The sequence below is a fragment of the Neorhizobium sp. NPDC001467 genome (assembly GCF_050275975.1).
In the GTDB taxonomy this organism is placed as follows: domain Bacteria; phylum Pseudomonadota; class Alphaproteobacteria; order Rhizobiales; family Rhizobiaceae; genus Neorhizobium.
Genome location: NZ_JBNNPS010000014.1, coordinates 1 through 54811, shown reverse-complemented (window position 1 = coordinate 54811; position 54811 = coordinate 1). Strand labels below are relative to the sequence as shown.

The following is a 54811-nucleotide window of genomic DNA, read 5'->3' as shown; positions in this document are numbered from 1 at the left end:
CGTAGCTCGTAAAAAGTCTAGCTTGCCCGGCGCATCTGCCCGGCCATGTGGTGCAGGCCTGCACTGGCACTTGCACCGGTGTTGCCCACCTTGAAGCCGCGGATCAGACCCAGCAGCTCGTCGGTATCGGCCGCCAGCGTTTCCGCCGATGCCGTGGTTTCTTCGGCCATGGCGGCATTGCGCTGGGTCGCCGCATCCAGCTGGTTGAGCGAGGATGTGATCGAGCGCAGCGTCGTGTCCTGCTCGGCCGCCGAATGGGCGATCTTGCTGACTTCGTCGCTTGCCGCCTTGACCTGGTCGGAAATCCGCTTGAGTGCCTCGCCGGCTTCGCCGACAAGGCGAACGCCGTTCTGCACCTGGCCGGAAGAACGGGAAATCTGGTCCTTGATCTCCTTGGCGGCGGCGGCCGAACGCTGGGCCAGTTCGCGCACTTCCTGTGCGACGACGGCAAAGCCCTTGCCGCTTTCGCCGGCGCGTGCGGCTTCCACACCGGCGTTCAGCGCCAGAAGGTTGGTCTGGAAGGCGATCTCGTCGATCACGGAAATGATCTTGGTGATCTCGTCGGACGACTGCTCGATGCCGCTCATCGCGTCGATCGCCTGGGCGACGACTGTATCGCTGCGGGTCGCTTCATTGCTGACCGAGGTGACGCGCTGCGAGGCTTCCTTGGCGCCCGATGCGGTCTGGCGAACGGCGACGGCCAGTTCGTCGAGCGCTGCCGAGGTTTCCTCGAGGTTGGCCGCCTGCCGCTCGGTGCGCTGCGAGAGCTCGTTGGAAGCGCGGCGGATTTCCTCCTTGGAGCCGCCGATGTCGAGGCCCTTGGCGTTGACCCGCGCCATGGCGGCCTCGAGATGCGAAAGCGCCTCGTTGAAATTGGTACGCAGGTCGGCATAGCGCGCGCCGAGATCGCCGCAGCGGACCGTCAGGTCGCCCTGCGCCAGTGCCGCCAGCGAGGTGCCGATGGTGGACACGACGCGGGCCTGCAGCTCGGCTTCCGAACGCTGGTTGTCGAGGTTCAGCTGGCGTTCACCGTCCAGTTCTTTCTGGCTGCGCTGCTGGCGTTCTTCCATCGCATGGCGCTCGCGCACCTTCTGCTGCAGCGCCTGGGTGGCGCGGGCCATCAGGCCCAGTTCGTTCTTCATGCCGGTATGCGGGATCGCCAGATCGACATTCTCGTCCGCCACCGCATTGAGTGCCGCACGGATATCGCCGAGCGGCCGGGAAATGTTGCGGATGACGACGAAGGCGAGAAGCGAACCGAGCACGAAGATGGCGGCGCCGATGCCGATCGCCTTGTAGGTGTCGGCGCGGATCTGCGCTTCCAGATCGTCGACATAGACGCCGGTGACCAGAACCAGCTGCCAGGGTTCGAAGGACAGCGCATAGGAACTCTTGCGGAAGCCGTCGCCTTCGTGGCCCGGCTTCGGCCCAAGGAAGTCCGCCGTGCCGCCGCCATTGCGGCCGATCTTCACCAGTTCGTCGCGATACATGAAGCCGGTGACGTCGGGCTTGCCCTTGAAGTTCTGGCCCAGGCGTTTCGGATCCGGGTGTAGCCGCATGGTGATGTCGTAGTCATAGGCGTAAAGATAGCCGTCTGGCTGGAAGGTCATGGCGGCGATCGCGGCAAAAGCCTGTTTCTGGGCTTCCTCGCGGCTCATCTCGCCCTTGGCCTCACGGGCCTGGAAGGATTTCATGATGCCGAGGCCTGATTCCACCTGCGTGCGCAGCATGGCATAGCGCTCGGCATAGATGGCCTGGGTCGAGGCCTGAAGGATGAAAAAGGTGCCGATCGCAAACCCGATCATCAGGGTCAGTACCAACAGCACCAGCTGACGGGAAATTTTCAGGTTCTTCATGAAGTCCTCAAGAGGCGGTGCGCGCTGGCGCAGCCGTCGGTGATGCGGTTCGTGGGAAAAAGCGCATCCTGCGCATGAATGTGCTGCATCGCACAATCCTGCTTTACATGAGGGAGTTGAATAAAACTTTAATTATAAATACGGGTCGGAATCGAGACGGGATCATGACTTGAGCAATCAGAAGCGATTCTTGCGCATCGACGTTCTGTGGTGAGTGTGACCTTGAGCGCGCCAGTCTTGCCGCCCGATCTATTGCGAGGAAAAAGCAAGTCTGCATCGCACCGAGGCAAAGGCGCTGCTGACGTGAAGAAGGCGCCACGGTCCGCAGCGCCTTTCCAGAAAGCTTTGTCGAGATGTCGCGGAAGTGGCTTCGTTACGGCTGGCGCAGGCGGAAGCCGTCGAAATCCTGCGGGTTGCCCGAAGCCTTGTCGGCAGCCTCGCGGTTCTGGCCGGCCCCCTCCTGGTTGGCATCGTTCTGGTTGGCATCGGGCGCGCCGACCGCGGCCGTGGTAGCATCGGCGTCGACGCCATCGGGCGCGACGGGCGGCAGAATGCGTGCCGTGTTGACCGGGCCACTGCGTACCGGCTGTGTCGCATCCGCCTTTTGCGCCTCCGTCGTCAGCCATTCCGGCATTTTGCTGACGAACGTGACCGGCGAGCCGCCCCACCAGCATTCGGTGCGCACCAGCTTCTGCTGGCCGCCGATATCACGGATTTCGGTCGTCTGGATGTCGGGGCCGAGCGTCGGCACGTGGTAGACGCCCGGACCTTCCGGTTCCTTCTCCGCCACCGCCTCACAGGTCGTGCAGGTGATGGTGACGACGCTTTTCGTGCTGCCGCCGCTCTCCAGCCGGGTGATGGACGACGCCAGAGCCGGGCTTGCGATCACGGCGATCGCTGCGGTCAGAACGAGATGGCGCATGACGAGACTCCGAGTTGGAGGCCGCATGTCAGCGGCCGGCGCAATTTTGCTTGCGCGCAGCCTAACCCCGGCTTCCTTGCCATCCGGTCACGAGAATTGGTAAATTTTGAGCGAATGCCGTCCTGGGACAGAAACCGGCGTCTCACCCCTGGCTGCGCGCCACCGCCCGCCAGCCGATGTCGCGGCGGCAAAAGCCATTTTCCCACTCAACCCCTTCGATCAGCGCATAGGCACGCGTCTGCGCTTGCGCCACGGTATTGCCGGTCGCCGTCACGTTCAGCACACGGCCGCCCGTGGCCACCAGTTCGCCGTCCTTCAGCGCCGTGCCGGCGTGAAAGACCCGTTCGCCATCGACCGTATGCGGCAGGGCGGCAATCGGCGTGTTTTTCGCATACGCGCCGGGATAGCCCTTGGATGCCATCACCACGGTCAGCGCCACGTCGTCGCTCCATTCGGCGCGCACCTCGTCAAGCGTGCCGGTCGAGGCCGCATAGAGAAGGTCGAGCAGATCGCTCTTCAGCCGCATCATCAGGACCTGGGTTTCCGGGTCGCCGAAGCGCACATTGTATTCGATCAGTTCCGGGCCCTTGTTGGTAATCATCAGCCCGGCGAAGAAGACGCCGGTGAACGGATAGCCGCTGTCGGCCATGCCGCGAATGGTCGGCTCGATGATCTCCTTCATGGTGCGTTCCACCATTTCCGGCGTCATCACCGGGGCCGGCGAATAGGCGCCCATGCCGCCGGTATTGGGGCCGGTATCGCCATCGCCGACGCGCTTGTGGTCCTGCGCGGTGGCGAGCGCCAGCGCGGTCTTGCCGTCGGACAGGCAGAAGAAGCTCGCTTCCTCGCCGTCTAGATAGGCTTCCACCACCACTTCCGCTCCGGCCGTACCGAATGCGCCGTCGAAACAGTCGGTAATCGCCGCCAGCGCCTCTTCCAGCGTCATCGCCACGGTCACGCCCTTGCCGGCGGCAAGCCCGTCGGCCTTGACGACGATCGGCGCCCCCTGTTCGATGACATAGGCCTTGGCGTCGTCGGCATTGCTGAAACGCTTGTAGGCGCCGGTCGGAATGCCGTAGCGGGCGCAGATATCCTTGGTGAAACCCTTGGAGCCTTCGAGCTGGGCCGCCGCCATGGAGGGGCCGAAAACCGTGAATTTCTCCGCTCGCAGGAGATCGCTCAGGCCGCCGACCAGCGGGCCTTCCGGGCCGATGACGACGAATTCGATCGCCTTGCTCTTGCAGAAATCCAGGATCGCGGCGTGGTCGTCGACGGCGATATCGACCAGCGTGGCGCTATCGGCCATGCCGGGATTGCCGGGTGCGACGAAAAGTTTGGTCAGACGGGGCGACTGGGCCAGTTTCCAGGCCAGCGCATGTTCGCGACCGCCCGAGCCGATCAGAAGAACTTTCATATGCCGCCTCGTTCATCACGCCAGAAATGTAGCCCAGAAATGTAGCTAAGGGGCGGTTAATTCGGGGGGCGGAAAAGGTCAAGAGCCAGTTAACCGATCGCGGTCATCCCGCCATGTTACCCTCAGGTTTCGCCCCCCGAAATCCCCGGCCGCGGACGGCCGGAGCGGTGTCGTCATGGGGCAAACGCGTCGGTCCTTATCTTCAGCGTCGTTTCGAAAATCCGTCGGTTTCGAAAAGTGAGGAAAGGAACGGGTTCGTTGTTGATTTCTGCTAAGTGCAACTTATTGTTGAGGTAATGGATTACTGCCTCCAGTTCCTCAGTGCCGACGGCATCGTCGGCTGCAAGTATCCTGGCAACCTTCTTTGGCATGAACATCTCCACTTGTCGCGTCGCATCATGCGACAGGGAGGAAGTATAGGAAGCTGCCCCAATCTGAGAACCAGTCATTTTGCATGGCTTCGGGAATGGTTAGGATTCGGTAACGGGATGTCCCGGATCGGAGCAGCTTGGCAAATCTGTGGAGCTCTCCGCGTGAGCCGGCGGCATGCGTTGCCATGCCACAAAGTTTGACTATGGTCGCCGCTCCCTTCGATGTGAGACCCTCATGGCCGCCGATATCCGTTCCCTTGCCGTCACCATTGCCGCCGAAATCAACGCCCGCCCGGATCAGGCCGTTGCCGCGATCGGGCTTCTGGACGAGGGCGCGACGGTGCCCTTCATTGCACGTTACCGCAAGGAAGTGACCGGCGGCCTCGATGATACGCAGTTGCGCAATCTCGCCGAACGCCTCGTCTACCTCCGCGAACTGGAAACCCGGCGCGCCTCGATTGTCGACAGCATCAATACGCAAGGCAAAATGACGGACGAACTGGCGGTCAAGCTGGCAAAGGCCGTCACCAAGGCGGAACTGGAAGACCTTTACCTGCCCTACAAGCCCAAGCGTCGCACCCGCGCCGAAATCGCCCGCGAGCGGGGCCTCGGGCCGCTGGCCGAAGCGATCTGGGCTGACCGCTCTGCCGATCCGGCGAGGCTTGCGGAAGCTTACGTCACCGGTGAAGTCACCGACATCAAAATGGCGCTGGAAGGCGCCCGCGACATCGTCGCCGAAACCATCTCGGAAAATGCCGACCTCTTGAAGCGCCTGCGCAACCACATGCGCGACGGTGCGCAGCTGAAGGCGCGGGTGGTGGACGGCAAGCAGGAGGCAGGCGCCAAGTTCGCCGATTATTTCGATCATACCGAACGCTGGGCCACCGCGCCGGGACATCGTGCATTGGCCATGCTGCGCGGCTGGAACGAGGAGTTTCTGACGCTGACCATCGAGGTCGATGCCGACGATACGTCGCCGGTCAAACCTGCCCAGCGCATCATCGCCCTGGCCTTCAACATTGCCGACAAGGGGGCTGCCGACCGCTGGCTGATGGAGGTCGCCGGCTGGACATGGCGGGTCAAGCTGTCCATGTCGCTGTCTCTCGACCTGATGCGCGAAATGCGTGAGCGGGCCGAGGAAGAAGCGATCCACGTTTTTGCGCGCAACCTCAAGGATCTGCTGCTGGCAGCGCCTGCGGGCGCACGCGCGACCATGGGCCTCGATCCGGGCATCCGCACCGGCGTCAAGGTGGCTGTGGTCGATGCCACCGGCAAGCTCGTCGATACTTGCACGGTCTATCCGTTCCAGCCGCGCAACGATGTGCGCGGCGCGCAAACGGAACTCGCGGCGCTCATCCGCAGGCACAATGTCGAGCTGATCTCGATCGGCAATGGAACCGGCAGCCGCGAAACGGAAAAGCTGGTGGCAGACCTGCTTTCCAACCTGCCGGGCGCAAAGCCCACCAAGGTCATCGTTTCGGAAGCCGGGGCTTCGGTCTATTCGGCCTCGGAAGCGGCCGCTGCCGAATTCCCGGGCCTCGACGTGTCGCTGCGTGGCGCCGTTTCCATCGCGCGCCGCCTGCAGGATCCGCTGGCCGAACTCGTCAAGATCGAACCGAAGGCGATCGGCGTCGGCCAGTACCAGCACGATGTCGATCAGGGCAAGCTCGCCCGCTCGCTCGATGCCGTGGTCGAGGATGCGGTGAATGCGGTCGGCGTCGATGTCAACATGGCGTCTGCCCCGCTTCTCGCCCGCGTGTCGGGCCTGAGCAAATCCATCGCTGAAGCCATCGTTTCCCACCGCGATGCCAATGGCGCCTTTGCCAGCCGCAAGGACCTGTTGAAGGTCGCGCGCCTCGGTAACCGCACGTTCGAACAGGCCGCTGGCTTCCTGCGCATTCCCAACGGCACGGAGCCGCTCGATGCGTCTTCCGTCCACCCGGAAGCCTATGGCGTGGCAAAGAAGATCGTTGCAGCCTGCGGCCGTGACCTGCGTTCGCTGATGGGCGACAGTGCGGCGTTGAAAGCCGTCGATCCGCGCCAGTTCATCGACGAACAGTTCGGTCTGCCGACCGTCAAGGACATCATTGCCGAGCTGGAAAAGCCGGGCCGCGACCCGCGCCCGAGCTTCAAGACCGCGACCTTCGCCGAAGGCATCGACGAGATCACCGACCTGAAGATCGGCATGTCACTGGAAGGCACCGTCACCAACGTCGCCGCCTTCGGCGCGTTCGTGGATATCGGCGTGCATCAGGACGGTCTCGTCCACGTCTCGCAGCTGGCCGACAAGTTCGTCAAAGATCCGCATGAAGTGGTGAAGGCCGGTGATGTGGTGAAGGTGCGCGTCGTCGAGGTGGATGTGAAGCGCAAGCGCATCGCGCTCACCATGCGCAAGGATGGCGGCGATACGCCGCCGCCACGTGGCCCGGGTGGCGATCGCGGCAAACCGGCCCACCAGAAATTCATGAAGACGGAAAAGCCGCAAAGCCAGGGCGCTTTCGGTGCGGCCTTGGCCGAAGCCATGAAGAAGCGCTGACCGAAGGCGGTCCGGACAGACTGTTGTCGAAAAACCCACCGCCGGAATCCTCGGGCTTGTCCCGAGGATCTGCTGCGCTTCATTGGCCCGCGTGTTTGGATCCTGGCGACAAGGCCTGGGATGATGAAAGCGGTGATCGAAAGGTTTGTCAGCAAACTGGCTAATCGAATGCCGTCAGCCTTCCTCGCAATCCAGCAATGGGCCGTCGAACGCAGGTTTGACGGTCCGCTTTTTTGTTGGCATTTTTTTATGGCCGGGGGTGCTTGTCAGCCTTATGAAACCGGGTAGATTTTGGAAATGATAAGATTGCCTTAGTATCTCGTGGAGGTTGGGTGGTGGCGTCGTCTCTTCATGATCTTTTCAGCAAAATCATTCGCATTGGCACATTGACGGTTCGCGGGCCGGGGGGCGAGCGATCCTATGGCGGGGGAGAGGCAAGGGGCGGCGGCGCGGGACGCAAGGTGACCATCCGCTTTGCCGATGAAGCGGCCGAACGCGCCCTTGCCGCCGATCCGCAATTGCAGCTCGGTGAACTCTACATGGATGGCCGGCTTGTCGTCGAAGAGGGCGATATCTACGAGTTCCTCGCCCTGATCAAGGACAATACGCTGAAGGAGGGTCTCACCTTCGGCATCCTCCTGCGCGGCATTGGCCGCATCATCGCCGCGCAGTTGCGCAACCGGCTACCGGTCAACCGCAATAGCCGCAACGTGGCGCATCATTACGATCTCGACGAGCGCCTTTTCTCGCTGTTTCTCGATGAGGACTGGCAATATTCCTGCGCCTATTTCCATCCGCCCGGGATTTCGCTGGATGATGCGCAGATTGCCAAGAAACGCCATATCGTCGCCAAGCTTCTGGCCGAACCGGGCCAGAAGGCGCTGGAAATCGGCTCCGGCTGGGGCGGCATGGCCATGTATCTGTCGGAATCATCCGGCGTCGATGTCACCGGCATCACCCTCAGCCGTGAACAGCTGAAGATCTCGCGGGAACGCGCGGCACGGCGCGGGCTTGCCGGCAGCGTCCGTTTCGAACTGCAGGATTTCGAAAACCTGCCGCCGAGCCAGACCTATGACCGCATCGTGTCCGTCGGCATGTTCGAACATGTCGGCCGTCAGAACTATCGCCGGTTCTTCCGCAAGGTGAGCGATCTCCTTCACGAGGACGGCGTCATGGTCCTGCACTCGATCGGCCAGCCCTATCCGGCGCTCTACAACAATCCCTGGATCGAGAAATACATTTTCCCGGGCGGTTACATACCCTCGATCGCGGAGGTGATGCCGGCGCTGGAAAAGGCCGGCCTGCTGGTCTCGGATATCGAAATCCTGCCGTTGCATTACGCCCATACGCTTCGGCACTGGCGCGAGCGCTTCCTCGCCAACCGGCAAAAGGCGCGGGCGCTTTACGATGAGCGGTTCGTGCGCATGTGGGAATTCTATCTTGCCGGCTCGGAAATGGCCTTCACCCACGAAAGCTTCTTCGTGTTCCAGATGCAGATCGTGCGCAAACGGACATCGGTGCCGGACCATCGCGATTATATTCACGCCCGGGAGGCGGACTTGCGGGCTTTCGAGCAGAGGCGCCTGCCGCTCGAAAAGATCGCCGGGTGAGCCGTAGGAGCGGGGGTCGCTACGGCCGCAAGGGCCGGCGCCAAGGGGCCACGCGCGGTGCCGGCGAATTTGCAAAAACGAAAAGTTGACATTCGGCGAAAGGCTATCTATCTATGGTTTATCGATATTTTCTTGCCGAGATCTTTCTTTCTGCGCGTTTGGCAACGCGTGTTGGACGACCCTCCCTCTAAAGCATCGTTATCACCATCCGCGACGCATATACGTGGCGGTCCCCCATGTTGCTAAGAAAGGGTTCATCATGACCACTGGCACAGTTAAATGGTTCAACTCCACCAAGGGCTTCGGCTTCATCCAGCCTGACGACGGCGGCGCTGACGCTTTCGTTCACATCTCCGCTGTCGAGCGCGCCGGCATGCGCGAACTCGTCGAAGGCCAGAAGGTCTCCTACGAGCTGGAACAGGACCGTCGCTCGGGCAAGATGTCGGCCGCAAACCTGCGTTCGCTCTAAGACCGGTTTCGCTTTCCCTGACCAGGGACAATAGACGAACTGGCGGGGTCGAAAGCGGAAGACCATCGGAAGGTCAGGTGCAAACCTGGCCTTTTTCTGTTTCAAAGCGTCGGCAGGCTGCCGCTGCGTTAATGCCAAAGGACCAACAACATCATGAGCAACACCGCATCGCTGACGGTCGAACTGACGCCGACCCAGGTCCGGGGCCTGAAGCTTGCCAAGGATGGCGATCTGTTCCCGCAGGAGGGAAACCGCTGGACGCATCTCAACGCGCAGGTCACCTATGCGCCCTCGGATCGCTTCAAGGAACGCCCGCGCGCCATCAAGACCTCGACGACCGCGACCGTCAACCAGCTGCGTGAATACGGCTTGCTGCGCGAGCTGGACCCGGAAGTTGCCGCAACGGAATCCGCCCACGGCATCACCATGGCCGGCAAGATGTGGCTGTTGAAGCACAAGTAACCTGTCCCGCCCGGGAGTGCGGTCCATGACGGCAGATCTCCACGACATCGCGCATGACGCCCGTTTCGACGGCCTTGCCGACGTGGCCGTCGATTGGGATTGCCAGGCCTGTGGCGCCTGCTGTTCCTATTCCGCCGAATGGCCGCGCTTCACGCTGGAAACGGACGAAGCGCTCGAGCGCATTCCCGAACAGTTTGTTGCGCCCAATGGCAGCGGCATGCGCTGCGAGGGCGAACGCTGTTCTGCCCTGGCCGGGCAGGTGGGTGTCGGGGCCTCCTGCACGATCTACGCGGTGCGGCCCGATGTATGCCGCGCCTGTATGCCGGGCGATGACGAATGTCGCATCGCCCGCGCCGCTTTCGGGCTGGATGTGCGGGGGGGCGAAACGGACGGGACAACGCCGAAGGCGCAATCGCCGTCCGATCGATAGATCCGTCGCGATCGCGCGGAGATCCGCCGGTCGGGCGAGGGGATGTTTGCGAGGGCGCGCCCCCGTCGTTCTCAGCCACAGATCAGCGTCACGGCTGGACCCGCTTGACCAAATCTTCCACGCGGGGCAGAAACCCGGGCATGACAAACGTCCCCGATGATACCGGCCGCGTGGCCGATGCGCCTTCCGACAACTGGGTTTACCAGGTCCTGCCGCGCGCCGCCTGGCCCTATGCCCAGCTTGCCCGCTGGGACCGGCCGATCGGCTGGCAATTGCTGATGTGGCCGTGCTTCTGGTCGGTCGGGCTTGCCGCCAACCACGATGTCGCCGATGGGCGCTTTTCCCTGGCCTGGGTTCTGTTCTACCTTTTCCTGTTCTTCGTCGGCTCGGTCGCCATGCGCGGCGCCGGCTGTACCTATAACGACCTGATCGACCACGATATCGATATGGAAGTGGCGCGCACCCGCTCGCGCCCGCTGCCGTCGGGCCGTGTCAGCCGCACCGAGGCTAAACTGTTCGTCGGCGCGCAGGCGCTGGTCGGGCTCTGGGTCCTGTTGCAGTTCAACCTGTTTTCGATCGGCCTTGGCATCCTGTCGCTGGTCGTGGTGGCGATCTACCCTTTCGCCAAGCGCTTCACCGACTGGCCGCAATTCTTTCTCGGGCTCGCCTTTTCCTGGGGGGCGCTGATGGGCTGGTCGGCACTGTTTGCGCAGGTCTCGTGGGCGTCGTTCTTCCTCTATGTCGCCGCCGTCTTGTGGACCATCGGCTACGATACGATCTACGCACATCAGGACAAGGAGGACGATGCGCTGGTCGGGGTGCGCTCCACCGCGCGCGTGTTTGCCGACAACACCAAGGCCTGGCTGGTCGGGCTCTACGGCATGGCGCTGTTCTTCCTGATCCTTGCCTTTGCCGCAGCCGGCGTCGGCCTCCTCGGCTATCTCGGTCTGGCCGTGGCGGCAGTCATGTTCGCCTGGCAGATCCTCATTCTGGAAATCGACAACCCGGATCACTGCCTGCGCCTGTTCAAATTCAACGGCCGGGTCGGCGGTGTCATCTTCATCGCGCTGATGGCGTCGCTGGCCTCGCTGTCATGACGCTTTTTCATCGCTGAGACGGCAAAAGGCCCGGTCGTGAGACCGGGCCTTTTGCATTTGATACCTATCGGTGATCCATGCCGCGCCTTAACGGCGGGCGATGATTTCCTTGCCTTCGATCTTCATCGCAACGCCAAGGCTGCCGGTGGTGCGGCGCACCAGGAAGCGCGGCCGGCGGGCGGCAAAATAGGAATGGCGGCGGCGCTGCGCCGGCGGGTTCTGGCGCACTTCGCCGAGGTGGTTTTCAAGCGGACGGGCAACGCCGTCGGCTTCCACCATCAGCATGGGAATATGGAAGGCTTCCGACCAGGAGCGCCAGTCGGCGGCAATGTCGCAGAGGTCATGTGCTACGAGAAGCGGCACGCACAGGTCGGCATCCTCGTGGTGCAGTTCGAGCGTCACCGTCACTTCGCCGTCGCCATGGTCGATGGCGCGGGCGGCAACGCCCTTGAAGGCGCGGGCAGGCAGCGCAAAGGACATCGGCAGGCCGCTCTGGGGCAGGATCTTGCGCAAGACCGCGCCACGCTCGTCGATGGTGATGGATACATCGCCGTCGGCATTGCGCAGGCTGTAGCTGATCTGCTGGAGAATACGCGCGGGGTCGAGCCGCAGAGCTGATCCGGCCCATGCGGGCTTGAGAACCGATTGTGTCATCTACTATGCACCCTTGTTTTACCTGAGAGCCGTTACCGACTTCTCCCGGGACTTTTGTCCTCTGATGGGGTCAACATAGGCGCCCGCTTTCCAGAACCGCTTAAAAATCGAGGTTAAGAAATCCCTGCCGAACCAGATGGTTAGCAAATGTGAATCTGTTACGGTTTCGGAAATCTGAACGGTGCGCGACCTGTCCGGTGGCGGCACGCACCTGTGCCGGGAAAAAACAGGCGGGGGCGGAACGGCGCGTAAAAAGGTCCGGACAAGGCTGGGGCAAGGCCGTGATGGGATAATGGTGCAAGCAATTCCTTAAGCGGGCGCGTGTAAGACATGGCATGGGCGGCAGCGCGAAGGCAGGCAACAAGGGCATTTGCATGGTCTCGACATATCTGAGCTACGATCTCGTCAATCGCGATCTGTCGGCCAGCCTCAAGCGGGTGTCCAACCAGTCTGCCGTCAAGCGCGAGGCCGAGTATTACGAGGCCAATATCGGCAAGGTCACCACCGTCGACGAGTTCATGGACGACTACAGGCTCTATGCCTACGCCATGAAAGCCTACGGCCTGGAAGACATGACCTATGCCAAGGCCTTCATGAAGAAGATCCTGGACAGCGATCTGTCCGACGACGACAGCTTTGCCAACAAGCTGACCGACGACCGCTACCGCGATTTCGCCAATGCCTTCAACTTCTCGGCCGCCGGGGCGACGGCGCAATCGGCCGCACAGATCGAAAACTTCACCGATCTCTACGGCACGACGATGGCGCAGCAGGAGGCAAGCGTCACGACCGAGACGACTTATTTCAACGGCATGATGGACAATATCGGCAGCGCTGATGCGCTGCTCGGTAACGAGCGGCTACGCACCTACCTGCTGACCTCCTATGGGATCGACCAGAAATATTACGACCGCGACACGCTCAAGGGCGTGCTGTCCAGCGATACGAGCGATCCGGACAGCTATATCAACACCACGCTCGGCGTGCAGCGCGATGATCTGACAGCGAGGAAGACCGATGCGCAGACGCGTCTTGCCGCTGCCACCACCGCCGCTGACCGCAACAGGATCCAGGCAGAGATCAACGGCTACCAGGCCTCGCTCGACAAGATAAAGAGCTATTACGACATGGCCGACGCCTTCAATTTTAGCGCCGACGGCGCCATGCCGGCGGGCGGCGCCCAGACGGCCGACCAGAAGGCGACGATCAACGGGCTTTATTTGAGCCATCAGGAGCGCCTGTCTTCGGCCAATGCGATTGCCGAACGCGACTATTTCAATGCCAAGATGGCGACAGTCGACGATGTCAACGACATCCTCGTCGACACGCGGCTCTACAACTATGTGCGCACGGCGTTCGAACTGTCGGGGATCACCATCGTGCGCGCCACGATCGAGCAGATTCTCACCAGCGATCTCGACGATCCGGGCAGCTATGCCAACATCTACGGCAAGAACAATCCGAAATTCCTGGAGCTGGCGCGGTCGTTCAATTTCGGCACCGACGGCAAGGTGGCAGTGGGCGAGGCCCAGACCGCGGCGCAGGCGTCCGCGGTGGCAAGCCGCTATTTCAGCCATTACAACGACACCCAGGACGAGGCCGACGAAAAGTCGATCAAACTCTACAAGACCGCCATTGCCGAAGTCGATTCCGTCGATGAATTCCTGTCGACCGCAGATGTCTACAATTTCGCCCTGAAAGCGGTCGGGCTCGACCCTTCGAGCGTTTCCAAATCCACCATTCGTCAGGTCCTGACGAGCGATCTCGGCGACTCCAGGAGCTATGCCTACAAGCTTAACGACGAACGCTATCTGACGCTCGCCAAGGCCTTCAACTTCACCCGCGACGGCGGCATCACCACGGCATTGACGGCCCAGACGGAAGGCACGATCAAGTCGATCGCCTCCGACTTCATCGTCAAGAGCACGCGCTTTATCGACAACGAAAAGCGACTGGGCATCAAGGAAACCGAAGACGCCACGGGCAAGAAGGTGCGCGAGAACATCACCGCGCAGAGCAAGGCCAAGGAAGAGGCTGCGGTCGAGACGAAATACTATTCGGAGAAGATGCTGGGCATCAAGACCGCCGCCGAATTCATCAGCGACGACCGGCTGACCAAGGTCCTGCTGACGGCCTATGACATCGATCCGAAAACCGTCGACAAGGATTTCCTCAAGCAGGTTTTCGCCTCCGATCTCAACGATCCGAAAAGCTTCGTCAATCAGCAGACCAACACCGTCTGGGCGGAAATTCTCGGTACGTTCAATTTCGATACCAAGGGCAATCTCGCCAAGCGCGACGACGGTTCGGCCATCCAGACGCAGGGCAAGATCCTGGCCACCGAAAACCGCTTCACCCGCCAGACGCTGGAGGAGGAGCAGGGCGAAAGCAACAACGGCGTCCGGCTTGCGCTTTATTTCGAACGCATGGCGAAATCGATCACCAGCGCCTACGACATTCTCGGCGATACCGCGCTTCTGGAATTCTTCCGCACCAGCTTCTCGCTGCCGGAGGAATTCAGCAATCTCGATGTCGACAAGCAGGCCGCGCTGGTGAAGAAATACATGAACCTCGAGGATCTGACCGACCCGGAAAAGGTCAAGACGATGATCAACAAGTTCACCGCGCTCTACGATCTCGAAAACGACAATTCCTCATCCTCGGCGCTCAGCATCCTGACCGGCAACGCGGCAGCCGGCGGCATCAGTGCCGACCTTTTGTATTCGATCAGCCAGTATCGGTAACACATACGCCGGAGCATTGACCAAATGTGTAAAACACGTATTTTACACATTTGGGAGATTGTCCTTCATGGCGCATGTTCTGAAAGTTTCCGCCACCGAATTCGCCCGAAGGTTCACGACCTTCCGGGAGCGGGTACAGTCGGCCGGCGTGATCGAGATCACGGCGCATGATCGCACGATCGGCGGCTTCCTCTCCGCGTCCGAACTTACCCGTTATCACGAGATGAAGAAGCGTGAGCGTGAGGTGATACCCGCCGCCGAGATCGATGACGCGACAATGGCCCTGATCATGAATTCCGAGTATGGCAAGGCCTCGGAGTGAGCTATCCGAACCCCGTCGCAGGTCTTGTCATCCGATACAACTATCTGTGGGACAGCGAGAGACGCGAGGGGCTTTCCGATGGTGCCAAGGACCGTCCATGCGCGATCGTCGTCTACCATTCCAAAACCAGTGATACGATCGTCGTGCCGATCACGCACGCTCCGCCCATGGCTGGCGAAGAGGATCTTTCCATCGAAGTTCCGCCCGACCTGTGCAGCCAGCTCGGTTTGGACGATGACGTCAACTGGATCCGCCTAAGCGAAGTCAATCGCTTCGAGTGGCCCGGCATTCATCTGCGGGCGCTTCCGTCGCAGCCGGGCCGTTACCATTACGGAATGGTCCCGCCGGAGCTGTTCGCAGCGATCAAGGCCGATCTTCACGATGCGATGAGGAAGGGACGGGTGGCGCTGGCCAGACGTCAGGCATCTGGTGATGCCGGAAACGCCCGCCGACCCGCTCACCCCACGATCACCTTGTCCGGGTTCATGATGCCGGCCGGATCGAACGCATGCTTGATGCGGCGCATCAGATCCATCTCGATATCAGAGCGGATGTGGGCAAGTTCGTCGCGCTTGAGCTGGCCGATCCCGTGTTCGGCCGAGATCGAGCCGCCGGCCTCGAGCACCAGAGCATGCACGATCGCGTTTACCTCGCGCCAGCGGCCGATGAATTCCGCCTTGTCGGCGCCGACAGGCTGCGAGATGTTGTAATGGATATTGCCATCGCCCAGATGTCCGAAGGCGCAGACGCGGGCGCCGGGAATGGCGGCCAGCACCGCTTGTTCGGCCCGCGCCATGAAGCTCGGGATTTTCGAGATCGGCACGGAAATATCGTGCTTGATCGAGCCGCCTTCCGGCTTTTGCGCGCCCGACATGCTTTCGCGCATGTGCCACAGCGCCTGTTGCTGGGCAACCGAGGACGCGATCACCGCATCGCGCACCAGACCGGCCTCGAACCCCTGTTCGAGAACTGCCTGTATCATGGTCTCGGCGGTTTCGGCACGGTCGGAGGTGGAAATGTCGATCAGCGCATACCATGGATGCGGCGCTTCCAGCGGATCGCGCACGCCCTCGATATGTCTTGTGGTGAACTCGACGCCGATGCGCGGCATCAGTTCGAAGCCGGTCAGTGCCGCACCACACAAGCTCGACGCCTTCTCGAACAGTTTGAGCGCATCCTCGGTGGAATTGAGGCCGGCAAACGCCACCTGATGCCCGACCGGCCGCGGAAACAGCTTTAGGACCGCGCCGGTAATGACGCCCAACGTGCCTTCCGCGCCGATGAACAGGTCGCGCAGGTCGTAGCCGGTATTGTCTTTCTTCAGCCGCCGCAGCCCGTCCCATATCTCGCCGGTCGGCAGCACCACTTCCAGCCCGAGGCACAGTTGCCGCATGTTGCCATAAGCGAGCACCGCCGTGCCGCCCGCATTGGTGGAAAGGTTTCCGCCGATCCGGCACGAACCCTCCGAGCCGAGTGACAGCGGAAACAGCCGGTTGACCTCTTCCGCCGCGCGCTGCACTTCGGCCAGAATGACGCCGGCATCGCAGACGAGCACGTTTGCCACCGGATCCACATCGCGGATGCGGTTCATGCGTTCCAGCGACAGGATGATATCTGCCTTGCCGGCCCGCGGCGTCTGTCCGCCGACCAGTCCGGTATTGCCGGTCTGCGGCACGATGGCCGTACCGGTCTCGCTGGCAAGCTTCATGATCGCGGCGACTTCCGGCGTCGATCCCGGCCGCAACAGCATGGGCGACGTGCCGATATAGAGGCCGCGGTCCTCGGTAAGCCGCGGCGAGAGTTCAACCGCGTCGCGGATGGCGTGGGTCTCGCCGACAATGGCGGCAAACCGGTCGAGAAGGGCGGTGTCGATCACCTTGGCATCGGTCTGCGGAACATCCATCGGCGTTTCTCCCAAGGTCTTCGTGTCGGTGACGGTCGTCTCGTCCTATTCGCGCGGGGCGGCGGCGCGCACCAGCCGGTCGTTGATTGCTTCGCCAAGGCCCTGGCTCGGAATGGCGGTAACGGCAATCCGTTCCGCGCCCGTTGCATCGGCTTGGCTGAGATAGTCGAAGAGATTGGCAGCGGCCTCGCTCAGATCGCCGCTCGGGCTCAAGTCGAACACGGCTTTAGCCTGCTCCATGCCCTCAATGGGGACGCCGCCCAGACGGATCAGCGCTTCGCCCGCTTCCACATGGCGGGCGTTGAGCCGCACGGCCGCCCCCGGTGCGTAATGCGAAGCCAGCATGCCCGGCGCCTCGATGATCGCCGCGGGTCCTTCCCGGCGTTCGACGGTAAGACCGGTGGCGGCCTCGATATCTTCCACGGAAAGCCCGCCCGGCCGCAACAGCGTGATCACGCCGCCCTCGACCCGCAGGATGGTCGATTCGACGCCGACCGGCGCCGCACCGCCATCGATGATCAGCGTTAGCTTCTCACCCAGATCGTCCGCCACATGCCGCGCGCTTGTTGGGCTGATCTTGCCGGACGTATTGGCGCTGGGAGCGGCCAATGGCCGGTCGAGCGCTGCGATCAGTTCGGCGGAGAAACCTTTGGGCACCCGGATGCCCACCGTATCGAGACCCGCGGTCGCCAGCGGATGGATGCGGCGGCCTTCCTGCCTCAAGGGAAGGATCAGCGTCAGCGGTCCCGGCCAGAACGTTTCCGCCAGCTTTTTGGAGATCGCATCGAACTCCGCATGCCGTTCAGCCATCGTCAAATCAGCCATGTGGCAGATCAGCGGGTTGAAACGGGGCCGGCCCTTTGTCTCGTAGATGCGGGTAATCGCGGCCGGATTGGTGGCATCGGCGGCAAGCCCGTAGACGGTTTCGGTGGGAAGAGCGACCGGCAGGCCGTCCTTCAGAATTCTCACGGCGGCGTCGATCGCCGCCTGCTTGTGCCCGATGCCGTCGATGATATCAGCTGTCATGCCAGTGCTGTAGCGCGCGGCCGGCGCAGGGGCAATATCAATCGCGTCCTACATCTTCTGCAGGATGGCGCGAAACGCGCTGTCCGGCGCGCCAAGCATCAGCACGTTGCGCAGGGCTTCCTGCGGATTGGCGGTCTGGAACAATACGCCATTGTCGCGCAGATCGCGGTTGATGCGCATTTTTGCCGTGCCCGGTTCACCTTCGATGGCCACCGCGAAATACATGCGCCGCCGCTTCGCATCGATCTGCGCGAAGAACTGCTCGTCCTCACCGATCTGCGCAAAGAAATTGCAGATATAGAAGGACCAACTGACGGAGCGCCGCGCCAGATAGGTGCTGGCCGCCGTCACATGGCAATAGCCCAGATGCGGACGCTCGGGAAAGGTGCGGTGAAACAGCACCTTTGGAAACTTGATATCGTGGTGAAAGGCGTTCAGCCGCTCATGCGTGGTCTCGCCCGCGGTCTCCAGCTTGCGGCCGGTGCGTGTCGCCACTTCCGCATAGGTGAGGTAACGCCGCTCCTTGGGAAGCCAATCGTCCCGCTCGCGCGAGATCCGGCCGGTGCGCAGGAATTCGGAATGGGCGACCGGTTTTACTTTCGGCGCCACCGGATGCCAGCCGCTGGCATCGTAATATCTGAGCTTGGTTCCTGCTTCCACGACGCTGCCGCTCCCTTGGCCGAAGCGCAGATTAGCAAGTGTTTGTTAACGGCTTCTTTCCACGCTTTATCGCGCCCGCTGGCGCTCTTTGCGGCCGCCACGGGGTTTTCCAGGCCCTTGTTTCGCCGTGCATCGCTTTTGTCGTCAATGTCGCAGGCGATGTCGCAATGCCGCTCCACCGTCGAAACCCTGCCACGGTATAACGGTCCCATGGTCGCGACAAACGGTTCGCAGCGCGCACGGCCCCGATCCGCCACGCAAGACCCGGCAAGACAAGACCCGGCAAGACAAAGGCCAAGGCGAGGACTGGAACATGGATATTCGCAACGACGTGCTGCGGCAGCTGAAAAACCATCGCCCCGGTTTCAGCCTGGACCAGCCCTTTTATATCGACAGGGATTATTTCCAGCTCGATATGGAAACCATCTGGTATCGCGACTGGCTGTTCGTCGGGCATGACTGTGAAATCCCCAAGCCCGGCAATTATTTCACGCTGCAGATCGGCGATTATCCGGTCGTTATCGTGCGCGGCCGCGACAAGGTGATCCGCGCCTTCCACAATACCTGCCGCCATCGCGGCCACCGCGTCTGCACCCAAGAGCGCGGCGCATCTGCCAAGCTCGTCTGTCCCTACCATCAGTGGACCTACGATCTCGACGGCTCGCTGGTTTTCGCTCGCCAGATGGCCGAGGATTTCGACAAGTCGCAATTCGGCATGAAGCACGTCCATTGCGAAAGCGTCGCCGGCTATATCTTCATCTGTCTAGCCAACGAGGCCCCAGATTTCGCGCCGGTTCGTGAAAAGATCGAGCCGTACATGGCGCCGCATCGCCTGTCGGAAGCCAAGGTGGCGCACCAGAACACCATCATCGAAAAGGGCAACTGGAAGCTCGTCTGGGAAAACAACCGCGAGTGCTATCACTGCGCCGCCAACCACCCGGAACTCTGCCGCACCTATCCGGAAGCGCCTTCGGCCACCGGCGTGCAGGGGGCAGGCGACGATCCGGTGATTTCCGAACACTGGGCGCGTTGCGAAGCCGCCGGCCTGCCGAGCGCCTTCGATATGCACCCGGACGGCCAGTTCCGTGTGGCCCGCATGCCGTTGATCGAGGATGCCGAAAGCTACACGATGGACGGCAAGCGCGCCGTGCGCCGGCCGCTCTCGGACGACGTGACGATCTCGCATATCGGCACCATGCTGCTGTTCCATTACCCGACCACATGGAACCACCTGCTCGGCGACCACGCCATTTCCTTCCGCGTGCTGCCGATCAGCGCCGAGGAAACCATGGTCACCACCAAATGGCTGGTCCACAAGGATGCGGTCGAGGGTGTCGATTACGACCTCGAGGAACTGACCCATGTCTGGAACATGACCAACGACCAGGACCGCCAGATCGTCGAGGAAAACGCATTCGGCATCCGCTCGCCGGCCTATGAGCCGGGCCCGTATTCCGAGCTTCACGAGGGCGGCGTCATGCAGTTCGTCGAGTGGTACACGAAATTCATGGTGGACCGCCTGCAGGGCGACCAGGCGAAACTTTCGGCCGTCGCTTGAGCCCACCAACCGTCAATGCCTGAACCTTGATACGTGAGATGAACATGGCGGCAGTCTATCCGCACCTCGACGAGTTGCAGCCATGGAATGCAAGGCTGCAGCTTCTGGAATGCATTTCCGTCACGCCGGAAACGGCCGACGTAATGACCTTCATTTTCAAGCCTGAAAAGCCGGGCTGGTTCCGCTATGTGCCGGGCCAGTTCGTGACGCTGGAACTGCCGGTCGGCCCGAATGGCGTGAAGGAACCGGTGATGCGGACCTACACGCTGTCGTCCAGTCCTTCGCGTCCCTTCACCGTCGCCGTCACCGTGAAGGCGCAGAAGGACAGTATCGGCACCCGCTGGATGTTCGATAACCTCAAGCCGGGGATGAAGATCCGCGCGCTCGGTCCGCTGGGCGACTTCTCCTACGTCAAACATCCGGCGCCAAAATACCTGTTCATCTCGGCCGGTTCCGGCATCACGCCGATGATGTCGATGACCAGGGATCTGAACGACCGCGCGCCGTCGAGCGATGTCGTCTTCATCAACTGCTCGCGCACCCCCGCCGACATCATTTTTCGCCGCGAGCTGGAAGACCTTGCGCGGCATATGCCAAAACTGACTCTCGGCCTGATCGTCGAAAACTCGCCGCGCCATGATGCCTGGGTCGGTCTGCAGGGCATGATCGACCGCGCCAAGATCACCATGTTCGCCTCCGATTTCATGGAACGCACGGTATTCTGCTGCGGCCCGGAACCGTTCATGACCGCCGTGCGCGGCCTGCTCGAAAGCCTCGGCTTCGATATGGCGAACTACCATCAGGAAAGCTTCGCACCCGCCCTTCCGTCGGTCGAGGAACTGCCCTCGACGGCGGCCGAAGGCGCGGTGCTGGCCAGGATCGCCTTCACGCTGGCCGGCAAGGAAGTGCCCTGCCAGCCGGGCCAGACCGTGCTGATGACGGCACGCGCCAACGGCGTGCGCATCGGCGCCGCCTGCGAATCCGGCCTCTGCGGTACCTGCCGTGTTCTGCTGGTCTCGGGCGAGGTGGACATGAACCACAATGGCGGCATTCTCGATGAGGAGATCGAGGACGGCTATATTCTGGCGTGTTGTTCACGGCCGAAGGGGGATGTCGCGGTGGAGGCTTGAGGGGCTGCGTGGCCTCACCTCCGCTCATAGGGCCTGCCCGGCTAGTGTCGGACTGGACCAAAAAGGCCGCTTTGCGTTAAGGCCTGCCGGATGCGTTTCATCGCCATTGCTGTCTCTCGGCTTACAAACAAAGATGATCTGGCTCCATGGGGCCCGCCGAGAAAATAGCCTCTCATAGTCTCCCATGACTCTCCGAGATGCGCCCAATGCCAGCCCGGAATTTCCTGATCTAACATCAATCCCACCGCCGTCCGCTTTGGCACCAATTTTCCCATCTCTAAGGGGCGATCCCATTCGCAACGTACTACGACTCGTTACCGGTCCCGCCGAGGCCTTCCCTCACAAACCCCTTACCCGCATTCATCTTTCGTGATGCCACTTCGGGAACTCTGGGCCGCATCACACGTTTCAATCTCGACAATCCGATAAGAATGACTTCGAGGAAACATCCATGATGAATATCCGCAAGCGGCTCGCGACCGTTGCCGTTGCTTTTACCGTCACCGTGACCGGCCTTGTGCCAGCGCACGCATTCCAGATGCCGGCGCCGGTTGCCGTCCAGACGAGTAATTCGGCACAGGTTACCGATGTTCAGTATCTGCGCAACGAGCGCCGCTGGGATCGTCGCATGGACCGCCGGGCCGAACGTCGCTGGGACCGTCGCATGGATCGTCGTGCCGGCTGGTATAACGGTCATCGCGGCTATCGTGACCGCCGCGCCGGCTACCGTTACCACAATGGCTACTGGTATCCACTGGCCGCCTTTGCCGCGGGTGCGATCATCGGCGGTGCAGCAAGCCGTCCGACGGTCAGCTCTTCTTCGGCTCATGTCCGCTGGTGCTCGGAGCGTTACCGCACCTATCGCGCCTCGGATAACACCTATGTGCCGCGCGCCGGCGTCCGCGCCGTCTGCAATTCGCCCTACTGATCTTCCCCTCGGATCGGTAGGGGCCACGGCATGACGCCGTGATACCCATGGCCCGGCAGGAGCATGATGCTCCGCCGGGCTGTCTCGTTGGGCAGGCTGTTTTGCCTCACGCCATTCGTTAAGCCGCGGTTCAGGCGCGGTTTCGCACATTCGCCACCATCATGCGTTTCGATCAATCAGTGAATGGAGACACCCCATGACCATGCTGATGAAGACTGTTTCGATTTTCGGTGTGGCGGCAGCCATGCTGGCGACCTCGGTTGCGCCGGGCGCGGCGATGCCGGTCGTGCCCGCCGCACCCGTAGTGAAGGCGGCACCTGCCAGTGGCGGCGATGTGGTTCAGGTCCAGTACTGGCGTGACCGCGGCTATTACGGCGGCTATCGCGGATACCGCGACTATCGCCCGCGTCACCGTTACCATAACGGCTACTGGTATCCGCTGGCGGCCTTCGGCGCTGGCGCCATTATCGGCGGTGCGCTTGCGGCCCCGACCTATAATGAGCCGCGTTACGTCGAGCCGGTGCCGCGCTATTACGAGCCGGCGCCGCGTTACGTCGCTCCACCGCCGCGCTACGCAGCGCCTGCCGCTGGCATCAACCCGCAGCATACCGACTGGTGCCTGGCGCGTTATCGCTCCTACGATGTCTATTCCAACACGTTCCAGCCCAATTACGGCCCGCGCAAGCAGTGCTATTCGCCGTATTTCTGAGGCGACAGGTTCAAGCGCCTTCAGCCCGTCCGGTTCGCTCCGGGCGGGTTTTCTCTTGCGTCAGAGTATCCGCGCCCGCCGCAGCACGAACCATGCAATCGCAATCGACAGGGCGATGAAGATCACCGCGAACATCGTGCCCGTCTCGCCGTGTTCGAACGGCATGCCCGATGTGTTCATGCCGAAAAAACCGGTGACCAGCGAGGGCGGCAGCAGGAAGGCCGTCATCAGCGACAGGATGTAGAGGTGACGGTTGGTCTCTGACGACTGCTTGCTGTCGATTTCCTCATGCAGCAGCCGCGCCCGGTCCTGCAATGCATAGACGTCGTGATCGACCGCCTCGAGCCGGCTGGTCAGCCGCCCCGCGACATCGTCGAAGCCGAGCGGCATGTCGTCGTCATCGGCGGCGGCTGCGCGCCGCATCAGTGCGAGAACCGTGCGCAAATGCCGGTGCAGCCGCACGACGGTGCGCCGGACAGGGGCAAGCCTGCGGCGCTCGTCGCGCGGCGCGTTGTCATAGACGAAATCCTCGATCTGGTTCAGCTCTTCCGTCAGTTCCAGCACCAGCGTGATCAGCGTGCGCTGGAATTCGGCGACGATGGTCTCGAACACGTCGATCGGCCGGCGATAACGCCCCGCATTCTTCTCCACCGCGGCGCGCACGCGATCGATCGAGCGTAGCGGCTGAAGACGGGTGGTGATGATCAGTTTTTCGGTAACGACAAAATGCAGCCAGCCGATATCGCGGGTCTCGCTGTCGAATTCGCGCTGAAAATCGACCAGCGTGCCGAACACCATCTGCTCGTCGAGTGTGATCGCCGCATGCGTGTCATGGGTGGTGAGCGCGGCCACCGCATCCGGCTGCAGGCCGCCAAAGCCTTCGAGAAAGGCCGGGACGCGCTGGTCGGCAAGGTTCAGGTGCAGCCACAGGAAACCGCCGTCTTCCACGGCAAGATCGCCGCGCGATGCCTCTGTCGCCAGCCGTGTACAGGGCGTTCTGTCGGCATGAAAGCGATAGGCCCAGACAAGGCCGGGAATGGCGGGGGTGAGAAGCGTCATCGACAGGGATCCGCGGCAGGGAATGCCATGCCTGTTAGACGCTGTCTGTGACACCCGTTGCAACAGGTTTTTGCGAAACCTCACCTGCGCGTCGCCGCGCGGAGTGGCCGGACCCTGTCGGCGCGGTGATGACGACGAGGCAGAAAATCACCAGCGCTACGCCCAGCCAGCCGAGCGGCGACAGTCGTTCGTCCAGCAGGACCACCGCCAGCACCGCCGCCACGACCGGTTCCAGGAGCGTGATCGTCGTTGCCATGCTGGCCGGAATGCGGGCGAGCCCCATGCCGAAGGCGATATAGCCGAGAAACATCGGCACGACCGCCATGTAGAGCCCCACAGTGGCATTGCTCCAGGAAGAAAGGAACGGCCCCCCGGTGATGATCAGGACCGGCATCAGCAAGAGCCCGCCGACCCCGAAGGTTGCGCCCATGGCCGCCCTTGAGGGAATGCCGCGCAGCATCAGCCCGCGCGCCGTGAACGAATAGAGCGCATAGGTCAGGCCGCCGAGAAGGCCGAGCGCTATCCCCAGGAGGGGCGCAATGCCGAGGAGAGGGGCGATGCCGGAAGGGGTCGAATGGCCGGAAATGGCAGTCTGCGCATACGGGCCGTTCTGCGCCATGCACAGAAGCACCATGCCCGCAAGCCCGATCAACGCTCCGCCGAGCCAGCGCCGGGAGAGCCTCGTGCCGTCGAAAACCCTTTCGATCAGCGCCGAAAGAAGCGGCGCCGAGCCGATGGTGACGACCGTGCCGATGGTGACGCCGGAAAGCCGCATCGCGCCGTAAAAGGCAAGCGGATAGATCGCGACCGCAATGCCGCCGACCGCCAGCCACAGCCAGTATCGTTTCAAGGCCGCTCCCGCCCGGCCGATCGAGCGAAGGGCGATCGCCGCCTGCATGAGCCCGCCGAGCCCCATGGCGGCCGCCCCGATCGCCGCCGCCCCGACCTCAGGCGCAAAGGCCGCCGCGGTCCCGGTCGTGCCCCAGACGAGCGAGGCAAACAGCACGCCGGCAACGCCGAGGCGAAATTCGGTATTTTTGGCGGTCATAGGGCGTCCAGCATGTCGAGGGTCATGGCCCGGGCTTCGGAAACGAGCGTGCTATTGCCTTCCAGCCCGGCGCGGGTGATCGCGCCCTCGAGCAGGAAGGCCAACTGCCGGGCCATCGTTTTGGCACGCGCGGCGTCGCCGTCGAGAAGGTTGGTGAGCGCCTTGGCCAGCAGCGCTTCCACCTCTTCCTTGTGGCGCCGCACCGCATCGCGGCCGACATCGCCTACAGTCAGTTCGGCTGCGGCATTCAGCAGCCCGCAGCCGCGAAAGCCGCGCTCATAGGCATGTTCGGCATGGTCGCGATAGGCGTCGAATACCGCCAGAACCTGTTCCTTCGGGGTCGCGGCTGTTGCCGCGCGACGGGCATGCAGCGCCAGCCATTCATCGTGGCGGATGTCCAGATAAAGCCGCACCAGATCCGCTTTCGAGGCGAAATTGTTGTAGAGGCTCTTCTTCGCCACACCGGCGCGGGCGATGATCGCATCGATCCCGGTGCCGGCAATGCCGTTTTCGTAAAACAGAACGGCGGCCGCCTTCAGCAGTTTGTCGCGCGCCGTGTCCGACGCAGCTACCCTGTCCGTTTGCATGGCAATATCCATGACGCTTCCCTGTGTAGGTAGACCGGTCTACCTATCAGATCTACAAAGGTCAAGCACCGCCGAGAATCATGCTATGCGGGGCAAACTCAAGACTGAAGGCCCGCATGGAAACCGCGCTTTATCTTCCCGTCAAAACCTTTCTCGAAGCCGCCGGCTACACGGTGAAAGGCGAAATCGGCGGCTGCGATCTGGTCGGGCTGAAGGGCGAGGGCACGAAGGACGGAGATTCGGCCGTGGTCGTCGTCTGCGAATTGAAGCTCACCTTCAATCTCGAACTCCTGCTGCAGGCGGTGGATCGCGCCAGCGTTTCCGACGAGGTCTGGATTGCCGCGCGCGTATCGGCAAAGGGCCGCGGCCGCGAGAGCGACAGGCGCTACCGCGATCTGTGCCGCCGGCTCGGTATCGGCATGCTCGGCGTATCGGATAGCGGCGCGGTCAGCGTCATCGTCTCCTCGGTTTCGCCGATGCCGCGCACCAATCCCAAACGCCGAACCAGACTGGTCAGCGAACATCGCAGGCGGACCGGCGATCCGGCGCTGGGCGGCTCGACGAAGGTACCGATCCTGACCGCCTATCGCCAGCAGGCGCTGGCCATCGCGTCTGCTCTGGCCGAGGGGCCGCTTCGCCCGCGCGATCTGAAGGACACAGCCGCCAATGCCGGCTCCACCCTGCGCAACAATTATTACGGGTGGTTCGAAAAGGTCGAAAAGGGCGTCTATGCCTTGACCGACATCGGCCGTGAAGCCCTGAAACGCTGGGACCGCCCCTGACGGCGACCCGCATCATGCCGCCGCCGCTCGATCGGTTGCTACAGGCGAAAGGAAAACCGATGGCCGGACAACTCGACAGCACTCTTGCGGCGCGCATCGAAGCGCTCACCGATGCCGGCGACGCGTTGGGCGCTGAGGAGGATTTCGAGGCGGCGCTTGACCGCTACTGGGATGCATTCGAGCTTCTGCCCGAGCCGAAGACCGACTGGGAGGCCGGCACCTTTCTGCTTGCCGCCATCGGCGAGGCGAATTTCTTCCAGGGCGATTTTGCCGCCGGTGCGGAAAATCTCGACCTTGCAATGGATTTTCCAGGCGCGCCCGACAACCCGCTTCTGGCGCTGCGGCTCGGTCAATGCCTGTTCGAGCGCAACGATCCCGACCGTGCCGCCGAAACGCTGATGCGCGCCTACAGGGCGGAGGGTGCTGCCCTGTTTGCGGATGAGGATCCGAAATATCTGACGTTTCTGGCCACGCGGGCCAAGGGGATCAATGTGCCGGGGGCGAAGAAGAAACCGTTCTGGAAGGTCTGGTAGGAACGCGCGTCGGCATGCCGTGCGCGCGCCAGCGACCGTCACCAGTCCGGGCGCGTCACGTCCGTCCCGCCGTCCTGCCATTCGTGATAGGCGGCAACGGCGTTTTCCCGCCAGACGTCGAGCAGGCCCGGATCCTGCCACAGCAGGAAGCCGCCGATGACCAGCGCCGCCACCAGCGCAATGCCGATCAGTTTGCGCACCACGAACATCACCAGCCAGATGACGACGAGCGCCACCACGCCCATGACGAGAAAAGAATAGATGTCTTCGGGCATTGCGGTCTCGAACATGTCCATCGCCGCTTATAGAACGAGGCTTGTGGCCGAAGAAGGGCAGGAGCGCCGCCAGGGCGCCGAAGGATCGGGCTTTCGGTTCAGCCCTTGGGTCACGCTTCGAAAATGGCCTCGATCGTCTGTTCCAGCACCTTTGCGATGACGAAGGCAAGCGGCAGGCTCGGATCGTAGCGTTCGTTTTCGATGGCGTTGACGGTCTGGCGCGAGACGCCGAGCCGGACCGCCAGTTCGGCCTGCGACCAGCCCTTTTCCAGGCGCAGCGCCTTGACCCGGTTCTTCATCGAAAACGCCGGTTGCTGACGATGCCGCCGATGATCCACAGCACCGCCATCAGCGGCCAGACGTAGAACATCGACAGTTTCGGAAAGCCGACATTTTCCAGAAAGCCGTAGCTGAATGTCATCAACGCCGTACCGGCAAAGGCGAGCGAGAGCGCTTCCAACTGAATGCGCTGCTGCAATTCGTCCGATGCCCGCAACTGACGCATCACGGCAACGGCGACGCCAAGCGCCGGCAGCATCGGCAGAAGCGACACGACCGTCGCCCAGATGCCGGTCACGGTGCCGGCGGCAACCAGCAATATCGACGCGATCAGCACCGCCATATAGGCGCCCATGCTCACGCCGAATTCCACGAAAAAGCGGGTTCTGTTCATGATCGTCTCCTGTAAAGCATGCTTTACATATCGAGGCATCCCGCAATCTGTCAAGCACGCTTTACATGCGAGAACGGCTGCCGGACTTGCCGCAAAAGGGGACGACCCAGGCCGCTCAGCGCCGCGGTTTGCCGCTGTCGTAACGCTGCCGCTCGATCTCGCTCGCAAACGGATCCCGTACCGGTTTGGTTTTGCCGCGGGTCTGCTGGCGAAAGCGCCGTTCCTTGCGGACGGTCACGGTAAAGCTCACCACCAGGCCGAACAGGAAGACGGTGGGCGGGCGCCGTCGCCCCATCGATTTCCCCGCTCGCCCGACATTGACATCCGCTTTGACGTTTACGTAAAAAGCATATCGGGAGTGGACGTGTCGCGGCCGATGCCGCAGACGCGCCGATCAGAGGAGACGTTTCGCATGTACAAGGCACCGGTCGAAGAGATCGCCTTCACGCTCAACCATGTCGCGGGCCTGGGCGCCGCGCTGGAGGCGGGCAGGCTGGGCGATCTGAGCGGCGATCTCGTCGAGGCCATCCTGCACGAGGCCGGGCGTTTCGCCGGCGAGGAAATCGCGCCACTCGGCCACACCCTCGACCGCGAAGGCGCGCGGCTCGTGGACGGCAAGGTGATCACGCCGACGGGCTGGCCGGCGCTCTACAGGGCCTGGCGGGAAGGCGGCTGGAACGGTCTCACCGGACCGGAGGAATTCGGCGGGCAGGGGCTGCCGCACATGCTCAACGTCGCGGCGCTCGAAATGTGGAACGCCGCCTCCATGGCTTTCGCGCTCGCGCCGACACTGACGATGGGCGCGATCGAAGCCGTGGCGAAGCACGGCAGCGATGAACTGAAGCAAAAATTTCTGGAAAAGATGGTGTCGGGCGAATGGACCGGCACGATGAACCTCACCGAGCCGCATGCCGGCTCCGATCTCGGCGTGCTGAAAAGCCGGGCCGAGCGGGTGGGTGACGGCTCCTACCGCATCTTTGGCCAGAAGATCTTCATCACCTGGGGCGAGCACGATGCCGCCGACAACATCATCCATCTGGTTCTCGCGCGCCTTCCCGATGCGCCGCCCGGTACGCGTGGCATCTCGCTGTTCCTGGTGCCGAAATTTCTGGTGAACGGCGATGGCACGCCGGGTGCACGCAACGATCTTTTCTGCCACGCGCTGGAACACAAGCTCGGCATACACGGCTCGCCCACCTGCACGATGATTTTCGGCGATGGCCGGTTCGGGGATGAGAAGGGCGCGATCGGCTATCTCGTCGGCGAGGAGAACAAGGGGCTGGCCTGCATGTTCACGATGATGAACAATGCCCGTCTCGCCGTCGGCATCCAGGGCGTGGCGATTGCCGAAGCCGCCACCCAGAAGGCGGTTTCCTATGCCAAGGAACGCACGCAGGGCAAGACGCCGGGGGCGACTGCGTCCGGTCCAACGGGGGCAATGTCGCCGATCATCGAGCACCCGGATATCGTTCGCACGCTTTTGACCATGAAGGCCCTGACGCAAGGGGCACGCGCCATCTGCTATGCCTGCGCCCACGCCATCGATCTGTCGCACGCGACCGAAGGGGGTGAGGCAAAGGCATGGGCGGAACGCGCCGCCATTTTGACGCCAATCGCCAAATCCTTTTCCACCGATATCGGCGTCGAAGTCGCCTCGATGGGCATTCAGGTCCATGGCGGCATGGGCTTCATCGAGGAAACGGGCGCGGCCCGCTATCTGCGTGATGCCCGCATTGCCCCGATTTACGAAGGCACCAACGGCATTCAGGCGATCGATCTCGTCACCCGCAAACTGCCGCTCTCGGATGGGCGCGCCGTCCGCGGGTTCATGGGCGAGCTGAAGGCCGTGGCCGAGAGACTGGCTGCCGCCAACGAACCGGCTTTCGGCACCTCCGCACAGCGTCTGTCGGCGGCAATTGCCGATCTCGAAGCCGCGACCGACTGGCTGCTGGAGGCCCTGGCGGCCAATCGCCAGGCCGAGGCGCTGGCCGGGGCGACGCCCTATCAGCGGCTGTTCGGCCTGACCTTGACGGGCGCCTATCTCGCCACCGGCGCGCTGGCGGCGGCCGGCGATGGTGACGGAGACAAACGCGTGGCAATTTGCCGTTTCGCGGCGGAAAACCTGCTGGCCGAAACGGCGGCCTTGAAGGACGCGGTAATGACGGGTGCGGCCAGTCTCGAAGCGGCGCGGGCCGTGCTGTCTTAGGAGTGTGCCGGGCTGGGAGGCCCTGTCCAGGAGAGTGCTGTCTCCGATCTACTCTCCAGACAGTCGGCGTCTCCTGGGGATCTCTGATTGGAGGGTTTGAAGAGCGGGTGAGGCCGATGGTTCAACGCTGGTCACGCGGGGGGGCGGACGCAGTCTTCTGACGTAACTGTCGCTTGTCTGCGCCCAAGCCTCCCTCCCGTTGCCTGTCGGGGACATCTTCCCCAAAAATGGAAGATCGGCTGAGCCCGGCACACGCACTGCCGCCTGCCGCGCTGGCACTGAAAACAAACCGCATCACGGCTCCGGAGGAGGACCACCATGACCGACCACATCCTGATCGAACGTCCGCCCGCGACGCCGGGCGTCCTTGTCATCCGCTTCAACCGGCCGGAAAAGAAGAACGCCATTACCGCCGCCATGTACGCGACGATGATGGCGGCGCTGAGCGAAGCCAATGCGGACCCTCAGATCCGCGCTGTCGCCTTTCTGGGCACCGAAGGCTGCTTTTCCGCCGGCAACGACATGGCCGATTTCCTCAGCTATGCCAGGTCCGGCGCCACGGAACCGCCTGCCGCCGCGCTCTTCATCAGGGCGCTGGCATTGTGCGAAAAACCGATGGTCTCGGGCGTCGATGGTCTGGCGATCGGCATCGGCACCACGCTTCACCTGCATTGCGACATGACCGTCGCCTCCGCCCGCAGCCTGTTCAAGACCCCGTTCGTGGATCTGGCGCTGGTGCCGGAAGCGGCATCCAGCCTGCTCGCGCCAAAAATCATGGGCCATCAGCGCGCCTTTGCCATGCTCGTTGCCGGCGAAGGGTTTGGTGGCGAAGCGGCCCATGCCGCCGGTCTGGTCTGGAAAGTGGTTGCGCCGGATGCGGTGGAGGCCGAGACGCTGGCGCTCGCCGCATCGCTTGCGGCCAAACCCCCGCAGGCCCTCAAAATCGCCCGCGACCTCGTGCGCGGCCCTCGCGAGGCCGTGCTCGCCCGCATCGACCATGAACTCGTCCATTTCAACGCCCAACTGAAAAGCCCCGAAGCGCGGGCGGCGTTCGAGGCTTTCCTGAAGCGATGATGTTCGCGTCGTTGCCGACGGTCACTTCGTCAGCAGCGCCACCGTTTCCACATGGGTCGACCACAGGAACTGGTCGATCGGCGTCACCGACTTGATACGGTAGCCGGCATCGACGAGGATGCGCAGATCGCGCGCCAGCGTCAGCGGATTGCAACTGACGGCGGCGATGGTCTTCACATTGGCGCGCGCCAGTTCCCTGACTTGAGCTTCGGCGCCCGCGCGCGGCGGATCGAACACCACGGCATCGTAATGCTTGAGTTCGAGCGGGATCATCGGGCGACGGAAGAGATCGCGCCTTTCCACCGTCACGGGTTTGAGCCCCTGCGTGTTGCGCGCCGCATGGTCCAGCGCCTTCAACGCCTTGTCGTCGCCTTCGACCGCATGCACCTTTGTCGTCTTGGCGATGCGGAAGGTGAACGTGCCGGCACCGGCAAACAGGTCCAGCACCTTTTTCGCCTTGCTGACATGTTTGGCGACGATGTCGGACATCACCTCCTCGGCACTTTTGGTGGCCTGCACGAAGGCGCCCGGCGGCGGCGATACGCGCACGCCGGAAAATTCGATGATCGGCTTTTGCGGCTCCACCAGGATTTCGCCGTTGACGGAGACGCGGGCAATGCCCCTCAGCGTCAGCACCGTTTCGATCGCCGAACGACGCTGTTTGTCCTCCAGCTTCTTCAAGCCCTCGACGGCGATATCCAGCCCCGACAGGGTTTCGAGCACCGCGATGCGGAACGTGTCGGCACCGATCGCCAGCGCGCGGCCGATGGTGCGGATCGTCTCGAGGCGCCCCACGATGCCGGGCGCGGCGATGGGACATTCGACGATCGAGACGATGTGATGGGTTTCCTCGCGGTTGAAGCCGAGCAGAAACTCCTTTTCCGTGTTGCGGGCGGAAAACACCGTGCGGCGCCGTTCGCCCGGCATGGCTGCAACGGTCTGCGCTACCTCCGGCGTCAGGCCCTTGGATTTCAGCGCATCGACCACCAGCTGGCGCTTGAAGGCGAGATAGGGCGTCTGTGCCAGATGCTGCAGCGAACAGCCGCCGCAGGCATCGCTATCGGGGCCGAAATGGCGGCAGGCCGGTTCGATACGGTCCGGCGAGGGCGCGCCGGTCGACATGACAGTGCCGTGGTCGCCATTGCGGGCGATCGCCAGCGTTTCGCCCGGCAGCGCATAGGGCACATAGACCGGGCCGTCCTCGCCATGAGCGATGCCATGGCCCTGCGCCCCGAGGCGGTTGATGGTGACGGTCACGGTGCTCATGCGTCGCCGTCCTCGTCATCCCGGTCATCGTCATCCACGTCCTCGTCGTCCAAGTCATCGTCGTTTAAGTCGTCAGCGTCGAGGTCTTCGTCATCGTCCTGCCTGTCTTTGCGCGCGTAGGGTTGCGCATCCTCCGGCTTCTTGCCGGCCAGCAGAAACTCCTTGTTACCGTCGCCGCCATCGATGGGCGAGGGGATGAGGCCGAGGCTTTCCCATTCCATGTCTTCGGTGAGCCAGCGTTCCAGCTCGGCGGCAACGGCCGGTGCCGTTTCAGGCTCCTTCAAAAGCCCTGCCTTGCTGATCGCGTCGCGGCCCGCCTCGAACTGCGGTTTGACTAGAAGCACGCAGAACGCGCCCGGCTCGGCCTGTTCCAGCGCCGGCGCAAGCGCCAGTTTCAGCGAGATGAACGAGACGTCCGAGACAATGAAGGTGATTGCCCGGTCTTCGTAATCGTCCGGCTCGAGATAGCGGGCGTTGAGGCCTTCGATATTGGTGACGCGATCGTCATCGAGAAGGCGCGCATGCATCTGCCCGTGGCCGACATCGATGGAGGTCACATGCTCGGCGCCGCGCATCACGAGAACCTCGGTAAAGCCGCCGGTGGAGGCGCCGATATCGAGACAGTCATGGCCGGCGGGATCGAGCTTGAAATGGTCGAGCGCCGCCACAAGCTTCAAGGCCGCGCGCGAAACATAATCCTGCGCGGGGTCATCGATGGTGACGGTCACGTCGGGCTTGAAGGTCAGGCTCGGCTTGGTGGCGACACGGCCGTTGACGGTAACGGTGCCGCGGCTGATTGCATCGCGTGCGCGCGCCCGGCTGGCCACGAGGTTGAGCGAGACCAGAAGCTGGTCGAGACGTTGGGGTTCGGTGGATTTGGACATGGCCTGTCAATGACCGGTGTGGCGCCTTTGCGCAAGTCATACATGGCAACAGCGCGATGACAAATGTTTACCCAAGACCATGCCGGCAAACCGCAACGCAATCTTAAAGATCATGGTGCTTTGTCTGGTTCAGCCTTAACTCGATCGAGTCTCCGTTTTCAAAGAGCGCGTCCGCATGTTCAAAAACCTTTCCATCAGCAAGAAAATCATCGCCACCTTCCTGGCAGTGATGTCCGCCTGTTTCTTTGCCACTGCCGGCGTCTACTGGCAGGTGCTGAAATCGAACGCGGCGGCGGATGAACAGGTCTCGGCGCAGGCGATCGTCGTCGGCGTCGATACGGCTGTCGAATCCATGCTCGAACAGGTCGTCTATCAGCGCGATTACCTGCTTGGCGGCGACGAGGCCTCCGCGACGGCGGCGCTTAGCCACCGTGCCAAGGTTGCCACCGCGATCGAGGACGCGCGCAAGGCCGCCGCCGGCCGCATCGATCTCGTTGCCGCGATCGATGCGCTGTCTTCCGCGGCCGATGCTGTCAACACGAAACTCATCGATCCGCAAATGGCAGCCCGCAAGGCAGGCCAGCCGCTCGATCGCATCAGCGCGCTTGCCGCCGGCGACGGTGAAAAGTCGCTCTACACGTTCCGCAGTGCCGCTGCCGTCCTGAAACAGCAGGCAATGACGCTGTCGGCCGGCCTCACCGCCGCCCAGCACGCCGCCAGCGCCGCCATTCTGTGGACGCTCGTCATCGCCGGCGGCATTGCCGGAATTTTGGCGCTCGGCCTCATCTGGGCGCTTTGCAATGCCATCGTCACGCCGATTGTCGGCATGACGCGCACGATGACGGCGCTTGCCGGCGGCAATCACGATATCGATGTCCCCGCGCTCGACCGGGGCGACGAGGTCGGCCGGATGGCGCAGGCGGTGGCGGTGTTCAAGCACGCGGCGATCGAAAAACACCGGCTGGAACGCGACAGCGACCTGACCCGCGCGCGTGCCGAAAGCGAACGCCGCGCTCATGACGAACAGAAGGCGCATGACGCCGCGGATATCGAATTTGCGATCGACGGTCTGGCCGCCGGTCTGTCCAAACTGGCTGAGGGCGATGTCGCCTATCGCATCGATGAAAGCTTTGTCGGCCGTCTCGACCGTTTGCGCACCGATTTCAACAGCGCCGCCGCGACGCTGCAGACGACGCTGGCATCGGTCGGGGTCAACGCTGCCGCCATCCATACCAATGCCGACGCGATCCGCATCGCGACCGACGATCTGGCCCGCCGCACCGAACAGCAGGCCGCGGCCGTCGAACAGACCGCGGCTGCCGTCGAACAGGTGACGACGACGGTCAAGGACGCCGCCGCCCGCGCCGAGGATGTGGGCGAGCGGGTGGAGCGCACCCGCGCCGGTGCCGAGCAATCCGGCGATGTCGTGCGCCGCGCCGTCTCCGCCATGGAAGGCATTTCGCAGTCCAGCCACGAGATCGGCAAGATCATCGGCGTGATCGACGAGATCGCCTTCCAGACCAATCTCCTGGCGCTCAATGCCGGTGTGGAAGCCGCGCGTGCCGGCGAAGCGGGCAAGGGCTTCGCAGTCGTGGCGCAGGAAGTGCGCGAGCTTGCCCAGCGCTCCGCCAACGCCGCCAAGGATATCAAGACGCTGATCACCACCTCGACCACACAGGTGAATGCCGGCGTGGCGCTGGTGGGCGAGACGGGCAAGGCGCTGGAAGCGATCGTCGACGAGGTGCGCGAAATCAACGAACATATCCGCGCCATCGTGGTTTCCACCCGCGAACAATCGACCGGCCTGCAGGAGATCAACAATGCAGTCGGCACGATGGACCGCAACACCCAGGAGAACGCCGCCATGGTCGACCAGCAGACCAAGACCAGCCACACGCTGGCGGCCGAAGCCAATACGCTGAACGAGCTCCTGAAACAGTTCAACCTCGGCGGCGACGCGCATTTCACCGGCAGCCGCTCGGGCTTCCTCATCCCGCCGACCCCGACCGCCGTGGCCGCGCCATTCACAACGGTCAGCCGTCCGGCAAAGGCGCCGAAAATCCGCATGGCGGCCGAAGAAAAACCACGCCGCTCACCGGCGATGGCCTTGCACAACCAGCTGGCACGCGCGTTCGAGCCGGCTCCGGTGGCTTCGAAGGACAATTGGGAAGAGTTTTGAGGCGGATAGTTTTGGAAGTTTGAAAAGGGCGAGCCGATGTCTCGCCCTTTTTGTGTTTGGGGAGATGCCTGCTCCCCCTCATCCCCGCCACGAGCGTGCGAATAGGCAGACCAACGACGGATGATGTTACCCGGGTTGGGCGAGGGATGTACGGTTTCGGATTACGGACTCGCTTTGATCGTCAGCCCTATCAGACTACGCTCTTTGAATCTGGACCATCTGATTCAGTCGTCTGTTCTTTGTCTGATTCCGGGCCCGTAATTTGCTTCGGGGGCGCAGGTAATTCCAAGGTTGGTGAGGAAGGTGGGAGGCTAAGCGTGCCTTCGTCCTCTTTGGCAACAGACAACAAGTCGGTTACTCGTTTGAGAAATTCGTTAAATGGGTTGAGCGTCTCCCCGACTTCTTTTGCGACCACCGAAGCCTCTAGTATCATGCCCATCAGGTTGTCAAAGCGAGTGCGTTTTTTATCTATATCGGACGCAAAGGCGTTTAATTTCGCCATTAGAGAGTTGCGTTTCCTGTCGTCAATATGAAGGGAATCTAGAGTTCTACGGATCTCATTGATGAGATTGTGTATTCTTGCTTTTGTTGCCTCATTTAGATTTGCACTATTGCGTTTGTTTATTTTCGAATTTCGAACGCTGGCGCCAAGTATATAGCTATGCAGGTTTACGTAAAACTTCTGGGAAACATCAGTGATGTTTTGAGATGGGAGGCGCCAATTAGATAGTTCTGTTATCTCGAGTTCTTTTATCAGCGATAAGACATCGCTCATGTGTTGCAGGCGGTATTTTTCCGCAGTTTGGAAGCTAGGTGACTCTTCAATTTGCTTTTCGAGCTTGGCGTTTAATTCTTTTGCCAAAATTACGAAGGCTTCGAGGGGGTCGTCTGGTAGGTCATCAAAATTATCGCGCACGTCTGCTCTCCGAAAAAGGTCGGAGATGCATATCAATAATTTGGTGTGTTGATCTAGGTTTTACATCTCGAAGTGAGGGGAAGTGTTGTGCTTTTTGACCGGTGACCCTCACCCCGCAGCGCCAACCCCAACCACCGGCTTCCCCAAGGCCTTGAACACCGTCCCGACAATCCCCGCGCGGTCCAGGCCTGCCTTGGCATACATCGCATCGGGGCTCGCCTGTTCCATCCAGATATCCGGCAGAACCAGCGAGCGGATCTTCAGGCCGTTGTCGAGCAGGCCTTCGCCGCTCATGAACTGCAGGACATGGCTGCCGAAGCCGCCGACAGCACCTTCCTCGATGGTGATCAACACCTCATGATGACGCGCCAGCTGGCGGATCAGGTCGTGGTCGAGCGGCTTGGCGAAACGGGCGTCGGCCACCGTCGTCGAAAGGCCGGCCGCGTCGAGGTCTTCGGCGGCCAGCAGACAGTCCTTCAGACGTGTGCCGAAGGAGAGGAGGGCGACCTTTGTGCCTTCCTTGACGATGCGGCCCTTGCCGATCTGCAAAATTTCGCCGCGGGCCGGCATTTCCACGCCAACGCCTTCGCCGCGCGGGTAACGGAACGAGATGGGGCCGTCATCATAGGCGGCTGCCGTGCGCACCATGTGCTTCAGTTCCGCCTCGTCGGAAGCGGCCATCACCACCATGCCCGGTAGCGTGGCAAGGAACGTCGTGTCGAACGAACCGGCATGGGTCGGGCCATCGGCGCCGACGAAACCGGCGCGGTCGATCGGGAAACGCACGGGCAGGCCCTGGATCGCCACGTCGTGCACGACCTGGTCGTAACCGCGCTGCAGGAAGGTCGAATAGATGGCGCAGAAGGGCTTGAAGCCTTCGGTGGCAAGGCCGGCCGCGAAGGTGACGGCATGCTGTTCGGCAATGCCGACGTCGAATGTGCGGGACGGATAGGCTTCCAGCATCTTGCCCAGGCCCGTGCCGTCCGGCATGGCGGCGGTGATGCCGACGATCTTGTCGTCGAAGCCGGCTTCCTGCACCAGCGCCTCACCGAATACGCTTGTGTAGCTCGGCGCATTCGGCTTGGCCTTGGCCTGCGCGCCGGTGATGACGTCGAACTTGTTGACGCCGTGGTACTTGTCGGCGGCGGCTTCGGCAGGCGGATAGCCCTTGCCCTTCTGGGTGACGACATGGATCAGCACCGGCCCCTGCGCATTGTCGCGCACATTGCGCAGCACCGGCAGGAGGTGTTCGAACGAATGGCCGTCGATCGGGCCGATGTGATAAAAACCCATTTCCTCGAACATCGTGCCGCCGGTCACGTAGCCGCGCGCGTGCTCGACGGCGCGGGTGATGGCGCGGTCGATGGACTTGCCGAGATAACCGGTCAGCTTCTTGCCTACTTCGCGCATGCCCATATAGGTGCGGCCGGAGGCAAGGCGGGCCAGATAGGCGCTCATGGCGCCGGTCGGCGGCGCGATCGACATGTCGTTGTCGTTGAGGATGACGATCAGGCGGGCATCGAGCGCGCCGGCATTGTTGAGCGCCTCATAGGCCATGCCGGCCGACATCGAACCGTCGCCGATCACCGAGATGACATTGCGCTTGTGGCCTGACAGCTGCGCGCCGACCGCCATGCCGAGACCGGCCGAAATAGAGGTGGAGGAATGGGCGGCGCCAAACGGGTCGTATTCGCTTTCGGCCCGGCGGGTAAAGCCGGACAGTCCGTCCTGCTGGCGCAGCGTGCGGATGCGGTCGCGGCGGCCCGTCAGGATCTTGTGCGGATAACACTGGTGGCCGACATCGAAGACCAGACGGTCGTCGGGCGTGTTGAAAACCTTGTGGATGGCGATCGTCAGTTCGACGACGCCAAGACCCGCACCCAGATGCCCGCCGGTCTTCGACACGGCGTCGATCATCTCGTCGCGCAGTTCGCGCGCCACCTGCGGCAGGTCGCGGTCATCGATGGTGCGCAGGTCGGCCGGCAGATTGATCTTGTCGAGCAAGGGCGTGTCTGGTTTTGCTGTCAAGGAATCCGGCCTTTTCTGTACGCGTGCTAGCGGATGGGCAATCCAGCAAAGATGCGCCGGAAACCATCTTTTTCAAGTCGATCGCCTCCGCTTCTATCGGAATTCGCTCTCACGGCAAAGGCACAAACGCTTCCTCATCCCCCGGCACGATGTCGAACCGGCCGGTGCGCCACTCTTCCTTGGCCTGCTCGATCCGCTCCTTGGAAGAGGAAACGAAATTCCACCAGACGTAGCGGCGCGACGTCATGGCCGCGCCGCCGAACAGCATGATGTGACAGCCCATAGGCCCCGCTTCGAGCGTGATCGCGTCGCCGGCGCGAAAGGCCAGCAGCTGGTCGGCGGCAAAACGGTCGCCGGAAATGATCAGTTCACCGGAGAGAATGTAGAGCGCCCGTTCCTCATGCGCCGCAGAGAAAGGAAATTTTCTGCCCGATTCCAGAACAAGATCGACGTAAAGCGTATCGGTGAATGTGGAGACGGGGGAGGAGAGGCCGTCCAGCGCGCCGATCACCACCCGGCCGGATGCGCCTTCCCAGTCGACCACCGGCATGTCCTCCCGCGCCGTATGGGCAAAGACCGGGTCGATTTCCTCCTTGTCGTCCGGCAGCGCCAGCCAGGTCTGCAGGCCGGACATGGCCAGCGGATGGCCGCGAAGATTTTCCGGCGTGCGTTCCGAATGAACGATGCCGCGGCCCGCCGTCATCAGGTTGACGTCGCCGGGTCTGATGACGCGTTCGGTGCCCAGACTGTCGCGATGCTTGATCTCGCCATCGAACAGATAGGTGACGGTGGAAAGCCCGATATGCGGATGCGGCGCGACATCGAGCGCCTCGCCGGCGCGCAGAACCGCCGGGCCCATGCGGTCGAAGAAGATGAAGGGCCCGACAAGGCGGCGCCGGCGGGTGGGCAGGGCGCGGCGCACGGAAAAACCGCCGATATCGCTGGAGCGCGGAATGATGAGGTTTTCAATCGCATCGCAGGCAAAGGCATCGCCGGGGGCGGGGTCGGTGCCGGGAAAGAAGGACATGGGGCCGTCTCCATCGGAAGATGGAGCAAGCTTATCCCGGCTGCGGCATCGATGACAGTGCCGACGGACAAAACCGGGGCCTGCTTAGCAACGAGGGCCGCCGATCATTCGAAGCGGTTGCCGATCATCGGGCTCCATTGTTCGCCCACAAGCCCGTTCAGCAGCACGTCGCCGCTTGCGATGGCGTCGAGGATAGCGGCGTCGCGGCTGTGGATCATGCTGGAGGCGGTGTTGGTAAACGCGATGCGGCGGCCCAGCATGGCCTGCATCAGCCAGGCCTCCGTGCGGCCGATGATGGCAGCCGCACCGTGGTCGGCGGCATGGGCGATCAGCGCATCGAGCACCACGCCTTCCGAGCCCGGCGCGGCAAGCGCCTGCAGCACCCGCGCCGTCGATCCCTTCTTCAGGTGGTAGAGAAAGCAGCCGATCGTCCGGCCGCGCTGATCCGTGACCGCACCGAAACAGGGCGTGCCGAACAGCCGTTTTTCCATCGCCTGGCGCGCAAGCGCCGAAATATCCTGGCTCCGCCAGCGCGGACGCAGGGCAAAGCGGGCGGAAAATTCAGCGAAAAGCACGGCAAACCCGTCGGCATCGATATCCCTGACGGTCGCGCTCTTTCCGGCGCCCGCAACACCTGATGTGCCGTGCGCGCCAAGCGGAGCGTAGGCAAACCAGCGCGGCCGGTTGGGGCGGATACGCCGGCGCAAAAGGGCGTCCACGGCACCAGCCACCGGCGCCAGCAGACCGAAGGGCGAAAAGCGCTGAGTAACCTGATCCGCCAGCCACTGCGTCGGGCGGATGATGCGCAGCCAGTTGAGGCTGTGCGCGGGCAGCGGCGTACAGCCCAGCCTCTGGCCGAGCGCGCGCGAAATGTCGCTTGCCGTATCGGCAAAGGAAAAGTCCTGTGGTCCGGCAAGCGCGGCCTTCAGCAGCTTCGGCCCGATCAGCGAATGCCCGGCACGATTGTCGGCCATGATCGTCCCAAGCAGCGCCGCGTCCACCGCGCGGCCGCCGATCTGCATCGGCAGGCGGTGGCGGCTGATGAAGCCGGAAATGCCGGTTCTGCCCTCATGCACGAGGCTTGGCAGGCTGTCATGAACGAGCGGCTGATCGATGTAGAGACCGTGCAGGCAGTTCACGAAGGCCGTCGAGGACGCCGCATCCGTTTGGCGGAATGCACGTTGAAACAGCATGGCGACCGAAGGAATATCGGATGCCGTCAACGGACGTATCTGCCCCATGAACCCAAACGTCTCCACGCCATTGCGGGCGCGCCTGCCTCCCGCCAGCCCGCCGTTTCTGCCGCAGGGGTTACGGCGATGCCGGTGAAAACCGGTTCAAGATTATGGTTGGCATTTGAGTGAACGGACTTTTTGCGCCCGGATGCGCCTTCGGCAGATATCGATCGGGGACATTCTTTGCCGGAACCGGGCATTCGCTTGCGAATGCTGACGGCGGGTCAGCAGCTTGCACATAGAGGAGAAGCTAAAGGGTTTCCTGATCGTCCGGGTAGCGGGCGAGGAAGGCTTGGAGTTCGGCAATCAGGGGCGGAAGACGATCGTTGCGGATCGTCCAGATGATTGTATCCAGGACATTATTGTAGTCGTGGCGCAGCACATTGCCCAGATGACGCATCGCCAGCCAGTCGTGGTCGGGAAACAGTTCCTCGGCCGTCACGCCGAGCTTGACCGATGCTTCCGATATGCGGGTGAAACACCGCTCGGTCGCGTCCTTGACCAGATTGGTGCTGGTGTAGGTCTCGAACTCCATGCCCTTCGTATAATCGAGAACCGCCGTTCCATTTTCAACAATGTCGCGCATGCGTGTGAGCGGGCGCTTAGAAGGCAATGGCGCAGTCCTTCTCGATGGAGCGGCGGACGTTATCCTTGGTGATCGGCTCCGCCACCACATCGACCTTGTCATAACCGGTGATGTCGGTGATCCGGTCCTGCAGGATCGCCAGAGCGCTGAAATAACCGAAGCCCGACAGGATCACCGGTTCCGAAAGCTTCACCAGAACATCAAGGTCCGAATCCGCCGTCGCATCCCCACGCGCCACCGAACCGAACAGCGAGACATGCTCGGCCCCCGCGGCCCGCAACTCGGCCTCGTGTTCCCGCAGCTTGGCGATGACGATATCCTTGTCCATGCCCGCCACTATAGCAAACCCGACGGAAACGTCGAGTGCTGTAAGCCGGATGCAACTCAGGATTTCAGTGCGGGTGTGGCGATATCACTCGCCGTCGAGAGGCTCAACACCCTGCGGTTTGCCGGCGCGATCGAGGCGGATCTTTTCGATGCGGTTTTCGGCGGCGGACAGAAGCTTTTCGCAATGCTTCTTCAAGGCTTCGCCGCGCTCGTAGATGGCGATGGATTCGTCCAGCGCCACGTCGCCGCGTTCAAGGCGAGCCACGATGCTTTCGAGTTCGGCAACAGCCTTCTCGAAGGAATAAGCGCTGACATCGTTGATCTCGACCTGGTCCGACATTTTAGCCCTTCATCAATCTGCAGATATGCAGGCCGGCCGATTCGGCCAGCCCTTCGAGATCATAACCACCTTCAAGCAGGCTGACGACCCGGTTGCCGGCATATTTGCCGGCGATCTCCATCAGCCGCCCTGTCGCCCAATCGAAATCGTCGCCGACGAGGTTGATCTGCGCCAGCGGATCGCGGTGATGCGCATCGAAACCGGCGGAGATGAGGATGAAATCGGGGCGAAAGTTTTCAAGCGCCGGCAGGACCCGGGATCGGAACGCATCGCGAAAATGCTCGCTACCGTCATTGGTGGCGAGAGGCGCATTGACGATGTTGTTGCGGCTTCCGGTCTCGTCGCGCGCGCCGGTCCACGGATAAAGCGGCATCTGGTGCGTCGAGCAGAACAGCACGGAGGGATCGTCCCAGAAGATATTCTGGGTGCCGTTTCCGTGATGCACGTCCCAGTCGACGATGGCGACGCGTTCGACGCCATAGGTCTTTTGCGCGTGGCGTGCGGCGATGGCGACATTGTTGAACAGGCAAAAACCCATGGCCTTCGATTTTTCCGCGTGGTGGCCGGGGGGACGCGCCGCAACGAAGGCGTTGTCGACCGTGCCCGTCATCACGTCGTCGACAGCCGCCAGTGCTCCGCCGATGCCGGTCAGCGCCGCCTGCACGCTTTTGGGGCTGAGATAGGTATCGGATTCCAGCTGGTTGATCGCGCCGTCGTCCTCCGGCACCTGTCGCATCACGGAAAACAGATGTTCTTCCGGGTGGGCAAGCAGCACCGCGTCCTCATTGGCCTGCCGCGCCGCTTTGCGATCCAGTTCGGCAAAGTTCGGATGCTCGAGGGCAATCGCCAGCGAGCGCAGCCGATCGGCGCGCTCCGGGTGGCCGGGCGGCGTGTTGTGCTCGAGAAAGATCGCGTGTTCGTAAAGGCGCGTGGTCATGGCGGCCTTGTTCTCCGTAAAACCCATGTGCGGGCCTGTTGCACATGGCGTTGCGGCTGCGGTTTTCAAGCGCCGGAAAACACCCGGATGGGCTTGGGTCAAAGGGGTAGCGGCATGATCCCCTTCTCGCCGGGAACCGGAAAGAAGGGGCAAGTCTCGATGGGTCTCAAGCCCGCTGCGGCAGCAACGGATAGCCAACCATCACGGCGCGGCCGGCGAACGCGGCAATCAGTGCCTTCAGCGCGTCGCCCGGAATGAAGGCCAGCGTGCCGTAAAAGGCCGCCTGCAGACCAAGACCGGTGACGAAAGCCAGCCAGAGAACGCCGAGCAGATGGCAGGCGACAACGCCGCCCGCCAGAGCCGCAACGAAGAAGAGGGAACCCTGCACGAGGCCTGTCTGGCGCGCCGTGACGAAGCGCTCGCAGATGGTGCCGGTGACGAAGGCGGCTGCAAGGTAACCGTAGAGGTAACCGGAGGGTGGCGCCATGAACACGCCAAGACCGCCGCGACCGCCGGAAAGCACCGGCAGGCCGATGGCGGCAAGCAGCATGAACAGGGCGACGGCCAGCGTGCCGCGTCTGGCACCCAGAACCACACCGGCCAGCATGACCCCGAGCGATTGCGCATGCACCGGCACCGGAATGAAGCCGAGGCTGACGGGCGGGATCAGGCCCAGCGCCACGATGATGGCGGCAAACAGGGCGATAAGAACGAGGTCTCTGGTGCTCATGAAGATGGGTTTCCCTCAGAATTATGGGCGGCAAATTGCTGGCGAATGCCGCGCGCGTCAATGGCGGCGGCGATGTCATCGGCATTCTTCAGCGTCTGGATGATCAGGGGCACGATCAGCGTCACCGGCCGGACTTTCAGGCCACGAGCCCGATGGGCATCGCGGATCTGTGTGTAGCGCAGCGTTACCTCCGGCACGAAGCGGATGACGAGGCCGACCGAAAGCCCGATATCGGCGGCCCGCACGAGCCCGATCCGCTCGAACGGCGTCGCGGCCCAGGTGACCGCGTCGATAAATGCGCCGACCGAGGTGCTGGCGGTGACCGCGGCGGCCGCCAGCATCAGTGCGGTGAGACGAAACAGGGCGACGAGCGCCTCGATCGGCGTCTGAAACAGCAGTGCAAAAACGCAGACGGCGACGATGGTGATAAAGGCGGGCCGCAGGCGGGCAAGGCCCGGCCGCCAGCCGATGCCGGTGGAGGCATAGGCAAGGGCCGCAGTCACGGAAAAAATGCCGAGCAGCACCGGATCGCTGAAGGCGAACAGGACGACGCTGAAGGCGGCCAGAGCCGCCAGCTTTGCCTTGGTCGGAAGCCTGTGCATCAGGCTTTGCCCGTCGAGGTATAGCGTGTTCATGCGCCGGCCAGCGTCCTGTACTGCGCAATCACGGCATCCGGTTTTCCGTCGCCGATCAGCCGGCCTTGCGAAAACAGCAACACCCGGTCAAACCCTTCGACCAATGCGAGATCATGGCTGACGACGATCAGGTTTTCCGCCATGCCCGCCATGGTGCGCTCCATCAGATTGCGGTTTTTCAGGTCCAGCTGGTTGGTCGGCTCGTCGAGGATCAGGATTTCGGGTTCGGTCACCAGAACCGAGGCGAAGGCGGAAAGCTGCAATTCGCCGCCGGAGAGTTCGTGGGTGCGCCGGTCGGCCAGATGCGCAATGCCGAACCGGGCCAGCACCGCCGCAACGGCCGTATCCCTGTCCGTTTTGGACAGTTTTTTCCGCTTCAGCCCGAGCGCAATGTCTTCCTTCAATATTGGCAGAATGATCTGGTTCTGCGGGTTTTGAAAGATGAAGCCGACCTCGGCGCGCACCGCCTCGCTCTCCTTCACCGTATCGAAACCGTTGACGACAACCCGGCCCGAAGACGGTTTCACCAGCCCGTTGATCAGCCGCGCGAACGTGGTCTTGCCCGAACCGTTCAGGCCGATCACGCCGATGCGCCGTTCGGTGAGCCGTAGTGTCAGCGGCTCCAGCGCCGTGCGGCCTTCATAGCGCGCGCTCGCCTCTTCGAAATGGATGTCCAAGCCGGTTCCTCAGTTTCATCGGGCTCTATAGACGCGATCGGGGGGAAGGGGAATTCGGAACGAAAAAAGAACATTGCAGCCGGCAATCGGAAGCCATAGTTTCCATTCCATGGTTCTACTGATCCCGAACGAACAGGCACGGCGTATTTTCCTGGAACGGCAGGGCCTTGCCGCCGCGCCCAACCGGGCACTCGACAAGGCGGGGCTGCTGGCGATGATCCGGGCGATCGGTTTCGTGCAGGTGGACAGTATCGCCACCGTCGAGCGCGCCCATCACATGATCCTGTTTTCGCGCAATCAGACCTATCGGCGCAATCACCTGACCACGCTTCTGGAAAATGATGGCGAACTGTTCGAGCACTGGACGCATGACGCCTCCATCCTGCCGTCGGAATTTTTCCGCTACTGGAAACATCGCTTTCGCCGGCGCGAGCCGCATCTGGCCGAACGCTGGAGAAAATGGCAGGGCGAAGATTACGATTCCGCCTTCGAGGAAACCTTCCGCCATATCGCCGAAAACGGTGCGATCATGTCACGCGACATGAAGGCGGAGGACCATAAGTCGGGCGGCTGGTGGAACTGGCATCCCAACAAGACGGCGCTCGAATATTACTGGCATATCGGCAAGCTCTCGATCGCCGGCCGCCGCAATTTTCAAAAGATCTACGATCTCACCGAACGCGTGCTGCCGCCGCATCACTACGACCCCGAGGTGACGGAAGAGGCCTTTCTCGACTGGGCCTGCCGCAGCGCGTTGACCCGGCTCGGTTTTGCAACGTCCGGTGAAATCGCCGCCTTCTGGGATCTGGTGACGCCGCTCGAAGCCAAGCTGTGGGTCGAAACCCACCGCGACGAACTGACGGACATTCTGGTCGCACCCGCAAACGGCGGTCGTCCGCGCCCATCATTTGCCTTTGCCGGCTTTCCCGAAAATCTCGGGGATATTCCAGAACCGCCCAACCGCATCCGTGTGCTCAGCCCCTTCGATCCTTTGCTGCGCGACCGCGACCGTGCCGAACGACTGTTCAACTTCAACTACCGTATCGAGATTTTTGTCCCCGAGCCGAAGCGGATCTACGGTTATTACGTCTTTCCGCTCGTGGAAGGCGAGCGCATGATCGGCCGCATCGACATGAAGGCAGACCGCAAGGCCGGCACGCTCGACGTCAAACGCCTGTGGCTGGAATCGGGTGTCAGGGCATCGGCCGGGAGGCTGGAAAAGCTGGAGGCGGAACTGCTGCGGCTGGCCCGGTTTGCCGGCGTGGAGAGCGTGCGGTTCCTGGAAGGCTGGCGGGGAGAGTAGGGGGCGGGCTTACAGCCCCGCCGCCTTGCGCAGTTCCTTCGCCATCACCGCCCGCCAGTCCTTGCCGCCGGCCTTGTATTTTTCGAGCACGTCGGGATCGAGCCGCAGCGTGACGGCCACCTTTGGCGCTTCGACGCGGGGACGGCCGCGGGCGGCGATGTCTTTTTCCATCTTCGCGGCGAGTTCGGGAAAGACCTCGCGGAAGGGGCGAGCGTTTTTCAGCTCCTCTTCCGTCCATGGCGGATTGTCGGAAACCTCGTCCCAGTCTTCCTTGGTGTAGCCGCGACCGGGTTGGAATTCCGTCCGCTTCTGGGGGGTGATGGTCATTCGATAAGCTTCCTCTCGTCACGGCGGGCAGGACGCATGGAAATAACAGAAAGCCCTTGCAAGCCCAAGGTCAGGAAAATTGCTGCAATCACACCGTTGTGCAGACGTCCGATCGCTTTTTGACGTCCGTGTTTGGCCGGAACGGTGACGGCGGACAGAAAGAATTCCTCGGACAGGTCGTCGAAATCGAGATCATGCTTCTCGATATTGGCTATCCGCTTCCGCTCATCCCAAACAATACGCATTATTCGTACACGAAAAATCGCTCCCCGGCAATGCGCGAGGATTTCTCATGTCGACATGCTCCGCAATCCTGCGGATCAGGGGGATGGCGCTATTTTGCCCGGCTCTTCTGGGCCTGGCTTTTGCGCATCGCATCGAGCGATCTGAAAAACTCCGGTGGCAGCACCTCGCGGGCAGGGCGCATGTGCGCCAGTTCCTCGTCGGTCAATTCGGGGCTGTCAACAGCATCCCAATCTTCCTTGGTATAGCCACGCCCCGGTTGGAATTCCCTCAATGTCGGATGTTTGTCAGTCATGGAAGGCGTCTCCTTTCCGTCGGACTTGCAGGACGAAAGCTGATGATGGAAATGGCTTCGCTGCCGCGCCTCGCGTAGATTACCACAGCCGTGCCGTCGCGATAATAGCCGATAGCCTTGACACGTCCGCTCCAGAACGGCCGTTTCCCAACCGAAAAACATCACGTCCGCAAAATCGAGGCCGTGTTTATCCAGATTGGCCAGCCGTTTCACTTCGTCCCAAACGAAGATCATCCTGAAAATCCAAACACGAAAAATCGCCGCCCGACAAAGAGCGACGATCCATCATGTCTAACGGCGCAGCAATCCTCAGAAACGAGGGGTCGGCTCAGTCCAGCCGCCCGGTCTGGCCGCGATCGCGAAGATAATGGTCGGCGATGGCGCAGGCGACCATGGCCTCGCCGATCGGGACTGCGCGGATGCCGACGCACGGGTCGTGGCGACCCTTGGTGCGCACGTCGACATTCTGGCCATCGGCATCGATTGACTGGCGTTCGGTGAGGATCGACGAGGTCGGCTTGATGGCGAAACGCGCGACCAGCGGCTGGCCGGTCGAAATGCCGCCCAGAATGCCGCCGGCATGGTTGGAGAGGAAGAGCGGCTTGCCGTCATTTCCCATGCGCATCTGATCGGCATTTTCCTCGCCCGTCAGTTCGGCCGAGGCAAAACCATCGCCGATCTCGACACCCTTGACGGCGTTGATCGACATCAGTGCCGAGGCGATATCCTGATCGAGCTTGGCATAGATCGGCGCGCCGAGGCCCGCCGGCACGCCTTCGGCCACCACTTCGACGACGGCGCCGATCGAGGAGCCGGCCTTGCGGATACCGTCCAGATACTCTTCCCACACCGGCACCATGTCCGGGTCCGGGCAGAAGAACGGGTTTTCGTTGACCTGCGCCCAGTCCCAGTTTTCGCGGTTGATCTTGTGCTTGCCGATCTGCACCAGTGCGCCGCGCACGCTCACCCCCGGCACGACAAGGCGGGCAATGCCGCCGGCCGCAACGCGCGCTGCCGTTTCGCGGGCGGATGAGCGGCCGCCGCCGCGATAGTCGCGAATGCCGTATTTCACGTCATAGGTATAATCGGCATGGCCGGGACGGTACTGGCGGGCAATCTCTCCGTAATCCTTGGAACGCTGGTCGGTGTTTTCGATCAGCATGGAAATCGGCGTGCCGGTCGAGATCATCGTGACGCCGTCCGCATCCAGCATCACACCCGAAAGCACTTTTACCTCGTCGGCCTCGCGGCGCTGGGTCACGAAACGCGATTGACCGGGCTTGCGCTTGTCCAGCCACTGCTGGATGTCGGCAAGCGTGAAGCGCAGGCCGGGAGGGCAGCCGTCGACGACGCAGCCGAGTGCGGGTCCGTGGCTTTCGCCCCAGGTGGTGACACGGAAAAGATGACCGAAGGAATTATGCGACATGGGACCCCGCCAAGGAGCGGGATGCCTTTCCCGCAAAGAAGCGGGCCTGTCTTAGTGTAAAACGGCGCTCAGGGGAAAGTCTTTTGTGCCGGCTTGCCGCTGGGGCCCGGCTGCCCAAGGTTCCAGCCGCGCGCCGCCGCCTGGTTGAAGGTCTCGAAGGGCAGGGGCTGCGCAAAGGCATAGCCTTGCAGAAGGTCGCAGCCCAGCTCGCGCAGCATGGCGGCATGGGCCATGCTCTCCACGCCTTCCGCCACGGTTTCGACGCCGAGCGAGCGGGCGATATCGATGATCGAGCGTACAAGCGCCCGTTCCGGCGGCGCGTCGAGGATCGGCATGACCAGCTGGCGGTCGATCTTGAGGCGCTTGGGCTTGAGCTTCAGCAGGCTGACGATGGACGTGTGGCCGGTGCCGAAATCGTCGATCTCGATATCGATGCCGAGCGCCTTGATGCGTTCGAGGTTGGAGGCGGCGGCATCCTCGCTCTCGTCGAGGAATATCGATTCCACCAGTTCGAAGGAAATCTGGCCGGGTGTGATCGCCAGCGTCTTCAGCGTGTCGATCAGGGCGTCGTCGTTGAGCCGCTTCGAGGACACGTTGACCGAGACTTTTGGCACGTCGAGCCCAAGCGCTGCCCAGCGCATCTTGTCCTTGAGCACCGTCTGAAGCACGATCTGGTCGAGCGTGGCGGTGACGTTCAGCTCGTCTGCGATCTTCAGGAAACGGTCGGGTGCCAGAATACCATGCTGCGGGTGCTGCCATCGCACCAGCGCCTCGGCGCCGGTCAGCTTCATCGTGCGGGCATCGAATTGCGGCTGGTACCAGGCGACGAACTCATCGTTTTCGATGCCGGCCAGAACCTCGTCGGCAGTGCGCTTGTGGCTGATGATTTCGGCCTGCAGGTTCTGCGTGAAGAACTGGAAGCGGTTGCGGCCCTGTGCCTTGGCGCGGTAAAGCGCGATATCGGCATTCACCAGCATGCGCCGCGCATCGATATTACGGCCGGTCGCCTGGGCAATGCCGATCGACACGCCGAAACGGCAGGCAAAACCCTCGAAATCCACCGGCTGGCGCATTTCCGCGATGATCCGGTTGGACAGGGCGGTGGTGTGGGCGGCGCTGCAATCGTCCTTGACGAGAATGACGAATTCATCGCCGCCGATGCGCGCCACGAGATCGTCCGGGCCGACATTGCGCAGCAGGATACCGGCGGTATGCACCAGCATGGCGTCGCCGGCGGCATGGCCGAGCGTATCGTTGATCTGCTTGAAACGGTCGAGATCGAGATGCAGGATCGACAGTTTCTGACGCTCCGTCTCGCTTGCCCGCGACAACGCGTCAAGGGCAAGGTCGAGGCTGCGACGGTTGGCGAGCAACGTCAGCGGGTCGTGCAGCGAATTGTGCTCGATCCGGCTCTTGGCCAGCTCAAGCTCGATATTCTTGGCATCGGCTTCCTGCTTGGCGGCGCGCAGCTGCTCGGTCAAAAGCGCGTCGTCGGTCACGTCGAAGGCAAGGCCCACCACCTTGCGGCGGCCATCGCGTCCCACATGGCTCTTGCCGACCGAGCGGATATAGCGGATGCCGCCGTCCGGCTGCGGCACGCGCACGACCAACGGTTCCTCGCTGCCGCGGCCGAAATGCGCCGATATCCGCCGGGCTTCCTCGCGGTCGTCGGGATGGATCATCGCAAGCCACTGCTCGGCCGTGACCTTGCCGGCGCACGAGGCAAGGCCGTGCAACTGGGCGGTGCGCGCATCCCAGTGCTCGATGCCGGTATCGGGAAAGCTTTCCCAGATGCCGCAGCGATAGCTTTCGAGCGCGATGCCGAGCTTGGTGGTCAGTTCCTCCAGCTGCTGTTCGCGGCTGGAAAGCTCTTCCAGCGCCAGTTCCAGTTCGGCATTCTTGATGTCGCTCAGGTCCTTGGCGTTGCGCAGGGACTGGTTGTGCATCATGTCGGCGGAGACGTCCCAGACGATGCCGGCGACACGCTGGCTACCGTCCGGATTGCGGTAGCTGGCACCGGCCGAGCGCAGGTAGCGCTGGCTGCCATCGGCGCCGGTCATGCGGTAGATCACCGAGGAGGCCGTTGCCGCGCAGGCGCAGGCGAAGAAATAGGCCTCTACCGCGGCGCGGTCTTCCGGATGCGTCGCGGCCAGCCAGTCTTCCAGACGCTGGTCGCCCTCCATCGCCTTGCCGCCATGCAGCGCCGCGGCGCGCGCGTCCCAGAACACGTCGCTACCGGAAAATTCCCATACGCCCATGTTGGAGGCCTCCATCGCCAGCGCAAACCGCTGCGACAGTTCCATGAGCGTGCCTTCGCGCAGACGAAGGGCGGCAATATTGCGGTTGCGCTCGCCGATCAGAAGACTGGCGATGAAGACCGGAATGACCATGGCAAGGCCGGCCAGCAGAAGCTGCAGCCGGAAGGCGCTCTGGTCGTCGGGCACCGCCTCCCAGCCGACCCTCGGGGCCACCTGCAATTCCCATTCACCATGCGCCGCGGCGATCCGCCTGGCTGCCGGCCTGTCCGGCGCGATGCCGAAGAAAGTCGCATCGTACGGCCGCTCGAGATCGCGCAGCGCCACGCGCAGCCAGCTCAGATCGACCATGGGTTTGGCATCGGGCCTGCGCGGCAGAAGCGACATGCCGGCGCTGTCGAACAGGTAGAGCTTGTCGACGATGACCGCGACCGCGCCGCCTCGTGCCGACGGCCCTTCAGCGCCACGGATCGGCACCAGCAAGGTGATGGCGCGCGAGCGGTCACTCGTCAGCACGACCGGCCGGTCGTTGAGCCGATGTGCGCGGATCGCTTCGGCCAGCGCCACGGCACCATCCGCGCCCAGCACGGACTTGCCGCGCGCCGTGTCGGAAGGACGGGTAAAGGTCCGCTCGACCTCAAAGTCGGGGGCGGTGACGATGGCGGCGATATGGCGGTTCTTTTCGAGCGTGCGCAAGGCATCGGCGCCGAACAGGTCGAGATTGCCGCGACGGTTGAGGAAGAATGCATGGGCCAGATCTTCGGCCGTGTCGAGATCGGCCTCGATCCGGTCCCCCATGCGCACGCCAAGCAGCGTCACGACGCGTTCCGTAGACTGGCGCAATTGCTGGCGAAAGCCGGATGTGTGGCGATAATCGACCGCGATGCCGACAATGATCACAGCACCGGTAATCGCCAGCGCGGCGGCAATGGCCGCACGCCTGCTCATCAGTTTGTTGCCGACATGGCGCGCAAACGGAACTCCAAAAACCAACGATTTACCCTTGCGCATGACCCGGATCCTGCCGGCGACCATAGGGCTGCAAAGTTAATCGAGCATTGAGGAAGACGACGCGATCGGGACGCTGGGCGGGGTTCCAGTGCAACACGGGCCCGCATATGATCGGTATCGATGCAAAAATCCGCAAACAGGGTTAATATCCCGGTCACCAATAAGACTTAAATTGACACGATCCCGGGCAAATTCCGCCACAATCGGAAGGCTATCTCTCAATCAGTCGAAATCACCGAACCGCTCCTTCAGGGCTCACACCATGCGCATCCTCATCGCCGCACTCCTGGCAACCGCCAGCATCCTTTCTCCGATCAATGGCTGGGCGCAGAGTGCCGACGTGGAAGCGACCATCAAGGCGGTGGATGTCAGCAAGCTGATGCTGACGCTGGACGACGGAAAATCCTACAAGGTGCCCGAGGAATTCAACTTCGAAGGGCTGACCGCCGGCGTCAAGGTTGTGGTGTTCTACACCGTCGTCGATGGCAACCGCGTGGTCGACGATCTGGAAATCGTGCAGTAACGGTTTTTCAGCGCAACACTGCACGGCCGCTCCGCGCTGTCGAGCGCGCTTCCCGTATCCGGCCTGCCGTTTCCATCAGCGAAGAAGCCCGTCGAGATCGAATTCCTCCCAGCCGCGCGGTTTGGGACCCTTGTCATCGGGTTCCTGCGCCCGTTTTTTCGCGGCTTTCCCGGTCTTCTTCAGCGATCGCGTCAGCTTCGCCTGATAGGCGGCCTTGCGTCTCTTTTCCGCCTTTGCCTCGATATCCTCCTCGCGCCATTCATCGACCGCGCCCCGGTCGAGAAGGTCCTCCACGATTTTTGGATCGAAGACGTGAAAGGTGATGCGCCGGGCGCGGCCGTTGAGGCGCACCGTTCGCGTGCCGGCACTGGGCAACCGGCCGTCGGCAAGCCAGCGATGCCGCTCGCTCGTCTTGATGGTGAGGATATCCTCGATTTCGCGGGGGATGACGGGCAGGGTTTCGACCGCATCGATCACCCCGGAAACGATGGCGACGGCCGCCGCAAACGCGGCCTTGTCGCTGGCGGGCAGGGCAAGCGTCAGGTCGCGGCCCTCGAGGATCACCGACTTTTTCGAGGCGGCGGGAAGCCTGGCCTGGATTTCCTGCAGAATGCCTTTTGCCCGCACCGCCGAACCCAAAGTGGCTGTGGGCGACAGCGTCCAGGTTTTCAGCAGTTCGATCTCGGTTTTGGCGGGTTTGGGCATGGTGGGTAGATGGGGTTTGATGCGCGCAAGGTCAACGCGCCCGCGACCGACAGGCATGGAAGGGCAGGGGAGTAGTGTGAACATGGCGGTCTTGCGGCCGGATCCGGACTTTGCTTGTAAAAATGTCGTTTCGCCTCAGCCTGAACCGGCCGCTCTTGCAACGGCAAGCCGCATAGTGTACCCCCCTATAGTAGCAGCTAGGAGCACTGGCGATGGCATCAATCCGTGAACATGATCATGACCACGGACATGATCACGACCATACCCACCCACACGACCATGACCACAACCACGGTCGCGCGCTGAATGCCGCGCATGAGCATCTGTTTTTGGGTGACAATCATTCCCGCAACGAACGGCGCACGTGGCTGGTGATCGCCATCACGGCCACGATGATGGCCGTGGAAATCCTCGCCGGAAACGTGTTTGGCTCAATGGCGCTGACCGCTGACGGCTGGCACATGTCCACCCACGCCGCCGCCATGCTGATCGCAGCCTTGGCATATATGTACGCCCGCAAACACGCCCACAATCGCCGGTTCACGTTTGGCACCGGCAAGCTGGGTGATCTGGCAGGCTTCGCAAGTGCCGTGGTGCTTGCCCTCATTGCTTTGCTGATCGGCTGGGAAAGCTTCCTGCGCCTCCAAAACCCGGTTGCCATCAACTTCGAGGAAGCCATTGTCGTTGCGGTAATTGGCCTTATCGTCAATCTGGTCTGCGCCTGGCTTCTCAAAGACGACCACCATCACGGGCATGACCATGGCGGACATCGCGGGCACCGCGGTGGGCACGGTGGCAAGGATCAGAACCTGCGCGCCGCCTACCTTCACGTGCTGGCCGACGCGTTGACCTCCGTGCTCGCGATCGCAGCTCTTGTTCTCGGCAGCATCTATGGCTGGCTATGGCTTGACCCGGCCATCGGTATCGTCGGCGGCATTGTGATCGCGCGCTGGTCGTGGGGCCTCATCCGCGATGCGGGCGGCGTGCTTCTTGATTATCTGCCGGAGGGGCAAGACCTTCCCCAAGAGATCGGGGAGATCCTTGCCAAAGAGGATGTCGACATCTGCGACTTGCACATATGGCAGCTTGGGCCGGGCCACCATGGGGCGATTGTGTCGATCGTCGCCGACCAGCCGCGTGCGCCCTCCTACTACCGTGCTAAACTTGCCGCCATCCATGATTTATCGCATGTGACGGTGGAGGTCGAAGCCCGCGCGGCTTAACGGCAAAGCCACGGTCCAAGGAGTATCCGCATGACCCATACCATCCGCGAAAAGCAAAAGCTGATTAACCGCGTGCGCCGCATTCGCGGGCAGATGGAAGGCGTCGAGCGGATGCTGGACGAGGAGAAGGGCTGTTCCGACGTCATGCAGACGATCGCCGGAGTTCGGGGAGCCATCAATGGCCTGATGGGTGAGGTTATTGAAGATCACATCCGCATGCATCTGGCGGCAGAAGGCTTAACCCAAAAAGAGCGAGAGGAAGGCGCGGCCGAACTTATCGACGTCGTGCGTGCCTACCTGAAATGAAGATCGACACGCCTTGCACTGACGTTTGCCAGTTCGACCCACGCAACAAGTGGTGTGTCGGGTGCGGCCGCACGCCAGATGAAATCAAGGCGTGGCGCAAGCTGACCCCTTTCCGGCGCACCGTCCTCACGAACGAACTTAAACATCGGATGAGGCGGTTGCGCAGGAATGGTCATGCTGTCGAAAGCAGCGACATCGAGTAGGAGCGCGCTTAGGTTACGGCATCCCGCTCCATGTCCTCTATCAAAGAATTCGTTGTCGCAAGAATCTTCGTCCTGCACGAGAAGTCCGCATTGGGCCGAGGCTGTGTGAAAACACCAGCGCATCCCATGGTATTTCGTCATCGAGCTTGGTCTGGCGGGATTGGTTAGATTTTGCGCCTATCGGAT

The 54811-nt window shown here is 62.4% G+C and carries 56 protein-coding genes and 1 pseudogene; 22 read left to right on the top strand and 35 right to left on the bottom strand.

Features of this window, described 5'->3' with window-relative positions:
- Nucleotides 1-17: 17 nt before the first annotated feature.
- The 4 genes from ACQKKX_RS19780 to ACQKKX_RS19765 form a co-directional block, all read right to left on the bottom strand.
- Entirely contained in the window at nucleotides 18-1856 is a 1839-nt protein-coding gene (locus tag ACQKKX_RS19780; protein ID WP_427573181.1) for a methyl-accepting chemotaxis protein, read from the bottom strand.
- Nucleotides 1857-2229: 373 nt separating this feature from the next.
- Entirely contained in the window at nucleotides 2230-2778 is a 549-nt protein-coding gene (locus ACQKKX_RS19775; RefSeq protein ID WP_427573180.1) for a plant virulence effector HPE1-like domain-containing protein, read from the bottom strand.
- A gap of 142 nt (nucleotides 2779-2920) precedes the next feature.
- Complete coding sequence (gene purD, locus ACQKKX_RS19770; RefSeq protein ID WP_427573179.1) at nucleotides 2921-4192, bottom strand: phosphoribosylamine--glycine ligase; 1272 nt, start codon at nucleotides 4190-4192, stop codon at nucleotides 2921-2923.
- Between the two features lie 173 nt (nucleotides 4193-4365).
- Entirely contained in the window at nucleotides 4366-4563 is a 198-nt protein-coding gene (locus ACQKKX_RS19765; RefSeq protein WP_427573177.1) for a hypothetical protein, read from the bottom strand.
- Between the two features lie 235 nt (nucleotides 4564-4798).
- Here ACQKKX_RS19765 and ACQKKX_RS19760 point away from each other — a divergent pair, with 235 nt between their 5' ends.
- The 6 genes from ACQKKX_RS19760 to ubiA all read left to right on the top strand — a co-directional run bounded on the left by ACQKKX_RS19760 (nucleotide 4799) and on the right by ubiA (nucleotide 11167).
- On the top strand, nucleotides 4799-7099 hold the full coding sequence (locus ACQKKX_RS19760) for a Tex family protein (protein ID WP_427573175.1): 2301 nt from the start codon (nucleotides 4799-4801) through the stop codon (nucleotides 7097-7099).
- A gap of 335 nt (nucleotides 7100-7434) precedes the next feature.
- A complete protein-coding gene (locus ACQKKX_RS19755; RefSeq protein WP_427573173.1) occupies nucleotides 7435-8709 on the top strand; it encodes a class I SAM-dependent methyltransferase in 1275 nt (424 codons plus the stop codon).
- A gap of 259 nt (nucleotides 8710-8968) precedes the next feature.
- The gene (locus ACQKKX_RS19750; protein WP_427573171.1) at nucleotides 8969-9178 is read left to right on the top strand and encodes a cold-shock protein; all 210 of its coding nucleotides are present in this window, start codon (nucleotides 8969-8971) and stop codon (nucleotides 9176-9178) included.
- A 153-nt stretch (nucleotides 9179-9331) separates the two neighbouring features.
- Complete coding sequence (locus ACQKKX_RS19745) at nucleotides 9332-9640, top strand: hypothetical protein (RefSeq protein WP_427573170.1); 309 nt, start codon at nucleotides 9332-9334, stop codon at nucleotides 9638-9640.
- A gap of 25 nt (nucleotides 9641-9665) precedes the next feature.
- On the top strand, nucleotides 9666-10070 hold the full coding sequence (locus ACQKKX_RS19740; protein ID WP_427573169.1) for a YkgJ family cysteine cluster protein: 405 nt from the start codon (nucleotides 9666-9668) through the stop codon (nucleotides 10068-10070).
- Nucleotides 10071-10210: 140 nt separating this feature from the next.
- On the top strand, nucleotides 10211-11167 hold the full coding sequence (gene ubiA, locus ACQKKX_RS19735) for a 4-hydroxybenzoate octaprenyltransferase (protein WP_427573167.1): 957 nt from the start codon (nucleotides 10211-10213) through the stop codon (nucleotides 11165-11167).
- 87 nt (nucleotides 11168-11254) lie between these two features.
- Here the strand turns inward: ubiA and ACQKKX_RS19730 are convergent, their stop codons facing one another.
- Entirely contained in the window at nucleotides 11255-11821 is a 567-nt protein-coding gene (locus tag ACQKKX_RS19730) for a DUF6101 family protein (RefSeq protein WP_427573165.1), read from the bottom strand.
- A 374-nt stretch (nucleotides 11822-12195) separates the two neighbouring features.
- Here ACQKKX_RS19730 and ACQKKX_RS19725 point away from each other — a divergent pair, with 374 nt between their 5' ends.
- Both ACQKKX_RS19725 and ACQKKX_RS19720 read left to right on the top strand, forming a co-directional pair.
- Nucleotides 12196-14565 carry a DUF1217 domain-containing protein gene (locus ACQKKX_RS19725; protein WP_427573164.1) on the top strand — a complete coding sequence of 790 codons (2370 nt, stop codon included), beginning with the start codon at nucleotides 12196-12198 and terminating at the stop codon, nucleotides 14563-14565.
- Nucleotides 14566-14632: 67 nt separating this feature from the next.
- Nucleotides 14633-14887, top strand: a complete 255-nt coding sequence (locus ACQKKX_RS19720; protein ID WP_427573162.1) for a hypothetical protein — start codon at nucleotides 14633-14635, stop codon at nucleotides 14885-14887.
- 457 nt (nucleotides 14888-15344) lie between these two features.
- Here the strand turns inward: ACQKKX_RS19720 and ACQKKX_RS19715 are convergent, their stop codons facing one another.
- Genes ACQKKX_RS19715 through ACQKKX_RS19705 form a run of 3 tightly spaced genes read right to left on the bottom strand, consistent with a single transcriptional unit; the run spans nucleotide 15345 to nucleotide 18476 of the window.
- A complete protein-coding gene (locus ACQKKX_RS19715) occupies nucleotides 15345-16790 on the bottom strand; it encodes an FAD-binding oxidoreductase (protein WP_427573160.1) in 1446 nt (481 codons plus the stop codon).
- 45 nt (nucleotides 16791-16835) lie between these two features.
- A complete protein-coding gene (locus ACQKKX_RS19710; RefSeq protein ID WP_427573158.1) occupies nucleotides 16836-17816 on the bottom strand; it encodes an L-threonylcarbamoyladenylate synthase in 981 nt (326 codons plus the stop codon).
- Between the two features lie 48 nt (nucleotides 17817-17864).
- Nucleotides 17865-18476, bottom strand: a complete 612-nt coding sequence (locus ACQKKX_RS19705) for a DUF6656 family protein (RefSeq protein WP_427573156.1) — start codon at nucleotides 18474-18476, stop codon at nucleotides 17865-17867.
- A gap of 313 nt (nucleotides 18477-18789) precedes the next feature.
- On the opposite strand from ACQKKX_RS19705, the gene ACQKKX_RS19700 reads away from it, so the two are divergent.
- The 4 genes from ACQKKX_RS19700 to ACQKKX_RS19685 all read left to right on the top strand — a co-directional run bounded on the left by ACQKKX_RS19700 (nucleotide 18790) and on the right by ACQKKX_RS19685 (nucleotide 22801).
- Entirely contained in the window at nucleotides 18790-20034 is a 1245-nt protein-coding gene (locus tag ACQKKX_RS19700; protein WP_427573155.1) for an aromatic ring-hydroxylating oxygenase subunit alpha, read from the top strand.
- A gap of 38 nt (nucleotides 20035-20072) precedes the next feature.
- A complete protein-coding gene (locus tag ACQKKX_RS19695) occupies nucleotides 20073-21164 on the top strand; it encodes a 2Fe-2S iron-sulfur cluster-binding protein (protein ID WP_427573153.1) in 1092 nt (363 codons plus the stop codon).
- 451 nt (nucleotides 21165-21615) lie between these two features.
- The gene (locus tag ACQKKX_RS19690; RefSeq protein WP_427573152.1) at nucleotides 21616-22092 is read left to right on the top strand and encodes a BA14K family protein; all 477 of its coding nucleotides are present in this window, start codon (nucleotides 21616-21618) and stop codon (nucleotides 22090-22092) included.
- Between the two features lie 196 nt (nucleotides 22093-22288).
- Complete coding sequence (locus tag ACQKKX_RS19685; protein WP_427573150.1) at nucleotides 22289-22801, top strand: BA14K family protein; 513 nt, start codon at nucleotides 22289-22291, stop codon at nucleotides 22799-22801.
- 60 nt (nucleotides 22802-22861) lie between these two features.
- Here the strand turns inward: ACQKKX_RS19685 and ACQKKX_RS19680 are convergent, their stop codons facing one another.
- From ACQKKX_RS19680 to ACQKKX_RS19670, 3 genes are read right to left on the bottom strand one after another with little or no spacing between them, the layout of a single operon-like run.
- On the bottom strand, nucleotides 22862-23860 hold the full coding sequence (locus ACQKKX_RS19680) for a transporter (protein WP_427573149.1): 999 nt from the start codon (nucleotides 23858-23860) through the stop codon (nucleotides 22862-22864).
- A gap of 34 nt (nucleotides 23861-23894) precedes the next feature.
- A complete protein-coding gene (locus ACQKKX_RS19675) occupies nucleotides 23895-24908 on the bottom strand; it encodes a DMT family transporter (RefSeq protein WP_427573147.1) in 1014 nt (337 codons plus the stop codon).
- Complete coding sequence (locus tag ACQKKX_RS19670; RefSeq protein WP_427573145.1) at nucleotides 24905-25507, bottom strand: TetR/AcrR family transcriptional regulator; 603 nt, start codon at nucleotides 25505-25507, stop codon at nucleotides 24905-24907. The genes ACQKKX_RS19675 and ACQKKX_RS19670 overlap by 4 nt, the downstream gene beginning before the upstream one ends.
- 104 nt (nucleotides 25508-25611) lie before the next feature.
- Between ACQKKX_RS19670 and ACQKKX_RS19665 the strand changes: the two genes are divergently transcribed.
- Together ACQKKX_RS19665 and ACQKKX_RS19660 are read left to right on the top strand one after the other, a co-directional pair.
- A complete protein-coding gene (locus ACQKKX_RS19665) occupies nucleotides 25612-26277 on the top strand; it encodes a DUF2161 domain-containing phosphodiesterase (protein WP_427573143.1) in 666 nt (221 codons plus the stop codon).
- Nucleotides 26278-26336: 59 nt separating this feature from the next.
- Nucleotides 26337-26810 (top strand): hypothetical protein, encoded by a 474-nt coding sequence (locus ACQKKX_RS19660; protein ID WP_427573141.1) that lies wholly within the window; start codon nucleotides 26337-26339, stop codon nucleotides 26808-26810.
- Between the two features lie 38 nt (nucleotides 26811-26848).
- On the opposite strand, the gene ACQKKX_RS19655 is transcribed toward ACQKKX_RS19660, so the two are convergent.
- The 4 genes from ACQKKX_RS19655 to ACQKKX_RS19640 all read right to left on the bottom strand — a co-directional run bounded on the left by ACQKKX_RS19655 (nucleotide 26849) and on the right by ACQKKX_RS19640 (nucleotide 28053).
- On the bottom strand, nucleotides 26849-27100 hold the full coding sequence (locus ACQKKX_RS19655) for a hypothetical protein (RefSeq protein ID WP_427573139.1): 252 nt from the start codon (nucleotides 27098-27100) through the stop codon (nucleotides 26849-26851).
- Nucleotides 27101-27195: 95 nt separating this feature from the next.
- A complete protein-coding gene (locus ACQKKX_RS19650; protein WP_427573138.1) occupies nucleotides 27196-27384 on the bottom strand; it encodes a helix-turn-helix transcriptional regulator in 189 nt (62 codons plus the stop codon).
- A complete protein-coding gene (locus ACQKKX_RS19645; protein ID WP_427573136.1) occupies nucleotides 27381-27758 on the bottom strand; it encodes a hypothetical protein in 378 nt (125 codons plus the stop codon). Before ACQKKX_RS19645 ends, ACQKKX_RS19650 begins: the two co-directional genes overlap by 4 nt.
- 115 nt (nucleotides 27759-27873) lie before the next feature.
- Nucleotides 27874-28053 (bottom strand): hypothetical protein, encoded by a 180-nt coding sequence (locus ACQKKX_RS19640; RefSeq protein ID WP_427573134.1) that lies wholly within the window; start codon nucleotides 28051-28053, stop codon nucleotides 27874-27876.
- 117 nt (nucleotides 28054-28170) lie between these two features.
- Between ACQKKX_RS19640 and ACQKKX_RS19635 the strand changes: the two genes are divergently transcribed.
- Nucleotides 28171-29964, top strand: coding sequence for an acyl-CoA dehydrogenase (locus tag ACQKKX_RS19635; RefSeq protein ID WP_427573132.1), 1794 nt, complete (start codon nucleotides 28171-28173; stop codon nucleotides 29962-29964).
- A gap of 318 nt (nucleotides 29965-30282) precedes the next feature.
- A complete protein-coding gene (locus ACQKKX_RS19630; protein ID WP_427573130.1) occupies nucleotides 30283-31038 on the top strand; it encodes a crotonase/enoyl-CoA hydratase family protein in 756 nt (251 codons plus the stop codon).
- Nucleotides 31039-31059: 21 nt separating this feature from the next.
- Here ACQKKX_RS19630 and ACQKKX_RS19625 read toward each other — a convergent pair whose 3' ends face one another.
- Nucleotides 31060-32304, bottom strand: a complete 1245-nt coding sequence (locus tag ACQKKX_RS19625; protein WP_427573128.1) for a class I SAM-dependent RNA methyltransferase — start codon at nucleotides 32302-32304, stop codon at nucleotides 31060-31062.
- A complete protein-coding gene (locus ACQKKX_RS19620) occupies nucleotides 32301-33188 on the bottom strand; it encodes a TlyA family RNA methyltransferase (RefSeq protein ID WP_427573126.1) in 888 nt (295 codons plus the stop codon). The genes ACQKKX_RS19625 and ACQKKX_RS19620 overlap by 4 nt, the downstream gene beginning before the upstream one ends.
- Nucleotides 33189-33363: 175 nt before the next feature.
- Between ACQKKX_RS19620 and ACQKKX_RS19615 the strand changes: the two genes are divergently transcribed.
- Nucleotides 33364-35367, top strand: a complete 2004-nt coding sequence (locus tag ACQKKX_RS19615; RefSeq protein WP_427573124.1) for a methyl-accepting chemotaxis protein — start codon at nucleotides 33364-33366, stop codon at nucleotides 35365-35367.
- Between the two features lie 190 nt (nucleotides 35368-35557).
- Here the strand turns inward: ACQKKX_RS19615 and ACQKKX_RS19610 are convergent, their stop codons facing one another.
- The 11 genes from ACQKKX_RS19610 to ACQKKX_RS19560 form a co-directional block, all read right to left on the bottom strand.
- Entirely contained in the window at nucleotides 35558-36283 is a 726-nt protein-coding gene (locus ACQKKX_RS19610) for a hypothetical protein (protein WP_427573123.1), read from the bottom strand.
- A gap of 108 nt (nucleotides 36284-36391) precedes the next feature.
- Nucleotides 36392-38311: a 1-deoxy-D-xylulose-5-phosphate synthase gene (gene dxs, locus ACQKKX_RS19605; protein WP_427573121.1), complete on the bottom strand. Its 1920-nt coding sequence runs from the start codon at nucleotides 38309-38311 to the stop codon at nucleotides 36392-36394.
- A gap of 109 nt (nucleotides 38312-38420) precedes the next feature.
- Nucleotides 38421-39338, bottom strand: a complete 918-nt coding sequence (locus ACQKKX_RS19600; protein ID WP_427573119.1) for a pirin family protein — start codon at nucleotides 39336-39338, stop codon at nucleotides 38421-38423.
- 104 nt (nucleotides 39339-39442) lie between these two features.
- Nucleotides 39443-40579, bottom strand: a complete 1137-nt coding sequence (locus tag ACQKKX_RS19595) for a hypothetical protein (protein WP_427573118.1) — start codon at nucleotides 40577-40579, stop codon at nucleotides 39443-39445.
- 244 nt (nucleotides 40580-40823) lie between these two features.
- A complete protein-coding gene (locus ACQKKX_RS19590) occupies nucleotides 40824-41186 on the bottom strand; it encodes a HepT-like ribonuclease domain-containing protein (RefSeq protein ID WP_427573116.1) in 363 nt (120 codons plus the stop codon).
- Nucleotides 41176-41487 carry a nucleotidyltransferase family protein gene (locus ACQKKX_RS19585; RefSeq protein WP_427573114.1) on the bottom strand — a complete coding sequence of 104 codons (312 nt, stop codon included), beginning with the start codon at nucleotides 41485-41487 and terminating at the stop codon, nucleotides 41176-41178. Before ACQKKX_RS19585 ends, ACQKKX_RS19590 begins: the two co-directional genes overlap by 11 nt.
- Before the next feature lie 84 nt (nucleotides 41488-41571).
- Complete coding sequence (locus tag ACQKKX_RS19580; RefSeq protein ID WP_427573112.1) at nucleotides 41572-41826, bottom strand: exodeoxyribonuclease VII small subunit; 255 nt, start codon at nucleotides 41824-41826, stop codon at nucleotides 41572-41574.
- A 1-nt stretch (nucleotide 41827) separates the two neighbouring features.
- Nucleotides 41828-42763, bottom strand: coding sequence for a histone deacetylase family protein (locus ACQKKX_RS19575; RefSeq protein ID WP_427573111.1), 936 nt, complete (start codon nucleotides 42761-42763; stop codon nucleotides 41828-41830).
- 166 nt (nucleotides 42764-42929) lie between these two features.
- Nucleotides 42930-43493 carry a biotin transporter BioY gene (locus ACQKKX_RS19570; RefSeq protein WP_427573109.1) on the bottom strand — a complete coding sequence of 188 codons (564 nt, stop codon included), beginning with the start codon at nucleotides 43491-43493 and terminating at the stop codon, nucleotides 42930-42932.
- The gene (locus tag ACQKKX_RS19565; protein WP_427573108.1) at nucleotides 43490-44128 is read right to left on the bottom strand and encodes a CbiQ family ECF transporter T component; all 639 of its coding nucleotides are present in this window, start codon (nucleotides 44126-44128) and stop codon (nucleotides 43490-43492) included. The genes ACQKKX_RS19570 and ACQKKX_RS19565 overlap by 4 nt, the downstream gene beginning before the upstream one ends.
- Nucleotides 44125-44805, bottom strand: a complete 681-nt coding sequence (locus ACQKKX_RS19560) for an energy-coupling factor ABC transporter ATP-binding protein (protein WP_427573106.1) — start codon at nucleotides 44803-44805, stop codon at nucleotides 44125-44127. Before ACQKKX_RS19560 ends, ACQKKX_RS19565 begins: the two co-directional genes overlap by 4 nt.
- A 109-nt stretch (nucleotides 44806-44914) precedes the next feature.
- On the opposite strand from ACQKKX_RS19560, the gene ACQKKX_RS19555 reads away from it, so the two are divergent.
- Nucleotides 44915-46108 (top strand): winged helix-turn-helix domain-containing protein, encoded by a 1194-nt coding sequence (locus ACQKKX_RS19555; protein WP_427573104.1) that lies wholly within the window; start codon nucleotides 44915-44917, stop codon nucleotides 46106-46108.
- Between the two features lie 9 nt (nucleotides 46109-46117).
- On the opposite strand, the gene ACQKKX_RS19550 is transcribed toward ACQKKX_RS19555, so the two are convergent.
- The 6 genes and pseudogenes from ACQKKX_RS19550 to ACQKKX_RS19525 all read right to left on the bottom strand — a co-directional run bounded on the left by ACQKKX_RS19550 (nucleotide 46118) and on the right by ACQKKX_RS19525 (nucleotide 51665).
- The gene (locus ACQKKX_RS19550) at nucleotides 46118-46435 is read right to left on the bottom strand and encodes a BrnA antitoxin family protein (RefSeq protein ID WP_427573102.1); all 318 of its coding nucleotides are present in this window, start codon (nucleotides 46433-46435) and stop codon (nucleotides 46118-46120) included.
- On the bottom strand, nucleotides 46432-46680 hold the full coding sequence (locus ACQKKX_RS19545; RefSeq protein ID WP_427573100.1) for a BrnT family toxin: 249 nt from the start codon (nucleotides 46678-46680) through the stop codon (nucleotides 46432-46434). The genes ACQKKX_RS19550 and ACQKKX_RS19545 overlap by 4 nt, the downstream gene beginning before the upstream one ends.
- A gap of 89 nt (nucleotides 46681-46769) precedes the next feature.
- Nucleotides 46770-46973: a hypothetical protein gene (locus tag ACQKKX_RS19540; RefSeq protein ID WP_427573098.1), complete on the bottom strand. Its 204-nt coding sequence runs from the start codon at nucleotides 46971-46973 to the stop codon at nucleotides 46770-46772.
- Nucleotides 46970-47207, bottom strand: a pseudogene (locus tag ACQKKX_RS19535) (BrnT family toxin). Before ACQKKX_RS19535 ends, ACQKKX_RS19540 begins: the two are co-directional and overlap by 4 nt.
- Nucleotides 47208-47301: 94 nt before the next feature.
- Nucleotides 47302-48399, bottom strand: coding sequence for a chorismate synthase (gene aroC, locus ACQKKX_RS19530; protein WP_427573096.1), 1098 nt, complete (start codon nucleotides 48397-48399; stop codon nucleotides 47302-47304).
- 68 nt (nucleotides 48400-48467) lie between these two features.
- Nucleotides 48468-51665 carry an EAL domain-containing protein gene (locus ACQKKX_RS19525; protein WP_427573094.1) on the bottom strand — a complete coding sequence of 1066 codons (3198 nt, stop codon included), beginning with the start codon at nucleotides 51663-51665 and terminating at the stop codon, nucleotides 48468-48470.
- Between the two features lie 262 nt (nucleotides 51666-51927).
- On the opposite strand from ACQKKX_RS19525, the gene ACQKKX_RS19520 reads away from it, so the two are divergent.
- On the top strand, nucleotides 51928-52188 hold the full coding sequence (locus tag ACQKKX_RS19520) for a DUF1344 domain-containing protein (RefSeq protein WP_427573092.1): 261 nt from the start codon (nucleotides 51928-51930) through the stop codon (nucleotides 52186-52188).
- A 75-nt stretch (nucleotides 52189-52263) separates the two neighbouring features.
- Here ACQKKX_RS19520 and ACQKKX_RS19515 read toward each other — a convergent pair whose 3' ends face one another.
- Nucleotides 52264-52893 carry a hypothetical protein gene (locus ACQKKX_RS19515; RefSeq protein WP_427573218.1) on the bottom strand — a complete coding sequence of 210 codons (630 nt, stop codon included), beginning with the start codon at nucleotides 52891-52893 and terminating at the stop codon, nucleotides 52264-52266.
- A 212-nt stretch (nucleotides 52894-53105) separates the two neighbouring features.
- Between ACQKKX_RS19515 and dmeF the strand changes: the two genes are divergently transcribed.
- The 3 genes from dmeF to ACQKKX_RS19500 are packed head-to-tail and all read left to right on the top strand — an operon-like array spanning nucleotide 53106 to nucleotide 54625.
- Nucleotides 53106-54116 (top strand): CDF family Co(II)/Ni(II) efflux transporter DmeF, encoded by a 1011-nt coding sequence (dmeF, locus tag ACQKKX_RS19510; protein ID WP_427573090.1) that lies wholly within the window; start codon nucleotides 53106-53108, stop codon nucleotides 54114-54116.
- Nucleotides 54117-54146: 30 nt separating this feature from the next.
- A complete protein-coding gene (locus ACQKKX_RS19505) occupies nucleotides 54147-54422 on the top strand; it encodes a metal/formaldehyde-sensitive transcriptional repressor (RefSeq protein ID WP_427573089.1) in 276 nt (91 codons plus the stop codon).
- Entirely contained in the window at nucleotides 54419-54625 is a 207-nt protein-coding gene (locus tag ACQKKX_RS19500) for a DUF1289 domain-containing protein (protein ID WP_427573087.1), read from the top strand. Before ACQKKX_RS19505 ends, ACQKKX_RS19500 begins: the two co-directional genes overlap by 4 nt.
- The last annotated feature ends 186 nt before the right edge of the window (nucleotides 54626-54811 follow it).

Coding starts and splice junctions, on each gene's coding strand:
- ACQKKX_RS19690 (WP_427573152.1), top strand. CDS start 21,616: ATGATGAATATCCGCAAGCGGCTCGCGACCGTTGCCGTTGCTTTTACC.
- ACQKKX_RS19585 (WP_427573114.1), bottom strand. CDS start 41,487: ATGGACAAGGATATCGTCATCGCCAAGCTGCGGGAACACGAGGCCGAG.
- ACQKKX_RS19625 (WP_427573128.1), bottom strand. CDS start 32,304: ATGAGCACCGTGACCGTCACCATCAACCGCCTCGGGGCGCAGGGCCAT.
- ACQKKX_RS19525 (WP_427573094.1), bottom strand. CDS start 51,665: ATGCGCAAGGGTAAATCGTTGGTTTTTGGAGTTCCGTTTGCGCGCCAT.
- ACQKKX_RS19650 (WP_427573138.1), bottom strand. CDS start 27,384: ATGAAGAACCGGGTCAAGGCGCTGCGCCTGGAAAAGGGCTGGTCGCAG.
- ACQKKX_RS19520 (WP_427573092.1), top strand. CDS start 51,928: ATGCGCATCCTCATCGCCGCACTCCTGGCAACCGCCAGCATCCTTTCT.
- ACQKKX_RS19760 (WP_427573175.1), top strand. CDS start 4,799: ATGGCCGCCGATATCCGTTCCCTTGCCGTCACCATTGCCGCCGAAATC.
- ACQKKX_RS19595 (WP_427573118.1), bottom strand. CDS start 40,579: ATGGGGCAGATACGTCCGTTGACGGCATCCGATATTCCTTCGGTCGCC.
- ACQKKX_RS19680 (WP_427573149.1), bottom strand. CDS start 23,860: ATGACGCTTCTCACCCCCGCCATTCCCGGCCTTGTCTGGGCCTATCGC.
- ACQKKX_RS19715 (WP_427573160.1), bottom strand. CDS start 16,790: ATGGATGTTCCGCAGACCGATGCCAAGGTGATCGACACCGCCCTTCTC.
- ACQKKX_RS19615 (WP_427573124.1), top strand. CDS start 33,364: ATGTTCAAAAACCTTTCCATCAGCAAGAAAATCATCGCCACCTTCCTG.
- ACQKKX_RS19540 (WP_427573098.1), bottom strand. CDS start 46,973: ATGACTGACAAACATCCGACATTGAGGGAATTCCAACCGGGGCGTGGC.
- ACQKKX_RS19675 (WP_427573147.1), bottom strand. CDS start 24,908: ATGACCGCCAAAAATACCGAATTTCGCCTCGGCGTTGCCGGCGTGCTG.
- ACQKKX_RS19665 (WP_427573143.1), top strand. CDS start 25,612: ATGGAAACCGCGCTTTATCTTCCCGTCAAAACCTTTCTCGAAGCCGCC.
- aroC (WP_427573096.1), bottom strand. CDS start 48,399: ATGTCGCATAATTCCTTCGGTCATCTTTTCCGTGTCACCACCTGGGGC.
- ACQKKX_RS19645 (WP_427573136.1), bottom strand. CDS start 27,758: ATGAACAGAACCCGCTTTTTCGTGGAATTCGGCGTGAGCATGGGCGCC.
- ACQKKX_RS19745 (WP_427573170.1), top strand. CDS start 9,332: ATGAGCAACACCGCATCGCTGACGGTCGAACTGACGCCGACCCAGGTC.
- ACQKKX_RS19765 (WP_427573177.1), bottom strand. CDS start 4,563: ATGCCAAAGAAGGTTGCCAGGATACTTGCAGCCGACGATGCCGTCGGC.
- ACQKKX_RS19550 (WP_427573102.1), bottom strand. CDS start 46,435: ATGACCATCACCCCCCAGAAGCGGACGGAATTCCAACCCGGTCGCGGC.
- ACQKKX_RS19655 (WP_427573139.1), bottom strand. CDS start 27,100: ATGTTCGAGACCGCAATGCCCGAAGACATCTATTCTTTTCTCGTCATG.
- ubiA (WP_427573167.1), top strand. CDS start 10,211: ATGACAAACGTCCCCGATGATACCGGCCGCGTGGCCGATGCGCCTTCC.
- ACQKKX_RS19575 (WP_427573111.1), bottom strand. CDS start 42,763: ATGACCACGCGCCTTTACGAACACGCGATCTTTCTCGAGCACAACACG.
- ACQKKX_RS19630 (WP_427573130.1), top strand. CDS start 30,283: ATGACCGACCACATCCTGATCGAACGTCCGCCCGCGACGCCGGGCGTC.
- ACQKKX_RS19740 (WP_427573169.1), top strand. CDS start 9,666: ATGACGGCAGATCTCCACGACATCGCGCATGACGCCCGTTTCGACGGC.
- ACQKKX_RS19620 (WP_427573126.1), bottom strand. CDS start 33,188: ATGTCCAAATCCACCGAACCCCAACGTCTCGACCAGCTTCTGGTCTCG.
- ACQKKX_RS19700 (WP_427573155.1), top strand. CDS start 18,790: ATGGATATTCGCAACGACGTGCTGCGGCAGCTGAAAAACCATCGCCCC.
- ACQKKX_RS19720 (WP_427573162.1), top strand. CDS start 14,633: ATGGCGCATGTTCTGAAAGTTTCCGCCACCGAATTCGCCCGAAGGTTC.
- ACQKKX_RS19600 (WP_427573119.1), bottom strand. CDS start 39,338: ATGTCCTTCTTTCCCGGCACCGACCCCGCCCCCGGCGATGCCTTTGCC.
- ACQKKX_RS19505 (WP_427573089.1), top strand. CDS start 54,147: ATGACCCATACCATCCGCGAAAAGCAAAAGCTGATTAACCGCGTGCGC.
- ACQKKX_RS19565 (WP_427573108.1), bottom strand. CDS start 44,128: ATGAACACGCTATACCTCGACGGGCAAAGCCTGATGCACAGGCTTCCG.
- ACQKKX_RS19640 (WP_427573134.1), bottom strand. CDS start 28,053: ATGGGGCGACGGCGCCCGCCCACCGTCTTCCTGTTCGGCCTGGTGGTG.
- ACQKKX_RS19730 (WP_427573165.1), bottom strand. CDS start 11,821: ATGACACAATCGGTTCTCAAGCCCGCATGGGCCGGATCAGCTCTGCGG.
- ACQKKX_RS19775 (WP_427573180.1), bottom strand. CDS start 2,778: ATGCGCCATCTCGTTCTGACCGCAGCGATCGCCGTGATCGCAAGCCCG.
- purD (WP_427573179.1), bottom strand. CDS start 4,192: ATGAAAGTTCTTCTGATCGGCTCGGGCGGTCGCGAACATGCGCTGGCC.
- ACQKKX_RS19750 (WP_427573171.1), top strand. CDS start 8,969: ATGACCACTGGCACAGTTAAATGGTTCAACTCCACCAAGGGCTTCGGC.
- ACQKKX_RS19685 (WP_427573150.1), top strand. CDS start 22,289: ATGACCATGCTGATGAAGACTGTTTCGATTTTCGGTGTGGCGGCAGCC.
- ACQKKX_RS19500 (WP_427573087.1), top strand. CDS start 54,419: ATGAAGATCGACACGCCTTGCACTGACGTTTGCCAGTTCGACCCACGC.
- ACQKKX_RS19780 (WP_427573181.1), bottom strand. CDS start 1,856: ATGAAGAACCTGAAAATTTCCCGTCAGCTGGTGCTGTTGGTACTGACC.
- ACQKKX_RS19545 (WP_427573100.1), bottom strand. CDS start 46,680: ATGCGTATTGTTTGGGATGAGCGGAAGCGGATAGCCAATATCGAGAAG.
- ACQKKX_RS19710 (WP_427573158.1), bottom strand. CDS start 17,816: ATGACAGCTGATATCATCGACGGCATCGGGCACAAGCAGGCGGCGATC.
- ACQKKX_RS19555 (WP_427573104.1), top strand. CDS start 44,915: ATGGTTCTACTGATCCCGAACGAACAGGCACGGCGTATTTTCCTGGAA.
- ACQKKX_RS19570 (WP_427573109.1), bottom strand. CDS start 43,493: ATGAGCACCAGAGACCTCGTTCTTATCGCCCTGTTTGCCGCCATCATC.
- ACQKKX_RS19725 (WP_427573164.1), top strand. CDS start 12,196: ATGGTCTCGACATATCTGAGCTACGATCTCGTCAATCGCGATCTGTCG.
- ACQKKX_RS19660 (WP_427573141.1), top strand. CDS start 26,337: ATGGCCGGACAACTCGACAGCACTCTTGCGGCGCGCATCGAAGCGCTC.
- ACQKKX_RS19635 (WP_427573132.1), top strand. CDS start 28,171: ATGTACAAGGCACCGGTCGAAGAGATCGCCTTCACGCTCAACCATGTC.
- dmeF (WP_427573090.1), top strand. CDS start 53,106: ATGGCATCAATCCGTGAACATGATCATGACCACGGACATGATCACGAC.
- ACQKKX_RS19695 (WP_427573153.1), top strand. CDS start 20,073: ATGAACATGGCGGCAGTCTATCCGCACCTCGACGAGTTGCAGCCATGG.
- ACQKKX_RS19670 (WP_427573145.1), bottom strand. CDS start 25,507: ATGGATATTGCCATGCAAACGGACAGGGTAGCTGCGTCGGACACGGCG.
- ACQKKX_RS19580 (WP_427573112.1), bottom strand. CDS start 41,826: ATGTCGGACCAGGTCGAGATCAACGATGTCAGCGCTTATTCCTTCGAG.
- ACQKKX_RS19515 (WP_427573218.1), bottom strand. CDS start 52,893: ATGCCCAAACCCGCCAAAACCGAGATCGAACTGCTGAAAACCTGGACG.